Source organism: Paramicrobacterium fandaimingii, from assembly GCF_011751745.2.
Taxonomy (GTDB): Bacteria; Actinomycetota; Actinomycetes; order Actinomycetales; family Microbacteriaceae; genus Paramicrobacterium; species Paramicrobacterium fandaimingii.
This window is the reverse complement of sequence record NZ_CP061170.1, coordinates 57,672-110,804: the sequence shown is the minus strand read 5'-3', so window position 1 is coordinate 110,804 and position 53,133 is coordinate 57,672. Positions and strand designations below refer to the sequence as shown.

Annotated in this window: 61 protein-coding genes, 1 tRNA gene and 2 pseudogenes (2 of these 64 running past the window's edge); 34 read left to right on the top strand and 30 right to left on the bottom strand. The window is 63.7% G+C overall.

Translation table 11 applies throughout. From position 1 onward, the window contains the following. From HCR84_RS00555 to HCR84_RS00545, 3 genes are all read right to left on the bottom strand, one after another. Positions 1-246 carry the 5' end (the start) of an LOG family protein gene (locus HCR84_RS00555; RefSeq protein ID WP_166983011.1) on the bottom strand. 324 nt of this gene lie to the left of the window's left edge, so 246 of the gene's 570 nt are visible here — the first part of the coding sequence; its start codon is at positions 244-246; its stop codon lies beyond the left edge, outside the window. A 47-nt stretch (positions 247-293) separates the two neighbouring features. Continuing rightward, positions 294-1,001: an MgtC/SapB family protein gene (locus HCR84_RS00550; protein WP_166983012.1), complete on the bottom strand. Its 708-nt coding sequence runs from the start codon at positions 999-1,001 to the stop codon at positions 294-296. A gap of 102 nt (positions 1,002-1,103) precedes the next feature. Beyond that, positions 1,104-2,309: a glycosyltransferase gene (locus tag HCR84_RS00545; protein WP_166983013.1), complete on the bottom strand. Its 1,206-nt coding sequence runs from the start codon at positions 2,307-2,309 to the stop codon at positions 1,104-1,106. Positions 2,310-2,498: 189 nt separating this feature from the next. On the opposite strand from HCR84_RS00545, the gene HCR84_RS00540 reads away from it, so the two are divergent. The 7 genes from HCR84_RS00540 (at position 2,499) to HCR84_RS00510 (ending at position 8,059) form a co-directional block, all read left to right on the top strand. Next, entirely contained in the window at positions 2,499-3,095 is a 597-nt protein-coding gene (locus HCR84_RS00540) for an MBL fold metallo-hydrolase (protein WP_166983274.1), read from the top strand. Positions 3,096-3,316: 221 nt separating this feature from the next. Next, the gene (gene phnD, locus HCR84_RS00535) at positions 3,317-4,213 is read left to right on the top strand and encodes a phosphate/phosphite/phosphonate ABC transporter substrate-binding protein (RefSeq protein WP_166983014.1); all 897 of its coding nucleotides are present in this window, start codon (positions 3,317-3,319) and stop codon (positions 4,211-4,213) included. Continuing rightward, complete coding sequence (locus HCR84_RS00530; protein ID WP_218043599.1) at positions 4,210-5,037, top strand: phosphonate ABC transporter ATP-binding protein; 828 nt, start codon at positions 4,210-4,212, stop codon at positions 5,035-5,037. The genes phnD and HCR84_RS00530 overlap by 4 nt, the downstream gene beginning before the upstream one ends. Next, positions 5,015-5,860, top strand: a complete 846-nt coding sequence (gene phnE, locus HCR84_RS00525) for a phosphonate ABC transporter, permease protein PhnE (RefSeq protein ID WP_244972535.1) — start codon at positions 5,015-5,017, stop codon at positions 5,858-5,860. The genes HCR84_RS00530 and phnE overlap by 23 nt, the downstream gene beginning before the upstream one ends. Continuing rightward, positions 5,857-6,615: a tyrosine-protein phosphatase gene (locus tag HCR84_RS00520; RefSeq protein ID WP_166983015.1), complete on the top strand. Its 759-nt coding sequence runs from the start codon at positions 5,857-5,859 to the stop codon at positions 6,613-6,615. Before phnE ends, HCR84_RS00520 begins: the two co-directional genes overlap by 4 nt. Further along, the gene (locus HCR84_RS00515) at positions 6,612-7,238 is read left to right on the top strand and encodes a TetR/AcrR family transcriptional regulator (RefSeq protein WP_244972534.1); all 627 of its coding nucleotides are present in this window, start codon (positions 6,612-6,614) and stop codon (positions 7,236-7,238) included. The genes HCR84_RS00520 and HCR84_RS00515 overlap by 4 nt, the downstream gene beginning before the upstream one ends. 44 nt (positions 7,239-7,282) lie before the next feature. Continuing rightward, on the top strand, positions 7,283-8,059 hold the full coding sequence (locus tag HCR84_RS00510; RefSeq protein WP_166983016.1) for an amidohydrolase family protein: 777 nt from the start codon (positions 7,283-7,285) through the stop codon (positions 8,057-8,059). Positions 8,060-8,104: 45 nt separating this feature from the next. On the opposite strand, the gene HCR84_RS00505 is transcribed toward HCR84_RS00510, so the two are convergent. From HCR84_RS00505 to HCR84_RS00495, 3 genes are all read right to left on the bottom strand, one after another. Then, positions 8,105-8,848, bottom strand: a complete 744-nt coding sequence (locus HCR84_RS00505; RefSeq protein WP_166983017.1) for a Fic/DOC family protein — start codon at positions 8,846-8,848, stop codon at positions 8,105-8,107. A gap of 18 nt (positions 8,849-8,866) precedes the next feature. Further along, entirely contained in the window at positions 8,867-9,073 is a 207-nt protein-coding gene (locus HCR84_RS00500) for a hypothetical protein (protein WP_166983018.1), read from the bottom strand. A 127-nt stretch (positions 9,074-9,200) separates the two neighbouring features. Further along, a complete protein-coding gene (locus HCR84_RS00495; protein WP_166983019.1) occupies positions 9,201-10,346 on the bottom strand; it encodes an NAD(P)-binding domain-containing protein in 1,146 nt (381 codons plus the stop codon). 245 nt (positions 10,347-10,591) lie between these two features. On the opposite strand from HCR84_RS00495, the gene msrA reads away from it, so the two are divergent. Beyond that, positions 10,592-11,146, top strand: a complete 555-nt coding sequence (gene msrA / locus HCR84_RS00490) for a peptide-methionine (S)-S-oxide reductase MsrA (protein WP_166983020.1) — start codon at positions 10,592-10,594, stop codon at positions 11,144-11,146. 44 nt (positions 11,147-11,190) lie between these two features. Here msrA and HCR84_RS00485 read toward each other — a convergent pair whose 3' ends face one another. Next, the gene (locus HCR84_RS00485; protein ID WP_166983021.1) at positions 11,191-12,510 is read right to left on the bottom strand and encodes an FAD-binding oxidoreductase; all 1,320 of its coding nucleotides are present in this window, start codon (positions 12,508-12,510) and stop codon (positions 11,191-11,193) included. 111 nt (positions 12,511-12,621) lie between these two features. Between HCR84_RS00485 and HCR84_RS00480 the strand changes: the two genes are divergently transcribed. Continuing rightward, on the top strand, positions 12,622-13,527 hold the full coding sequence (locus HCR84_RS00480; protein WP_166983022.1) for a sigma-70 family RNA polymerase sigma factor: 906 nt from the start codon (positions 12,622-12,624) through the stop codon (positions 13,525-13,527). A gap of 41 nt (positions 13,528-13,568) precedes the next feature. Here the strand turns inward: HCR84_RS00480 and HCR84_RS00475 are convergent, their stop codons facing one another. Together HCR84_RS00475 and HCR84_RS00470 are read right to left on the bottom strand one after the other, a co-directional pair. After that, on the bottom strand, positions 13,569-14,114 hold the full coding sequence (locus HCR84_RS00475) for a pyridoxamine 5'-phosphate oxidase family protein (protein WP_166983023.1): 546 nt from the start codon (positions 14,112-14,114) through the stop codon (positions 13,569-13,571). 184 nt (positions 14,115-14,298) lie between these two features. Continuing rightward, positions 14,299-14,382, bottom strand: a tRNA-Leu gene (locus tag HCR84_RS00470). 175 nt (positions 14,383-14,557) lie between these two features. Here HCR84_RS00470 and HCR84_RS00465 point away from each other — a divergent pair. The 7 genes from HCR84_RS00465 to pknB all read left to right on the top strand — a co-directional run bounded on the left by HCR84_RS00465 (position 14,558) and on the right by pknB (position 23,769). Then, positions 14,558-15,295 (top strand): FHA domain-containing protein, encoded by a 738-nt coding sequence (locus HCR84_RS00465; RefSeq protein WP_166983024.1) that lies wholly within the window; start codon positions 14,558-14,560, stop codon positions 15,293-15,295. After that, complete coding sequence (locus HCR84_RS00460) at positions 15,292-15,813, top strand: FHA domain-containing protein FhaB/FipA (protein WP_166983025.1); 522 nt, start codon at positions 15,292-15,294, stop codon at positions 15,811-15,813. Before HCR84_RS00465 ends, HCR84_RS00460 begins: the two co-directional genes overlap by 4 nt. Before the next feature lie 2 nt (positions 15,814-15,815). Further along, a complete protein-coding gene (locus HCR84_RS00455) occupies positions 15,816-17,129 on the top strand; it encodes a Stp1/IreP family PP2C-type Ser/Thr phosphatase (protein WP_166983026.1) in 1,314 nt (437 codons plus the stop codon). Further along, positions 17,126-18,541 (top strand): FtsW/RodA/SpoVE family cell cycle protein, encoded by a 1,416-nt coding sequence (locus HCR84_RS00450; protein WP_166983027.1) that lies wholly within the window; start codon positions 17,126-17,128, stop codon positions 18,539-18,541. The genes HCR84_RS00455 and HCR84_RS00450 overlap by 4 nt, the downstream gene beginning before the upstream one ends. Beyond that, positions 18,538-19,998, top strand: coding sequence for a peptidoglycan D,D-transpeptidase FtsI family protein (locus tag HCR84_RS00445; protein ID WP_166983028.1), 1,461 nt, complete (start codon positions 18,538-18,540; stop codon positions 19,996-19,998). The genes HCR84_RS00450 and HCR84_RS00445 overlap by 4 nt, the downstream gene beginning before the upstream one ends. Next, entirely contained in the window at positions 19,995-21,815 is a 1,821-nt protein-coding gene (locus HCR84_RS00440; RefSeq protein ID WP_166983029.1) for a serine/threonine-protein kinase, read from the top strand. Before HCR84_RS00445 ends, HCR84_RS00440 begins: the two co-directional genes overlap by 4 nt. A 121-nt stretch (positions 21,816-21,936) precedes the next feature. Further along, positions 21,937-23,769, top strand: a complete 1,833-nt coding sequence (pknB, locus tag HCR84_RS00435; RefSeq protein ID WP_166983030.1) for a Stk1 family PASTA domain-containing Ser/Thr kinase — start codon at positions 21,937-21,939, stop codon at positions 23,767-23,769. Positions 23,770-23,864: 95 nt separating this feature from the next. Here pknB and HCR84_RS00430 read toward each other — a convergent pair whose 3' ends face one another. Genes HCR84_RS00430 through HCR84_RS00420 form a run of 3 tightly spaced genes read right to left on the bottom strand, consistent with a single transcriptional unit; the run spans position 23,865 to position 25,516 of the window. Next, a complete protein-coding gene (locus HCR84_RS00430; RefSeq protein ID WP_166983031.1) occupies positions 23,865-24,539 on the bottom strand; it encodes an anthranilate synthase component II in 675 nt (224 codons plus the stop codon). Between the two features lie 9 nt (positions 24,540-24,548). Further along, entirely contained in the window at positions 24,549-24,707 is a 159-nt protein-coding gene (locus HCR84_RS00425) for a hypothetical protein (RefSeq protein WP_166983032.1), read from the bottom strand. Positions 24,708-24,709: 2 nt separating this feature from the next. Further along, on the bottom strand, positions 24,710-25,516 hold the full coding sequence (locus tag HCR84_RS00420; protein WP_166983033.1) for a class E sortase: 807 nt from the start codon (positions 25,514-25,516) through the stop codon (positions 24,710-24,712). A gap of 45 nt (positions 25,517-25,561) precedes the next feature. Between HCR84_RS00420 and HCR84_RS00415 the strand changes: the two genes are divergently transcribed. Beyond that, the gene (locus HCR84_RS00415; protein ID WP_166983034.1) at positions 25,562-25,816 is read left to right on the top strand and encodes a cell division protein CrgA; all 255 of its coding nucleotides are present in this window, start codon (positions 25,562-25,564) and stop codon (positions 25,814-25,816) included. Between the two features lie 49 nt (positions 25,817-25,865). Here HCR84_RS00415 and HCR84_RS00410 read toward each other — a convergent pair whose 3' ends face one another. The 5 genes from HCR84_RS00410 to HCR84_RS00390 all read right to left on the bottom strand — a co-directional run bounded on the left by HCR84_RS00410 (position 25,866) and on the right by HCR84_RS00390 (position 29,650). After that, entirely contained in the window at positions 25,866-26,396 is a 531-nt protein-coding gene (locus HCR84_RS00410; protein WP_166983035.1) for a flavin reductase family protein, read from the bottom strand. Further along, a complete protein-coding gene (locus HCR84_RS00405; protein ID WP_166983036.1) occupies positions 26,396-27,223 on the bottom strand; it encodes a siderophore-interacting protein in 828 nt (275 codons plus the stop codon). Before HCR84_RS00405 ends, HCR84_RS00410 begins: the two co-directional genes overlap by 1 nt. 316 nt (positions 27,224-27,539) lie before the next feature. Next, positions 27,540-28,172: a TMEM175 family protein gene (locus HCR84_RS00400; protein ID WP_166983037.1), complete on the bottom strand. Its 633-nt coding sequence runs from the start codon at positions 28,170-28,172 to the stop codon at positions 27,540-27,542. Positions 28,173-28,232: 60 nt separating this feature from the next. Further along, positions 28,233-28,952 carry a rhomboid family intramembrane serine protease gene (locus HCR84_RS00395; RefSeq protein ID WP_244972533.1) on the bottom strand — a complete coding sequence of 240 codons (720 nt, stop codon included), beginning with the start codon at positions 28,950-28,952 and terminating at the stop codon, positions 28,233-28,235. A gap of 155 nt (positions 28,953-29,107) precedes the next feature. Further along, positions 29,108-29,650: a peptidylprolyl isomerase gene (locus tag HCR84_RS00390; protein ID WP_166983039.1), complete on the bottom strand. Its 543-nt coding sequence runs from the start codon at positions 29,648-29,650 to the stop codon at positions 29,108-29,110. A gap of 104 nt (positions 29,651-29,754) precedes the next feature. Between HCR84_RS00390 and HCR84_RS00385 the strand changes: the two genes are divergently transcribed. Continuing rightward, positions 29,755-30,273, top strand: a complete 519-nt coding sequence (locus HCR84_RS00385) for a DNA helicase (protein ID WP_166983040.1) — start codon at positions 29,755-29,757, stop codon at positions 30,271-30,273. A gap of 87 nt (positions 30,274-30,360) precedes the next feature. Here HCR84_RS00385 and HCR84_RS00380 read toward each other — a convergent pair whose 3' ends face one another. The 3 genes from HCR84_RS00380 to HCR84_RS00370 form a co-directional block, all read right to left on the bottom strand. Beyond that, positions 30,361-30,777 carry an NUDIX hydrolase gene (locus HCR84_RS00380; protein WP_166983278.1) on the bottom strand — a complete coding sequence of 139 codons (417 nt, stop codon included), beginning with the start codon at positions 30,775-30,777 and terminating at the stop codon, positions 30,361-30,363. 96 nt (positions 30,778-30,873) lie between these two features. Then, entirely contained in the window at positions 30,874-31,179 is a 306-nt protein-coding gene (locus HCR84_RS00375; RefSeq protein WP_166983041.1) for a hypothetical protein, read from the bottom strand. Positions 31,180-31,282: 103 nt separating this feature from the next. After that, complete coding sequence (locus HCR84_RS00370; RefSeq protein ID WP_166983042.1) at positions 31,283-31,975, bottom strand: TetR/AcrR family transcriptional regulator; 693 nt, start codon at positions 31,973-31,975, stop codon at positions 31,283-31,285. A gap of 95 nt (positions 31,976-32,070) precedes the next feature. On the opposite strand from HCR84_RS00370, the gene HCR84_RS00365 reads away from it, so the two are divergent. Continuing rightward, the gene (locus HCR84_RS00365; RefSeq protein WP_218043598.1) at positions 32,071-33,042 is read left to right on the top strand and encodes an NAD(P)-dependent alcohol dehydrogenase; all 972 of its coding nucleotides are present in this window, start codon (positions 32,071-32,073) and stop codon (positions 33,040-33,042) included. An 80-nt stretch (positions 33,043-33,122) separates the two neighbouring features. On the opposite strand, the gene HCR84_RS00360 is transcribed toward HCR84_RS00365, so the two are convergent. Beyond that, positions 33,123-33,965 carry an alpha/beta fold hydrolase gene (locus HCR84_RS00360; RefSeq protein WP_166983043.1) on the bottom strand — a complete coding sequence of 281 codons (843 nt, stop codon included), beginning with the start codon at positions 33,963-33,965 and terminating at the stop codon, positions 33,123-33,125. A gap of 96 nt (positions 33,966-34,061) precedes the next feature. Here HCR84_RS00360 and HCR84_RS00355 point away from each other — a divergent pair, with 96 nt between their 5' ends. The 4 genes and pseudogenes from HCR84_RS00355 (at position 34,062) to HCR84_RS17560 (ending at position 35,572) form a co-directional block, all read left to right on the top strand. Then, positions 34,062-34,622 carry a TetR/AcrR family transcriptional regulator gene (locus HCR84_RS00355; protein ID WP_166983044.1) on the top strand — a complete coding sequence of 187 codons (561 nt, stop codon included), beginning with the start codon at positions 34,062-34,064 and terminating at the stop codon, positions 34,620-34,622. Positions 34,623-34,748: 126 nt separating this feature from the next. Beyond that, a pseudogene (locus tag HCR84_RS17710) lies at positions 34,749-34,976 on the top strand (ATP-binding cassette domain-containing protein); the annotation flags it as partial. Between the two features lie 152 nt (positions 34,977-35,128). After that, a pseudogene (locus tag HCR84_RS17705) lies at positions 35,129-35,203 on the top strand (hypothetical protein); the annotation flags it as partial. Between the two features lie 15 nt (positions 35,204-35,218). Then, positions 35,219-35,572, top strand: a complete 354-nt coding sequence (locus HCR84_RS17560) for an ATP-binding cassette domain-containing protein (RefSeq protein ID WP_244972633.1) — start codon at positions 35,219-35,221, stop codon at positions 35,570-35,572. 16 nt (positions 35,573-35,588) lie between these two features. On the opposite strand, the gene HCR84_RS00345 is transcribed toward HCR84_RS17560, so the two are convergent. Then, positions 35,589-35,843 carry a hypothetical protein gene (locus tag HCR84_RS00345; protein ID WP_166983045.1) on the bottom strand — a complete coding sequence of 85 codons (255 nt, stop codon included), beginning with the start codon at positions 35,841-35,843 and terminating at the stop codon, positions 35,589-35,591. 106 nt (positions 35,844-35,949) lie between these two features. Between HCR84_RS00345 and HCR84_RS00340 the strand changes: the two genes are divergently transcribed. Further along, on the top strand, positions 35,950-36,570 hold the full coding sequence (locus tag HCR84_RS00340) for an ArsR/SmtB family transcription factor (RefSeq protein WP_166983046.1): 621 nt from the start codon (positions 35,950-35,952) through the stop codon (positions 36,568-36,570). A gap of 21 nt (positions 36,571-36,591) precedes the next feature. Here HCR84_RS00340 and HCR84_RS00335 read toward each other — a convergent pair whose 3' ends face one another. Then, complete coding sequence (locus HCR84_RS00335) at positions 36,592-37,845, bottom strand: helix-turn-helix transcriptional regulator (protein WP_166983047.1); 1,254 nt, start codon at positions 37,843-37,845, stop codon at positions 36,592-36,594. A gap of 139 nt (positions 37,846-37,984) precedes the next feature. Here HCR84_RS00335 and fdhA point away from each other — a divergent pair, with 139 nt between their 5' ends. Both fdhA and HCR84_RS00325 read left to right on the top strand, forming a co-directional pair. Then, positions 37,985-39,205, top strand: coding sequence for a formaldehyde dehydrogenase, glutathione-independent (gene fdhA / locus HCR84_RS00330; protein WP_166983048.1), 1,221 nt, complete (start codon positions 37,985-37,987; stop codon positions 39,203-39,205). Positions 39,206-39,240: 35 nt separating this feature from the next. After that, positions 39,241-39,639, top strand: a complete 399-nt coding sequence (locus tag HCR84_RS00325; RefSeq protein WP_166983049.1) for a GlcG/HbpS family heme-binding protein — start codon at positions 39,241-39,243, stop codon at positions 39,637-39,639. Between the two features lie 28 nt (positions 39,640-39,667). Here HCR84_RS00325 and HCR84_RS00320 read toward each other — a convergent pair whose 3' ends face one another. Then, on the bottom strand, positions 39,668-40,285 hold the full coding sequence (locus HCR84_RS00320) for a hypothetical protein (RefSeq protein WP_166983050.1): 618 nt from the start codon (positions 40,283-40,285) through the stop codon (positions 39,668-39,670). Positions 40,286-40,370: 85 nt separating this feature from the next. Here HCR84_RS00320 and HCR84_RS00315 point away from each other — a divergent pair, with 85 nt between their 5' ends. Continuing rightward, entirely contained in the window at positions 40,371-41,009 is a 639-nt protein-coding gene (locus HCR84_RS00315) for a TetR/AcrR family transcriptional regulator (protein WP_166983051.1), read from the top strand. Between the two features lie 69 nt (positions 41,010-41,078). Here HCR84_RS00315 and HCR84_RS00310 read toward each other — a convergent pair whose 3' ends face one another. From HCR84_RS00310 to HCR84_RS00295, 4 genes are all read right to left on the bottom strand, one after another. Then, positions 41,079-42,578, bottom strand: a complete 1,500-nt coding sequence (locus tag HCR84_RS00310) for an SPFH domain-containing protein (protein ID WP_195706670.1) — start codon at positions 42,576-42,578, stop codon at positions 41,079-41,081. Between the two features lie 131 nt (positions 42,579-42,709). Beyond that, positions 42,710-44,263, bottom strand: coding sequence for an HD domain-containing phosphohydrolase (locus HCR84_RS00305; protein WP_166983052.1), 1,554 nt, complete (start codon positions 44,261-44,263; stop codon positions 42,710-42,712). Then, positions 44,260-45,105 carry a methanethiol S-methyltransferase gene (gene mddA / locus HCR84_RS00300; RefSeq protein ID WP_166983053.1) on the bottom strand — a complete coding sequence of 282 codons (846 nt, stop codon included), beginning with the start codon at positions 45,103-45,105 and terminating at the stop codon, positions 44,260-44,262. Before mddA ends, HCR84_RS00305 begins: the two co-directional genes overlap by 4 nt. Beyond that, positions 45,102-45,839 (bottom strand): hypothetical protein, encoded by a 738-nt coding sequence (locus HCR84_RS00295; RefSeq protein WP_166983054.1) that lies wholly within the window; start codon positions 45,837-45,839, stop codon positions 45,102-45,104. The genes mddA and HCR84_RS00295 overlap by 4 nt, the downstream gene beginning before the upstream one ends. A gap of 125 nt (positions 45,840-45,964) precedes the next feature. Here HCR84_RS00295 and HCR84_RS00290 point away from each other — a divergent pair, with 125 nt between their 5' ends. Together HCR84_RS00290 and HCR84_RS00285 are read left to right on the top strand one after the other, a co-directional pair. After that, the gene (locus tag HCR84_RS00290) at positions 45,965-47,242 is read left to right on the top strand and encodes an MFS transporter (RefSeq protein ID WP_166983055.1); all 1,278 of its coding nucleotides are present in this window, start codon (positions 45,965-45,967) and stop codon (positions 47,240-47,242) included. Between the two features lie 50 nt (positions 47,243-47,292). Beyond that, a complete protein-coding gene (locus HCR84_RS00285) occupies positions 47,293-47,583 on the top strand; it encodes a DUF4287 domain-containing protein (RefSeq protein WP_166983056.1) in 291 nt (96 codons plus the stop codon). 121 nt (positions 47,584-47,704) lie between these two features. On the opposite strand, the gene HCR84_RS00280 is transcribed toward HCR84_RS00285, so the two are convergent. Continuing rightward, complete coding sequence (locus tag HCR84_RS00280) at positions 47,705-48,316, bottom strand: TetR/AcrR family transcriptional regulator (protein ID WP_166983057.1); 612 nt, start codon at positions 48,314-48,316, stop codon at positions 47,705-47,707. Positions 48,317-48,439: 123 nt separating this feature from the next. Here HCR84_RS00280 and HCR84_RS00275 point away from each other — a divergent pair, with 123 nt between their 5' ends. From HCR84_RS00275 to HCR84_RS00255, 5 genes are all read left to right on the top strand, one after another. Continuing rightward, positions 48,440-49,180, top strand: coding sequence for an SDR family NAD(P)-dependent oxidoreductase (locus tag HCR84_RS00275; protein WP_166983058.1), 741 nt, complete (start codon positions 48,440-48,442; stop codon positions 49,178-49,180). A 34-nt stretch (positions 49,181-49,214) separates the two neighbouring features. After that, positions 49,215-50,399, top strand: a complete 1,185-nt coding sequence (locus HCR84_RS00270) for a Gfo/Idh/MocA family protein (protein ID WP_166983059.1) — start codon at positions 49,215-49,217, stop codon at positions 50,397-50,399. After that, a complete protein-coding gene (locus HCR84_RS00265; RefSeq protein WP_166983060.1) occupies positions 50,396-51,580 on the top strand; it encodes an MFS transporter in 1,185 nt (394 codons plus the stop codon). The genes HCR84_RS00270 and HCR84_RS00265 overlap by 4 nt, the downstream gene beginning before the upstream one ends. A 263-nt stretch (positions 51,581-51,843) precedes the next feature. Then, positions 51,844-52,443 (top strand): dihydrofolate reductase family protein, encoded by a 600-nt coding sequence (locus tag HCR84_RS00260; protein ID WP_166983061.1) that lies wholly within the window; start codon positions 51,844-51,846, stop codon positions 52,441-52,443. A 33-nt stretch (positions 52,444-52,476) separates the two neighbouring features. Beyond that, on the top strand, positions 52,477-53,046 hold the full coding sequence (locus HCR84_RS00255) for a dihydrofolate reductase family protein (protein ID WP_166983062.1): 570 nt from the start codon (positions 52,477-52,479) through the stop codon (positions 53,044-53,046). A gap of 52 nt (positions 53,047-53,098) precedes the next feature. Here the strand turns inward: HCR84_RS00255 and HCR84_RS00250 are convergent, their stop codons facing one another. Then, positions 53,099-53,133, bottom strand: the final stretch of a protein-coding gene (locus HCR84_RS00250) for a winged helix-turn-helix transcriptional regulator (RefSeq protein WP_166983063.1). 457 nt of this gene lie beyond the right edge of the window; the window shows 35 of its 492 coding nt (coding positions 458-492); the start codon falls outside the window, past its right edge — the gene reads right to left on this strand; it ends in the stop codon at positions 53,099-53,101.

The following is a 53,133-nucleotide window of genomic DNA, read 5'->3' as shown; positions in this document are numbered from 1 at the left end:
AAGGTGTGTGAGCCTCGTGTGCGCAATCTCACGATCGACGAGCGCCTGCGGCATAACGCCGCGCACCTCGCCGCCACGCTCCACGAGCGCGTCGGCGAAAGCACCCATCAGCCCCACGTGTCCGCCACCGTACACGGCACCGATCCCCGCATCGGCGAGGGCGTGTGCGAACTCCGTCACCGCTGTCGCGTACAGAGGGTCATGTCCGGCGGCAGACCCGGTGAAGACGGTGACTCGATTCAGCATCGCGACCTCCGCTCTCGATCATCGGTCACAGAAGTTCCTCGCTCGCTTCAGTCATCATTGTCTGGCGGTGAGACGGACAGCACGTCCTCAACTTCGGACAGCGCCTCGACTAGGTCGTCAGTCGGTCCGGCCTTAGGCCGCGTGAAGCGCATGCTCACCTCGATCATGTCGGTATCAGTCTCTTCGACCTTCCGAGTGCTGGTGAGAGCGGTCTGGTACCCGAGTTCCGTCGCACACGCGAGAATTCGCCGCAGCGCACCCTTGTGATTGCGATAGGTCACAGAAAACCTCACGCTGCGATCCGCAGACGGGATGCGCAGTGAGATGGCGCTCAGCGCCATGACCGCGATCAGGTACAGCACCGTTGTCGCTGCGGCAACGACGGGCATCCCGGCACCGCAGGCCATGCCGATGGCGGCGGTCACCCAGATGGACGCGGCAGTGGTGAGCCCGTTGACGATGTTCTGACGCACGAAGATGACACCGGCACCGAGAAAGCCGATCCCCGAGACGATCTGCGCTGCGATGCGCGACGGGTCGAGCACGATATCGGCCCCGAGCACGTTCTGGAAGCCATACGCCGAGACCAGCGTGAAAAGCGCAGCACCGAGCCCAACGACGGCATGCGTGCGCATGCCGGCCGATTTCAGCTGACGCTGGCGTTCGAACCCGACAATCGCCGAAAGCGCGAACGCGATGCACAGCAGGATCAGCTCGGTGAGAAGCGTGTCGGGCAGCCAGGTGATTTCGATCATCACTGCTCCTCCCGCTCGCCACGACCATTCTTTCACTGCGAGCGCCAACGCGACACTGTGACGTCACGGCAGCATGGCATCTCACGCGCCCCAACGGTGAGGCTAGGCGGCGACCAGAGTCTCGATTCGACACACTGCCTTCGTCACACCGTCATCGCTTGCCCGGATGCTGTCGGCGAGCGCCCGCGCTCGAGGCGCACATGATTGCGCCGCGACGATCGCCTCCGCAAGCGCCTCCGCCGTGAGCTGCCGCAGCCTGACGCCCGCGCCAATCTCGGACACGCGCCTCGCCCAGAACCGCTGGTCGCCGAGGAACGGGCGGATCACCTGCGGAACACCGGCCGACAATGCCGCGCCGACCGTCCCCACGCCGCCATGGTGCACAGCGACGGCCGTGCGGGGCAGCAGCCAGTCATGTGAAACGTGGTCGAGAACGAGGATGCTGTCGTCGCCTTCGAGCTCCACTGCCCCAGCCCCGGTCACGACGATCCCTCGGCGTCCGACGCGGCGCAACGCATCGCGAACGGCCTCACCCACAGCATCCGGATGCTTCGAGACCATGCTGCCGAAACCGACATACACGGGCGGCTCGCCGTCATTGAGAAACTCGACGAGCTCCGGCGAGGGCTCTTCCGAAACGGCGGGTAGCCGCCAGAACCCGAGCGGCTCGGCGATCGTGGGCCAGTCGTCGGGAGCCGGCAGCAGGTGCGGACTCCAGGGATTGAGGGCACCTTCGGCCGCGATGCGGTCGGCAATGCCGATGAGCGGCGTCGACAGTCGCAGTCGATCTCGGTGCAGCGAGCGGAGCATGCCGCGCCACGGTGCCTCGATTGCTGAACTCAGACGCCAGCTCGTGCGGTTCAACGCCCGCGGAACGGGGATGCCCAGCAGCGGCGAGGGGAACGCCGACGTGGGCTGGTAGAGCGGGATCAGCTGCGCCGCGATCGACGGAACGCCAAGGCGCTCCGCGACAAGAGGAGCGGCAAGCGTCTTCGGGTGGTAGACGACGACGTCTGTAGAAATTTCGGCGAGATCGGCGACGTCGTTCAGAAAGAGCGTCAACGCCGATTTCGCCCGCGCGGCCCCCGTCACGGCCGCGAATGTGCCCTTGTGCGCCAGTGCGTCTTGCAGCTCGAACAGGCTGTCGTCCAGCGCGATGAACGCGATGCCATGCGCCTCGGTGAGCGCACGGAACCGTGCGGGAGCGGCGAGCGTTGGGCGGTGCCCAGCGTCTGCAAGCCCGCGCGCCAGCGCCACGAACGGCTCGACGTCGCCGCGACTGCCCGTCGTCACGAGGAGCGCCTTCATCGCATCATTGTACGTTCGCCCGCACGAGAACTACGTGGCTACGCATTACTGATAGTCATCCATGGCTCCTCGTGGCACCGTCTCGTGGCAGAGTGGAGTGACCAGCCTCGCTCGAATGGAGTTGCCGTGGTCTCCGAGATCGTCGTCGATCGGCCAGAATTCACCGTGCGCCGCACCTTCGTCTCGTCGATGAACAACGCCGTCTATCTCGTCACGGCCCGGAAGTCAGGTGAACAGGTGCTCATCGATGCGGCGGCTGATACAGCATCCATTTCTACCCTGTTCCACGATGGCGAGCAGGATGCCGAAGGCGCGACGCGCCTGGTCACCATCGTGACGACGCACGCCCACTGGGATCACACACGTGCCACGGCAGAGATCGCGAATCAGACGGGCGCGCGCGTGGCGATCGGGCGAGCGGATGCTGCGCAGCTCACCGCCGAGCGCGGCGTCGAAGCCGACGTGCTGCTCGACCATGGCGACCGTGTGAGCATCGATGGCATCACGCTCGAGGTCATCGCGCTTCGGGGCCACACGCCGGGCTCGGTCGCACTCGCAGTGTCTGGGAAGCCGACACTGCTGTTCACTGGGGACAGTCTCTTTCCCGGTGGCGTCGGAAACACGGGCGACGATCCCGTGCGGTTCGATCAGCTCTTCACCGATGTCTCGTCACGTCTCTTCGAGCGGTTCCCCGACAGCACGCGGGTGTTCCCGGGCCATGGCGACCCGACGACGCTTGGTGCCGAACGCCCTTCGCTCCCCGACTGGCGCGCCCGCGGCTGGTAAGCGCCCGCATTCTTCAACTGCTCTCGCTCGTCGACGTACTGACGGTAGCTCGCCTTTTCACCCCTCGCATCCGGTCGGCAGAGCGCCAGGTCCTCACTCGAATGTTCATCTGGTGTTCCATTCGATGTACACCGGTCTCGTAATTCCTGGCAACCTTCGGGAGTTCGAATACTGGTGGTCTCGCAATTCCTCGCGAGTGCCTCCCACCTCGAAAGGGCACAATGCGCCGCTATACCCTCCCCGCACTGGGCGTGCTCAGCATCTCCGCTCTCGCTCTCGCCGGCTGTTCAGCGTCTGAAGCTGGAGCCGCCAGCTCCGATGCACCCATCACCATCGCCACCCTCCCCATCTCCGACGACCCCACGCAAGAAAACCCGGTCGACGCTCTCGTCGAGCTGCTTGAAGAAGATACCGGGCGAGAGGTCGAAGTTACCGATGTGCCCGACTATCTCAGTGTGGTCGAGGCGATACGCGCCGACCACGTCGATATCGGCATTATGAGCGGCTTCCCGTCTGCCTTGGCCGTGAACACAGGCGAGGTCGACGCGCTCCTTGCGTGGGAGGGCAACGACGAAGCCGTCTCGACCTGCGTCGTGCTCGACGGCTCACCCATTCAGAAGCTCGAAGACCTCAAAGGCAAGACCGTCGCCTTCGCCGACCCGGCATCCAGTTCTGGGTACTTCATGCCGGTGTACATGCTCCACCAGGCTGGGCTCGAGCAGGGCACAGATTACGAAGCGATCTTTGCCGGTGGCCATGAGGGCAGCTTTGCGGCTCTCGAACAAGGTCAGGTGGATGCCGCGTGCACGGCGATCATGCTCACTGAGTTGGGCGCCCCCATGTTTCCCTTCGCCGACGGCGAGTGGCGCGGTGTGGGCGAAAGCCCGTCGATGGATGTCATGGGCACGGTGCTCGCACGTCAGTCCCTCGACGATGAAACGCGCACACTGCTCGAGGAGGCGCTGCCGAAGGTCTTCTCCGAAAAGAACAAGGAAACCCTCGGTGCCTACAGCTCGTTCGTCGGCCTGGATGTCATCATCGCCCCCGAGCCGAGCCTCTTCGACGCGTTCACCGAAATTGCCGCGGTAGCCGGCGTGAAGCTCGAGGATCTCAAATGAGAGTTCCCACATCGACCGAGGCGTCCTCTGACACCATGACGGCCGAGCTGCGCAGGATCCTCCCGCTCGTGACGGTGCGCGATCTGCGCGTTGCCTACGACGAGCAGACCGTTCTCAGCGGAGTCGATCTTGATCTGCTCCCCGGCGAGATAGTCGCGCTCCTCGGGGCATCCGGTTCGGGCAAATCCACGCTCATGAAGAGCCTCACCGGGTTCGCTCCGATCGCGTCAGGCTCAGTGCGCGTCGCCGGGCATGGTGTCACAAACCTTCGTCGGGGCGAGCTGCGCGCTCTGCGGTCAGAGGTGGGGCAGGTATTTCAGCAGTTCAACCTGATTCCGCGGCTCAGCGTGCTGACGAACGTGCTGACCGGCGCCCTGCACAACGCTCGCTCGCTCAACCTGGTCGGGGCCTTCTCGAGCGCCGATCGTCAGCGTGCGATGCACCTCCTCGACCGTGTCGGCATCTCTCACAAAGCGAAGGATGCCGCACGCACGCTGTCGGGCGGGCAACAGCAGCGCGTAGCCATTGCGCGTGCGCTCATGCAGCGCCCACGCGTGATTCTCGCCGACGAACCCGTCGCCTCGCTCGACCCGAAACTCGCGCACTCGGTGCTCGAGTTGCTGCGAGAGATCGCCGCCGACGACGGCATCCCGGTTCTCGTGAGCCTGCACGTGCTGCCGCTCGCCCTTGCCCACAGCGACCGCGTCGTCGGGCTGAGCCACGGTCACACTCTCATCTCGGGTCGCACGGCCGACCTCGACGCCGAGCAACTCTCGGTGCTGTATGAGGAGGACGGAGCGGATGATGACAACCACAACGCGTGAGTCGCGTTCCCGCGGCACCGCAAGTGGGCTTACGGATGGCGACCGCACGCGGCTCGAGCGGGCGTTCTCGATTCCCCGTGCTCGCTTCCTCGTCGGCATCCCGATTGCACTGCTTGTACTTGTGTGGTCATTCGATGGGGCCGAGTTCAACTTCGCAAAGCTCGGCGAGGGCACCGTGAACATGGGCGAGTTCCTCTCTCGGCTGTTTCCACCGGACTTCTCAAAGTTCGGCATCATCGTGGAGCTGCTCATCGAGACGTTTCAGATGGCAATTGTCGGAACAGTTCTCGGAGTTGTTCTGTCGCTGCTCATGGCCTTCGCCGCGGCATCAACCATTGCTCCTCGCTGGCTCTACTATCCCTCGCGCTGGGTGATGAACGTCATTCGTTCGGTTCCCGACCTAGTGTTTGCTCTCATGTTCGTCTCCGCTGTGGGGCTCGGGCCATTCGCCGGCATCCTCGCTATGACGCTTGGCTCCATCGGCTCGATCGGAAAAATCTTCGCCGAGGCCATGGAATCGGTCGACGTCGGACCAACCACCGCGATGCAGGCGGTTGGCGCGTCAAAACGACAGGTCATCGTCTATGGGGTGCTTCCGCAGGCTGCCCCGCTTCTCGTCTCGTACACGCTGCTGCTCTTCGAGGGCAACGTACGTGGCGCCACGATCCTCGGGCTGGTGGGAGCCGGGGGCATCGGGCTCGAACTCACCACGGCGATGCGCATGTACGACTATGGGCATCTCAGCGCCATCATCATCTGCATCATCGTGCTTGTCACGGCAATCGATCAGGGCAGCGCCCTCATCAGAAAGAGACTCACATGACACTCATCGACATTGAACTCAGTGCACCGGTCAATCTGCGCGATCTCGGGGGCATCCCCATCGAGGGCGGAACGCTCCGGCAAGGGCTGGCCATTCGCACCGATGACCTCGCATACGTCACCGAGGAGGTCGCCGACAAGCTCGTCGCCGACGGCTTGACCGCACTTATCGACCTTCGATCTCCCCTCGAGGTTGCCACCACAGGGCGCGGACCTCTCGCCTCGCGCCCCGTGACGTATCATCACCTTCCGCTCATCGCCGACGTGTCCGAAACGATGTCTGAGGGCGCACCGTCGTTCACGCACGAGTCCATGGGTGCGATGTACGTGTCCATGGTGGAAAGCGCGGCACCTCAGCTCGTGACCGCGCTCAACGTCATCGCCCACACGCGAGGCGCGACGGCGTTCCATTGCGCCGCGGGTCGAGACCGCACGGGCGTGCTTGCTGCGATGCTTCTGCTCACGCTCGGCGCCGACGACGACGAGATCGTCGCAGACTACGCGCGCACAGGTGAAAATATGGAGGCGATCTTCACCCGAAGCCGCCCTGTCATGGGGGCGATGTGGGAGGCGCTCGGCAGCGAGCGCAGTCTCGACGATACGCGTGCCTTGCTCGACGGGCAGATGCACGTCTCTGCGCGCATCCTTCTGGCCCAGCTTCGTGAGCGCCACGGCGACGCACTCGCGCCGCTTCGGACTGCGGGTTTGAGCGATGACACAATCGCGCGGCTGCGAGAGCGGGCGCGAGTCGCGTGACCGCAATACTGAGACCGGATGCCGGGGCCGCGGTGCGCCGCGGCCCCGGCCGTCCGCGCGACGACGGCCTTGATGACCAGATCATCAGCGCAACGCTCGACATCATCGACGCCGAAGAGGAGGTGACCGTGTCGCGCGTCGTCTCTCGCAGCGGCGTCAGTCGCGCCGCGCTCTATCGCCGGTGGCCGTCGCTGACCACGCTCATCACTGACGCGCTCGATGTCGGTCGCACCGTGCCGTCGCCGATTTCTTCGAACGGCGATCTGCGCCAGGCGATTCTGGGCATGCTCCTCGGCGACTCGTCGTCTGTCACCGAGTTTGGCTATTCTGAGGAACGGTTCCGCCAACGGATCCGGCTCGTCATGGCGGACCGCGAGCTCCAGAAGGCGTACTGGCACTCGCACGTCGCTCGCCGTCGCGTTCCGATGGAGCAGGCTCTTCACGCGGGAATTGACAGCGGCATCCTTCGCAGAGACCTCAACGTTGAGGCCTGCTTTGACGCGATTGCTGGCACCGTGTACTACCAACTTGTCGTTCGTGGCGATCGCATGACCGACGACGCATCGCGCACGCGAATCGCAGCGGCGTTCGATCTGATCTGGCGTGGAATGCTCGCCGTGTAACGTGTGCGCCTTCACATCGGTGCATCTGTACGTAAAGTTCCAATATGCGATTACCTGACGACGCCGCAGTCTTCGACGCACACTTCCACATCGTCGACCCCGCGTTTCCGCTCATTCCCAACAACGGGTACCTGCCCGACGCCTTCACGGCAGACGACTACCTGCAGCGAACCCGTCGCCTCCGCATCACGGGTGGCACTGTCGTGAGTGGTTCGTTCCAGGGCACCGACCAGAGTTACCTCACGGCCGCACTTGAGCGCCTTGGCGCCGGCTTCGTCGGCGTCACGCAGCTGACCACCGACGTCACTGACGACGAGATCACCAGACTGGATGCCGCTGGCGTCCGCGCCGTGCGCTTCAACCTCTACCGTGGCGCGACGATCGACCTGTCAGACATGGAGCAGTTCGCACGCCGAGTGCACGATGTGGCCGGGTGGCACAGCGAACTCTACGTGGATGCCGCCGATCTTCCCGAGCTTGAAAGCACGCTCCGCCGGCTCCCGCAGGCGTCCGTCGACCACCTTGGCATGAGCGACGACACGACGGGCACGCTGCTCTCGCTGGTCGAAGCCGGTCTTGTCGTGAAGGCGACGGGATTCGGCCGCATGTCGGTGAGCGATCCGGATGCCCTCATGGCGACGATCGACAGGGCGAACCCGCATGCGCTCATCTTCGGCAGCGATCTGCCATCAACCCGCGCGAGGGTGCCTTTCGCGGATTCCGATCTCGACCGCGTGCGCGCGGCGGTGGGTGATGACCGCGCCCGCGCAGTGCTTACCGAGAACGCACGCCGCCTTTATCGCGTAACCGACGCGTCATAGACCGAAACTCCGCCACCGATCCGCGCGATCACCATCCGCGATCCATCACGTGGGCGATGATTCTCCGGGACGCAAGCCGTTGCGCCGTTCGCGCACCGCATCAAGCTCGCGATCAAGGGCCTCGGGGTCCCGCCGAGTCATGCGCGCTAACGCTCGGCCTGCGTGCGTCCCCGCGGACACAGCAACGCTGTCTCGATGCTGCGCCTCGGCCACCGTCAGAAGGTTCGGGCGAATGAGCGCGTCGATGCCCGTGTGGTCCTCGATGATCGCGAGAGTTCGCGCATGGGCCATCAGCTCGCCAGGAATCTGCGCCCAGTCGATCACCCAGCCGGCCTCACGCGCGAGCTGGTTGAAGAACACGTGCTGGCTGCGAGTATTGATGTCTCGAAACGGATGAATCGAGGTCACTTCGCCCCACACCCACGCCAAACGGTCAGAAAACGTATCGGCATCGAGCCCACGCAGGTACTCCTCGTCGGCCAGGGTTCCGAAGACCCGCTCTGCTTCAGCAACGATGAACGGCGGCCGACAGTGCGCAATGCCTGTGCCACCGGGGTGCGTATCCGTATCCCGAATCTCGCCGCCCCACGTGTAAAGGTCTTGTGCCAAGTGTGCGTGAATCGATTTCAGGTGCTCCAAGTCAAAGACGCCCTGGATCGGGTTCTCATGCAATTCGTGCAGTCGAAGTCCGATGAAGTCGCTTTCGGCTTCTTTCCAATCGTCGTGGTTGGCGATCCCATACTTGTTGACCAGGACATCGCTGTCAGGGTACGTGTAGCGATCAGCCATCGAAGCGCCCGTTGGCAATTACGCCTTGCGCTGTTCGAGGCGAGTACGTGTACGCGCCTCGATTACCTCAATAGCTTCGTCCACCGTGATCTCGCCCAATAGCTGTCGTCGAGCGAGTTCACGGCCTTCCGGCGTCATCTCTTCACCGGCAGTGCGCTGCCCAGCCTCGACCTCGGCGAGCACGCGCTGCACGTAGCCTTCAGAAACGGGAGTCTTGGTTGCCATCACGCACCTCCATGGAGTCGGCCGTTGGTGTGCAGTCTACGCCGGGCCGCCCACTACGACGGGGCATAACCCGCGCATGTGGATAACCGCTCGCCAGCGTGGGCCTGTGGACGACAATTGCCGCGGCTCAGGCAACAGCTCCGGATGCTGCGCCATCACGCGCGCGTGCCGGGCGGCCGTCGCGCCCCAGCATCCGATCGATCTCTGTCGCCGCGTGCCTGCCGTCGCGGTTGGCCCCGAGTGTCGACTGTGATGGGCCGAAGCCGACGAGATGCACACGTGGTTCGTCCACGACCCGCGTGTTGCGCGTCACGATGCCGCCGAGTGCGTGCCGAAGCCGCAGCGGGTCCAGATGCGCGAGGGATGCCGCGAATCCCGTCGCCCAGAGAATGGTGTCGACCGTCGTGAGGGAGCCGTCCGCCTCGCGAACGCCGTGCGGTTCAAGTGCGGTGAACATCGGTCGGCGATCGAGCGCTCCGCGCGCCTTCGCGTCGAGCGCGTACGACGTCCAGGGCAGTCCCGTGTACGACACGATGCTGCCCGACGGGCGGCCAGCCTCGACGTCGGCTTTCACCGCAGAAATCGTCGCACGCCCCTCGGTCTCCGGTCTGAATGACCCGTCGAGCCAGACCGGTTCGCGTCGGGTGTACCAGAGGGTCGTTGCGACGCGCGAGATCTCTTCGATGTGCTGAATCGCCGAGATTCCTCCGCCGACGACCGCCACGCGCTGGTCCGCGAACTCATTGAGCGAGACGTAGTCACGCGTGTGCAGCTGGCGGCCCTGAAACGTCTCGGCTCCCGGGAAAGCGGGACGGCGCGGGTTATCCCACGTGCCGGTGGCATTGATGATCGCCCGTGTGCGCCACGGGCCGTCGCTCGTCTCGACGACGAGATCGCCGTCGGGCGAAGCATCCGCCCGTTCAACAGACATCACGCGCACGGGTCTCATGATCGGCAGGTCGAACGTGCTCTCGTAGTCGGCGAAATAGTGCGGCACGGCCATCCTGCTCGGTTCGGAGTCGTCGATGGGTGGCTTCTCCATGCCCGGCAGGTCGAAGATGCCGTTCACGGTGTTCATCGTGAGAGATTCCCAACGATGCTGCCATGCCCCGCCCGGCGCCGGGTTAGCGTCGAGCACGACGAACGTTGGGTCTTCGGCATCGTCGTCGAGGGCGCTGTCATACCCGAGACGCTGCAGGTGAAAGGCGGCCGAGAGTCCCGCCTGCCCGGCACCGATCACGACGACAGTCGCGGTGCGCAAAGTGGTGGCCATGCTTGGTGCAACGCCCTGGTGCGGCGCGATCTTCCCTCCCCACCCACGCCTTGCAAGCCGAGGGTCGATCCAGGATGCTGTCGCGGGCGCGCGTGGCTGGAATCAAAACGGTGTGCTCCGGTGTTGAACCCTGTAGAGCCCGGCGGCGAGACCGTTATCCAGCCCGCTCCTGTGGGTCATGGGGTTACGGTAAAGACGAGACGTGGTCGGGTTGCCCGATGCCATCAAGAGAAGGAGCACGCATCATGACGAGCGGAAAGCAGGATTCCGGGGAGATCACCCGCCGCGACGGCGCCGAGACGGCCATTCTGGCGGGCGGATGCTTCTGGGGAATGGAAGACCTTGTCCGCCGTCAGCCGGGAGTGCTCGGTACACGCGTCGGGTACACGGGTGGCGAGAACGACCACGCGACATATCGCAGCCACCCCGGCCACGCTGAGGCTCTGGAGATCGTCTTCGACCCGGCACAGACGACGTATCGCGACATTCTCGCGTTCTTCTTCCAGATCCACGACCCGTCGACGCTCAACCAACAGGGAAACGACCGGGGAACGAGCTATCGATCGGCGATCTTCCCCGTCACGCCCAAACAAGAGTCAGTCGCTCGCGAAACGATCGCGGATGTCGACGCCTCCGGTCTCTGGCCAGGAAAGGCCGTGACGACGATCGAGCCTCTCGGAGCGTTCTGGGAGGCCGAGCCTGAGCACCAGGACTACCTCGAGAAGTACCCCAACGGCTACACCTGCCACTTCCCACGCGAAGGCTGGGTGCTTCCGCGCCGCGAGCCCGCCGCACGCTAGTCGGCGCTCGGTCATGAACGGGAGGTGCCACCTTCGCCCCTCGTTCAGCCGTGTAAGGGAAAGTTGCCCTGAATGACCCCGTGTGGGTCGCGGGTTGCCTTGAGTTCGCGAAGACGCTCCAGAGACTCGGAGGGCAGTGCATCAGAGAGCCGTTCTGCTGGGTTGAGGAACGTGATCGGCTTGCGGCCGCTTGTGGGAAGTGCGGCAGCGAGCTCACGCTGCTTGTTACTGATGGCTTCTGAACCCGCGGTGGAGTTCGGAACCCCGAACATGTAGAGAGCGTACGGCTCGCTGAGGGCTCCGTGCGGACTCTCACTCGGCTGTGCGAGCGCGCCTCCGAGATGGCGAACCTGGGCCGTCATGAGCGGCGCGATCGGCTGGAGGAGCGCATCGAGAGCGGCGTCGTCAAGATGGGTGAGGAGCTCGCCGCGGGACTGCCCCGGGCCAGGCTCCGCGGGTTCCGCGGTGATCTGCCCGAGGTCTGCCACGCTCATCACTGCGCGCGTGTCCGTGAGCGGTGCGTGCAGATTTTTGGTCTCGTGCATGAGGTCGCGGGCGGCTCCTTCGGTGCCGAGGAAGGTGGAATCAATCGCGATCATCGGGTCGGCACCGGGAAAGTGGAGCAGTTCGAGCCACAGCGTCAGCTCTCGCGGAGCGGTCTCGGTCATTGACCGATAGGCTTCCGCGACCGAGCGTGCGTGGGCCGCTGACCACAGCTGACGCCCTCCGAACACCGAGGGGGCGGGACGCAGCCGCAGCTCGAGGGCCGTGACGATGGCGAGTTCTCCGCCCCCGCCCCTCAGCGCCCACAGGAGTTCCGTGTCCGCGTCGGTCACCGTGACGTGCCGCTGTGTTCCATCGGCCAGCACGATGTCGGCGGCATGGATGCTGTCGGCAATCCATCCGAATGCGCGACTGAACCAGCTCAACCCGCCCCCGAGTGCCGCGCCTGTCACCGAGACGACGGGGGAACTCCCCGGCAGCGCGGTCAGACCGCGTGCCGCTGTCGCTCGCTGCAGATCGCCTGAGCGAACCCCGGCACCGATGCGGGCAGTCATCGAGGCCAGGTCAACATCGATGGAGTCGAGGCGCGCCGTCCGCAGCAGAATGGCTCCGTCCGCTCGCCCCGTCGCACCGTGACCGCTGGGCTGCGTCGCGACGGAGATCCCGTTGGCGGAGGCGAAGCGCAGAAGCTGCGCGATGTCGTTAGCGTCTGCTGCGTCCACAACGGCACAGGGCATCTGCTCTACCGCGAGGTTCCACGGTCGACGCGCCGTGTCGAAACCGGCATCGTCGGGAAGCCAGACGTGTCCACGCATTGCGACGCGAAGCTGGCTGAGGATCGTTTGAGAGACAATGGTCATGAGGAATCCTTACGTTTTCGATACCGGATAAAAGGCGAACGAGAACTGTCGCCTTTACATATGAGTCGGGCGAGAAGGGCAAAACGTGACGAGCTGGCGCAAAGGAGAGAGATGGCACCCGGATCCCCTGCGCAGACGCGTAACGACGTGGTCAGCCAATTCACGACCTTCAGACCCAAGCTCTTTGCGATCGCGCACCGCACGTTGGGCTCCGCGTGGAGCGCTGACGACGCTGTGCAGGAGGTGTGGATTCGTCTGCAGCGCACCGACATCGCGGCGATCGACAATCTCGAAGCCTGGCTCACCGCCGTCATCTCTCGAGTCTGCATCGACATGATCCGCCACCAAGTCAGCAGGCGCGAAGAGCTGGGTCGCGACGCGAGCACGGAGCCCGCCGTTGCAGACAAAGACGATGATCCGTCAGAGATCGCGATGCTCTCCGACGACCTGGCGCTGGCGCTGCAAGTTGTGCTCGACGGGCTCGGCCCCTTGGAGCGACTCGCTCTCGTGCTCCACGACGTCTTTGCACTCTCGTTCGACGACATTGCGCCGATTGTCGAGCGCACGCCAGCTGCCGCCCGAAAACTTGCCTCCCGCGCCAGATCCCGTCTTCGCACGGTTGACGTCGGGGCGGTCCGCGAGCGTCACGAAGCCGCGATTGTCGCGTTTCTCGACGCGGCACGCAATGGAGACTTCGGAAAGCTTCTGCAACTGCTCGACCCCGAGATTGAGTTGCGCAGCGACACCGCCGCGGTTCACCTTGCCGCCGAAGGAGCCGACCACGGGGCACCACTGCTCGCCAGCGGCATCCGCGGCGCCGACGCGGTCGCGCGGGTCTTCGCCGGCCGCGCCGAATTGACGCGTCTGGTGCTCTGCAACGGAGTGCCCGCAGCCGCCTACGTCTCAGGTGGCGCAGCGCACGCCGTCTACCTGGTTACGTTCGAGTCCGACCGCATCGCGCAACTCGATGTTTTCGCAGACACCGCGCAGCTGGCCGTGCTCGACACTGTGCTCTAGAAGAGCGACTTTCCCGGTGACGCTGCGATGACGGCCAGGGTTCAGGCAGGGAATCCGGGAAGCCCGTCGACGCTCAGCGAGTTCTTCTCGACACGATATGCCGCCATGCCGTCGGCTCCCTTCTTCTCTGCGTGAAGCCGCAGCAGATCCCGCTCCCCCGTCATCTCCATGACAGGCACACCCCAGCCGCACGAGTCACTGACCCGCGTGACGTCAACGGTGATGACCGCCCGGGTGCTCGGGTGCTCTGGGTGAAGGGCGACAACCTCATCGAATTCCGCGTCACCGGGCAACGCGACAGTTCCGCGGCCATGCAGGCGCACGATTCTCGGCCGACGTTCGAACGAGGCGAACATCAAGCAGACCCGCCCGTTCTCACGCAGGTGGGCGATAGTCTCAACGCCGCTGCCCGTGAAATCGACCCATGCGACACGATGCTCGTTGAGCACAGAGAGCGAATCGTGTCCGCGCGGCGACACATTGACGTGACCTTCCGTGCTGAGCGGCGCCGTCGCGACGAACCACAACGGCTGAGTCTCAATCCAAGCCTTCATGGTGTCATCGATCGAATCGAAGATTTTGCCCATGCTGCAAGAGTAGTGGAGCAGTGGGTGACCACCGCAGCTGCGTGCAGTGCCGAGTGCATCGCGGCGTTCACCACTGAACAGCCAATAAGGCGGTTCCATCCCACTGTGGGGTATTGATAAACCCGCCCCTCCCTGCGCCCGCTTGAGGAGCCGGATGCAACGACTTAGCGAAATCGTCCTACTGTGCGCGAGGGGGGACTTGAACCCCCACGTTCTTGCGAACACTGGCACCTGAAGCCAGCGCGTCTACCAATTCCGCCACTCGCGCGAGTGCTGACAACACTGTGTCAACTCAGCGAGATTAGCATGAAAAGACGCATGCTTCCTATTCCGGGAAGCTTCCGGGAGACGGCATCGCATTGCCTTAGAGACCACCTCACAGGATGCCTCTCCCAGCGCTTCCTACTAGCATGTGCGTAGCCACTGAACGAAACGGGAGAGCTGTGGGGATTCTCGATAACTTTGAGAAGGGACTGGAGCGTGCCGTCAACGGCGCGTTCGCCAAGACCTTCCGCGCGGGCGTGCAGCCCGTAGAGATCTCCAGTGCGCTCAAACGCGAACTCGACACAACGGCAGCCGTCGTCACACGCGACCGCATTCTCGTTCCCAACCGATTTTCCGTATCTCTGTCTGTCGACGATCATGAGCGCATGGACCGCATCGGGCCCACCCTCATCGACGAGCTCACGAGCGTCGTGCAAAAGCACGCAAAGCAGCAGGGCTACCAGTTCGCCGGAGGAATCGACATCGCTCTCACCGCCGACCCCAATCTCAGCGATGGGATGCTCCAGGTGGACTCCGAGAACGTGAAGGGCGATGTCACCTGGCAGCCCGTCGTCGACATCGACGGCAAACGCCACCCCCTCAGGCAGTCCCGCACCGTCATCGGCCGCGGCAGCGACGCAGACATCACGGTGAACGACACGGGGACCAGCCGCAAACACGTGGAGATTCTCTGGGACGGCGAGCGCGCACAGGTGCGCGACCTCGGCTCGACAAACGGGTCGACGCTCAACGGCGCCAAGATCTCCCAGGCAGCACTGGCGCCCGACTCAGTGATTCAAATCGGTCGCACCCGCATCACCTTCCGCGTGCTCGCGCAATCGCGCCAGCCCGCATCGGGGGCGGATGTCGCCACGCGACGCACCGACATGGGCGGATTCTGGGGGCCTAACTCGTGAGTGAGCTCACCCTTCTCGTCTTGCGCTTCGGCTTCCTCATTCTCCTCTGGTTCTTCGTGCTCGGGGTGGTCTATGCCCTGCGCTCAGACCTGTTCGGGCAGGGCCGCAAGGTCGACGCAGCCAAGCAGCCGGCTGCCAAAGGGGCATCCGCTCCCCCACAGGCGAAACCGATGTCGACCCCGGCAGCCGCGCCCAGCTCGGCACGCAGCGGCACAGCGACTGTGCACAATGCAACGCGCATCGTGATCACCTCGGGAACCAAGCAGGGCAGCGAGATTCCCCTGGGCAAAGGCCCCATCACCATCGGTCGCGCTGCCGACTCCACCCTTGTGCTGCGCGACGACTACACCTCGACACACCACGCCCGACTGCTGCTGTGGAACGACGATTGGATGCTGCAAGACCTCGACTCGACGAACGGAACCTACCTCGCAGGCAAGCGCGTTGGCGCGCCGACCCAGATCAAGCTCGGCGCCCCCATCAAGGTCGGCCAGACGACGTTTGAGCTGCGAGGCTGACCATGCCCCTTTCGGCAAACGCGGCGGCGGCGACCGACGTCGGCAAGATCCGCTCGAACAACCAGGACTCCGGGTACGCCGGCGAGTACCTGTTTATGATCGCCGATGGCATGGGCGGCCACGCGGGCGGTGACGTCGCATCGGCAATCGCCGCCAACCGCATCATTGAGGCGGATGCCCCGTATGCCACGGTCGAAGACGCGCAGTTCGCGATGCAAGACGCCATCATGGCGGCGAACGACCAGCTCAGTGAGACGGTGTTCGAGCACCCGGAGCTCACCGGAATGGGCACAACAGTCGACGCCCTCATGGTTGTGGGCGACGAGGTGGCGATCGCGCACATCGGTGACTCCCGCATCTACTTGTACCGCGACGGCGAGCTGACGCAGATCACCACAGACCACACGTTCGTGCAGAAGCTCGTGGACTCCGGGCGCATCACCCAGGCAGAGGCGCGTGTTCATCCGCGGCGCTCCGTGCTCATGCGCGTTCTCGGCGACGTCGACACGTCGCCCGAGGTCGACACGCTGTCGATGACGGTGCACGACGGCGACCGCTGGATCATCTGCTCAGACGGATTGAGCGACTACGTTGACGACCGGGACACCCTGCGCATCGCCGCTGCGGGGCAAAACGCGCAGAAGACTGCCGACCGACTCGTCAAGAAGACACTCGACAACGGCGCACCAGACAACGTCACCGTCGTCGTGCTCGACGTTGGGGCGAAGAGCACCACAGACGGGCCCGTCGTCGTCGGCTCGGCATCCCGCCCCCTTGCCTTCGAGGTGAGGCCATCGCGGCGCACGGGCCTCATTCCCGCACTCCGGCTGCACACCGGCCGCGTTGCGCCCCTCGACCCCTCGCACTTTGAACCGGCGTCAGACGACTACCTTGAAGAGCTGATCGAAGAGGATGCCCGGCGCGTGCGCCGCAGGCGCCTCACCTGGACCCTCGGCATCTTCGTGCTGGTTCTGGCTCTCGCGCTGAGCCTTCTCGCCGCGTATTCGTGGACGCAGACGCGCTACTACGTCGGCGCAGACGGCGACAGCGTCGTGATCTTCCAGGGCATCCAGCAGAATGTCGGCCCGCTTTCGCTGTCGCACGAGTACAACGACACCGGAATTCTGCTCGACGGGCTGTCGTTCTACGACCGGCAAGAGGTCGAGCGCACGATCAGCGCGGCGAGCCTCGAGGATGCCCGAGATATCGTGTCGCGCCTTCGGGTCAATCACGAAGACGAGCAGGATGCCGACACGGGCACGCCGAGCGAGACGCCGACGCCCACCCCCACCGCGACGGCGGAGGGGGACGGATGACCGACGTGAAGAGCGCAGGCGCCGTCGGCGGTGCCACCACCGACACCGCGGTGATCCGCATCATGCGCAAACTCCATGTGCCGCAGAAGCTGCGCAACCGCGAATTGATGCTTCTTGTGTTCGCCTGCCTTGTGAACACCAGCGCCATCATGCTCGTGCAGTTGGGTGCGCTCGGCGAACTCGACTACTCGCTGATCTACTTCGGCGCAGCGCTCTCTGTGCTCGTGTTCGGGCTGCACATCTGCCTGCGCTACGTCGCCGCGCAATCCGACCCGCTTCTGCTTCCCATCGCCACGGTGCTCAACGGGCTCGGAATCGCCGAGATCTACCGCATCGACATCGCCGAGGGCAACGTCGGCTGGGCCGCGGCATCCACTCGTCAGATTGCGTGGAGCGCGATCGCGATCATCGCCGCAATCGCCGTGATCCTCATACTCAAGAACCACCGAGTGCTGTTCCGCTACACCTACATCTTCGGACTCGGCGCGTTCGTGCTGCTGCTTCTGCCGCTCGTACCTGGGCTCGGCCGCAGCGTCGGCGGTGCGAAGGTGTGGATCGGCATCGGCGACCTGCTGTCGTTCCAACCGGGCGAGATTGCCAAGATCGCCCTCGCCATCTTCTTCGCCGGGTACCTCGTGCGCACACGAGACAGCCTGTCGATGGTGGGCAAGAAGGTGCTCGGTGTGCGGTTCCCCCGCCTGCGCGACCTCGCCCCCATTCTCGTGGTGTGGGTGTTCGCGATGCTCATCATCATCTTCGAGCGCGACCTCGGAACGGCGCTGCTCTACTTCGGCATGTTCACGGTGATGCTCTACGTCGCCACGGCCCGCCTCAGCTGGGTGCTCATCGGAGGAGCACTGTTCGGAGCGGGCGCGTTTGTCGCAAGCCAGTCGCTCACCTATGTGCAGAACCGCTTCAACAACTGGATCAACGCGTTCAGCGACAGCGTGTACAACGGTGGCGACGGCGGCAACAGCTATCAGCTTGTGCAGGGCATCTTCGGGCTTGCGCACGGCGGCCTCATCGGAACGGGACTCGGCCAGGGCCGCCCGCATCTCACGCCCCTCGCTGAAAGCGACTACATCATCGCGAGCCTCGGCGAAGAGCTCGGTCTCGCCGGCATGTTCGCCATTCTGGTGCTCTACCTCGTGCTCGTCTCGCGAGGCTTTCGCATCGGTTTCGTCGGCCAAGACGACTTCAGCAAGCTGCTGGCGCTCGGCCTCTCGTTCACCATTGCCCTGCAGGTGTTCATCATGGTCGGCGGCGTCACACGCGTTATTCCCCTCACCGGTCTGACCGCGCCGTTCCTCGCCGCAGGTGGCTCGTCGCTCGTCGCCAACTGGATGATCGTCGCGATTCTGCTTCGCGTCAGCGACAGCGTCAGGCGCAAACCCGCGGAGGTGAGCTCGTGAACAGAGAGTTCAGGCGCGTCAGCATCGTGATGGTGGCGATGTTTCTCACCCTCTTCGTCTCGACGACGATCATTCAAGGCATCCAGGCAGACTCTCTGGCCGCCGATTCGCGCAATACGCGCACGCTGTACGACAGTTATCAGACAGAGCGCGGCGCGATTCTCGCCGGAGACACGGTTCTCGCCTCGTCGAAGCCGACGGGCGACCAGTTCGTGTACCAGCGCGAGTACCCGCAGGGCGAGATGTATGCCGCGGTCACGGGCTACTTCAACCCGACGCAAGGGTCTTCCGGCCTTGAGCATTCAATGAATCAGTACCTCTCGGGCACCTCGAACTCGCAGTTCCTCGACACCCTCAATCAGATCATCGCCGGCCAAGACCCCAAGGGCGCAGCGGTTGAAGTGACGATCAACCCTGCGGTGCAGGAGGCCGCGTGGAACGCCATGAAGGGCTACACGGGCGGGCTCGTCGCCATGGAGCCGAAGACCGGGCGCATTCTCGCCATGGTCACGACCCCGACGTACGACCCGAATGCGCTCGCCGAACACAACAGCGCGACGGTGCTCGAGCGCTACAACAGTCTGCTCGACGAGCCGAGCAAGCCGCTGTACAACCGTGCGATCAGCGGCGACCAGAACCCACCTGGGTCAACGTTCAAGGTCGTCGTCGCCGCAGCGGCATTTGCGTCAGGCGATTACACACCCGATTCAAAGCTTCCGAATCCCGCGTCGTACACGCCGCCCGGAACGTCGTCGAAAATCTACAACGCCACCCGCGGTACCTGCGGGCCAGGGGATGAGGTGACGATCGCCGACGCGATTCGCCTCAGCTGCAACATTCCCATGGCCGAGCTCGGCGTGAAACTGGGTGATGAGGCAATTCTCGATACGGCCGAAGCCTTTGGGTTCAATGATGAGAACATCACGATTCCATTGCAGTGTGGCACCAGCAACTACCCCCAGGTGGGCCTCGACGACGCACAGACGGCGCTGAGCGCGTTCGGTCAGGGTGACGTGAGGTCGACGCCATTGCAGATGGCGATGGTCTCGTCTGGCATAGCAAACGAGGGAACCGTCATGCAGCCAACACTCGTTGACCGTGTGACGGGGCGCAATCTCGAAGTGCTGCAGAGCTTCACCCCGTCGGTGTACAACGAAGCGACGACACCGGATGTGGCGGCGGACGTGTCTGGCGCCATGCAGCTCAGCGTCCGAAGCGGGGCCGCGAGTAATGCCACAATAGACGGAGTCAGTGTGGCGGGAAAGACGGGCACGGCCGAAAACGGGCCCGACGAGCCATACTCCCTGTGGTTCACCGGCTTCGCCCCCGCGGACAACCCCCAGGTTGCAGTAGCAGTCGTAATTGAAGATGGTGGCGGAAAAGGCCAGTCCGGCAGCGGTAATCAGATTGCCGCGCCGGTCGCCAAAAAGGTTATTGAGGCGGTGCTGAACGAATGAGACCCATGGCAGGGGTGACCTTCGGCGGGCGATACGAGTTGGAGTCTCGCATCGCCATCGGAGGTATGGGCGAAGTCTGGAAAGCGACAGACAACGTCATCGGACGCACGGTCGCCATCAAGATTCTCAAAGACGAGTACATGGGCGACCCCGGCTTCCTCGAGCGGTTCCGCGCCGAGGCCAGGCACGCTGCCCTCGTCAACCACGAAGGTATCGCCAATGTCTTCGACTACGGCGAAGAAAACGGTTCGGCGTTCCTCGTCATGGAACTCGTGCCAGGCGAGGCCCTTTCGTCAACGCTCGAACGCGAGCATGTGCTGTCGACAGATGCGACGCTCGACATCGTCGCCCAGACGGCCGCCGCCCTGCAGGCAGCCCACACGGCGGGGCTCGTTCACCGCGACATCAAGCCGGGAAACCTGTTGATCACGCCCGACCGCCGCGTGAAGATCACCGACTTCGGCATTGCCCGAATCGCCGACCAGGTGCCGCTCACAGCGACCGGCCAGGTGATGGGCACCGTGCAGTACCTCTCGCCCGAGCAGGCGTCTGGGCACCCGGCATCCCCCTCAACCGACATCTACTCGCTCGGCATCGTCGCCTACGAGGCTCTCGCGGGCAAGCGCCCGTTCACCGGCGAATCGCAGGTGGCGATCGCGATGGCGCAGATCAACGAGGCGCCGCCAGAGCTGCCCGCCACGGTGGCAGAGCCCGTGCGCAACCTCGTGTTCTCGATGATCGCGAAGAACCCAGACGACCGACCGGCGACGACGGCCCACGTCGTGCGTGCCGCGAACGCGCTGCGTCGCGGCGATGTCGCCGCCGCAACCGCCGCCGTACCCGCCGTCGGCGAGGGAACCGGTGGAACGAGCATCATCGCCGGGTCTGACGCTGACTCCACTCAGCTGATCAGCGAACACGAAGACACGGGAACAGCATCGCTGCCCGTCGCCGGTGAGGGCGAAGAGGGCGAGAAGAAGAAACGCAGCCCCTGGACGTGGCCGCTCATCGTTCTGATCGCCGTGCTTGTGCTCGTGCTGGCCGGCACGATCTTTGCGCTCGTCAACATGAACAGCGACACGGATGCCGACGCGACCACCGCGCCTCCGACGACGACGTCGTCGACACCGACAGAGGAAACAAGCGAGCCGACGCCAGAGAACACCCGGGTCACGATCGACAAGAGCGACTACGTCGGCCTGACCTACCAGGCAGCTGCAGACAAGCTCAGTGCGCTCGGCCTCAACCCAGAGAAGCAGACCGGCGACGCGGCGACCTCGAGCGACCAGGTCGACAAGGTGACCGACGTCAACCCATACGGCAAGGTCAACCCGGGCGACACCATCACGCTCACGGTGTACGGCGGGCTTGCCTCCCCGGATGCTCCGACAGAAGCACCGTCCGTCAACAACTGCACGGGCTCCGGCTGCGAGTTCATGGCCAGCGCCGAGAACAACACAGTGACCGCAACATGGAACACATACACGAGCTGCCCGGCCGGAACGAGCGTCACCGGCTACCGCATTCAGGTAAGCGGCGGAACGGTGCAGAGCAGCGACATCAAGCCAGGCGGAAACCAGGCAGTAACCGTCACCATCGACGAGAACGCAAGCCAGCTGACGGTGTCGTGGAGCGTGCTGTGCGGCGAGGCCGAATCGCAGCCGTCACCGAACACGGTGACCTCGATCACCTGGGAAGACCAGGGCGGCGGCGACACCGGCGGTGGCAATTCCGGCGAGGGAACCGAGGGCTCGGCTGGCGACGAACCCGGTGCCTCGTCGGTGCCTGCACGCGAAGAAGTAGGTGCTCGCGGCTAGCGGCTCGGCGCAATGCACGGCAATGAGTCGCAATTCCGGCGACTGTCCAGCATCCGCCCGATAGGCTATACGCGTTAAAGGCCCCGACCGGGGCGATGTCCGACGATTCGGAGTTCATGGGGTGGTTGACGAAGAGCGGATCCTCGCTGGGCGGTACCGCATCGGTTCCGTCATCGGACGAGGAGGCATGGCTGTCGTCTATAAAGGGCGCGACACCAAGCTGGGCCGCAACGTCGCCGTCAAGATTCTCAAGTCTGAGCTCGCCCGCGACCCCGCATTCCGCACCCGCTTTCGCCAAGAAGCACAATCTGCATCGCGCATGTCTCACTCGGGCATCGTTCGCGTCTTCGACGCAGGCGAAGAGTCGGTGCGGCGCGACAACGGCGAGGTGGAGCGAGAGCCCTTCATCGTCATGGAATACGTGCAGGGGCACCAGCTCAAAGACCTGATTGCGCGGGGTCCACTCGACGTGGACGAGGCACTGAGCATTACACAAGACATTCTCACCGCAATCGAGTACTCGCACCGTGCCGGCGTCGTGCACCGCGACATCAAGCCGGGCAACATCATGATCACCCCCGAAGGCACCGTCAAGGTGATGGACTTCGGTATCGCTCGCGCGGTCAGCGACACGTCGTCGACCGTTGCGCAGACGACGCAGATTCTCGGCACCGCCTCATACTTCTCGCCTGAGCAGGCGAAGGGCGAGACCGTCGACGCTCGCACCGACATCTACTCAGCATCCGTCGTGCTCTTTGAGATGCTCACGGGGCGAGCCCCCTTCGTCGGTGACACTGCCGTTTCTGTCGCCTACCAGCACGTGAGCGAAACCCCGGTCAAGCCGTCGACGCTGAACAGCGCAGTGACTCCCGCCATCGACAAGGTGGTGCTCACCGGGCTCGCCAAAGACCGCTACCAGCGGTACCAGACGGCGAACGACTTCAGCGAAGCACTCAGCATGGCGGCCGACGGACACCTTCCGCTCGACACCGTGGCGATGGGGCACGTTGACGACGTGGCGACCGAGCTCTTCGGCGCCGCACCTCCGCCGGTGAACGACACAGAGCAGGCGCTTCGGCAGCTCACGAACGACGATACAGTGACGCGCACGCAGCGTCGCCCACCTGTCGTCTGGATCTGGGCTGGCGTGACCGTTGTCGCCGTGATCATGCTTGCCGTGCTCTGGTGGGTGATGACGCTGCCTCAGGCCGCGCAGGTGCCCTCGGCATCGCGCACGATTCCCAGCCTTGCCGGAACAACGTGGGACAGCGCGGAGAAGACGCTCACCGATCTCGACCTGCTTCCGACCAAGTACGAGGAAGCCAGCACCGATGTTCCCGCGGGGGAGGTGATCTCTCTCGACCCCGAGGCCGGCACTCGAGTGGCCCCCAACACGCAGGTGAAGGTGTACATTTCCACCGGAGCCGATCTCAACGCGATCCCCGACGTCGCGAACATGCCGCTCGACGAAGCTGAAGCCGCGATCGAGGATGCCGGGCTTGAGGTGGGCTCGATCAGCTCTGAGAACTCGCCGTCTGTCCCGGCAGACACCGTCTTGTCGACGTCGCCTGGCGTCGGCGAAGAAGTCGCAGAGGGCAGCACGATCGACATCGTGATCTCAGACGGCATGGTGACGGTTCCTGATATGACAGGGAAGGCTCTCGAAACCGCACGGCAGGAGCTTGAGGGTGAGAAATACGCACTCACTGTGATTGAGGTTGGCGATGACTCCTGCGTGGCCGCGGGCGGCAGCCCCGTCACCTCCCAATCGATTGGCCCCGGCGAGGTTCCGCAGCACTCGACGATCGAGCTGACCTACTGCACGGGCGCGGCTGACGACGGCGGCGGCGATGGCGGCGGTGGCGACAACGGCAACAACGGCAAGGGCAAGGGCAACGAAGGCGGCCAGAGCGCACCGAACACGCAGGGCGTCGCCATTCGCGAGGACGGCTGACGCCGCGGAACGTGCATCGTTGCGGACATAGTGCCTGAGCACACCGCTGCACCATGTCCGCAGCTATGCACGTCGTTCGCCGAGGCGAGGGTGCGTCAGGCTGACGGCGTCGGCTGAGCCACCGCAGGCGCAGCATCCGTCGCCATCAGCGGATGAAGCTCCGACGCAATATGAGCGGCATTCTGAAGCCCCGCCGTCTCGAGCCAGTTTCCGAGCATACGATAGCCGCCCTCCGTCAGGACGCTTTCCGGGTGGAACTGCACTCCGAAGACAGGCCGACGGCGGTGATGCAGACCCATGATGACGCCGCCGTCCGTGCGACTGTTGACAACGAGATCGTCGGGCACCGTGCCGTCGACAACGGCCAGCGAGTGGTAGCGCGTCGCCGTGAACGGCTGCGGAACCCCCGCATAGAACGGGCTCTCATCATGCGTCACCTGCGACGTCTTTCCGTGCATCAGCTCCACAGCGTTCGTCACGACGCCTCCGAACGCCTCGGCGATCGCCTGATGGCCAAGGCAGACCCCCAGCAGCGGCTGCCCCGAGGCAATGGCCGCATGCACGAGAGAGATCGAGACTCCAGCATCCGCCGGCTTTCCCGGGCCAGGCGACAGCAGCACGGCATCGAACGTCGAGGCGTACGCCGCGGCATCCGCCTCGCCGAAAGCATCATTGCGCACGACCTCGGTCTCCGCACCGATCTGCTGCAGGTAGCCGTCGAGGGTATAGACGAAGCTGTCGTAATTGTCGACGACGAGAACACGAGTCATGCGGCAATTCTATTCGTTGAGCGTGGCGTCGGGCACGGGAATGAGCGTCTGCACCCACGGAAAGACGAAGGCGAAGAGCAGGTAGAGCACAGCCGCGATGAGCGCAAGCAGAATGATGAGCTTGACGACAACAGGGCCAGGCAGAGCACGCCACAGTGCTGCATACACGGTCAGTCCTCCAGACTTTCGGTGAGGGATGCCGGCGGGCCGACCGCCGCTGGAGTGAACGACTCGAACGTGCCATACGCGATGATGCGCTCAGCGGCCGAATACATCGGGCTGCACGCCGTGAGCGTGATGAAGCTGTCTGTCACCTCAGCCTCGTCACGCTGCGGAATGGGATTGAGCACGTCAACCGACTGCGGCGTCACGTACTCGAGAGTGCGAAACCGATACGTGTACCAGCCGTCTTTGGTCTGCAGCACGATCGCGTCGCCGACCCGCAGCTCAGCGATCTGGTTGAGGGGCTTGCCATACGTTGTGCGGTGCCCCGCAACAGCGAAGTTGCCCGGCTCCCCCGGTGACTGCGTATTCAGGTAATGGCCGAGCCCGATCGGGTCAAGCGTTCCCGACCGCGTGACGCCTCCCGCCACATCGGCGGCATAGTCGGCTCCGAAGCGCGGAATAGACATCACTGCGAAGATCTCTGTGTCGGCAGCCGGCTCGGGAATGATCGGCTCATACACCTCGGTGCCGTCGTCGGTCACGATCGGGGCGGGAGCCTCTGGTGCATCGGAGAGCCAGCTCTGTGCTCGATCGTGCGCAACATCGTCTTGCTCAGCCCGGACAATGATGTCGTTGAGCCACAGCTGCCAGAAGAGAAACAGCAGAATGAGCACGCCAGCGGTGATGAGCAGCTCGCCCAGCACCCCGATCACCGTCACACGGGGGCGCGACCCCGCGGAGCGCTGCCTGGCAGAACGACGTCTGCTCGCTCGGCCTTCGCCGACCGCATTCGCCGGGTCACCATGTACCATGGGGCTGATTCTACTGATCGATCATGTATAGATAGAATGGCTGGCATGGCACGCACGAAGAACAAGGCTACAGCGGCTCGCGCACAGCAGCAGCAGGCTCAGCGCAGCGGTGACGACGCACCGAACCCGGTGTGGTTCAAGCCGGTGATGTTCGGGTTCATGCTGATCGGGCTCGCCTGGATCATTGTGTTCTACCTCTCGCAGGGTCTCCTGCCCGTTGCCGCTCTCGGCTCGTGGAACATTTTGGTCGGCTTCGGCATCGCCTTCATCGGCTTTCTCATGACCACACGCTGGAGATAGCGACGCACAGACTTCTCGCACAGGGCCTCCGTTTCGACGGGGGCCCTTGCTATGTTGTCGTGCCGAATTCGGAACGGTAGTAGACGAGCGGTTGTGCACCGTGGTCGTCACTGCGCCCCATTGCCACCACTTCTCCGACGACAAGCTGGTGCGTCGCCGCCGTGTGCACGGCCGTCGTGCGGCACTCGAACCAGGCAACGCTGCCCTCGATGATGGCGGGCGCTCCTGGCTCACGTCGCCAATGCGGCGTTCGCGCAAGCAAGCCCCGCAGCGGCGCTCCGAGTTCGCCGAGCTCCTGGGCGATCGTGCGCTGATCGCTCGCGAGCAGACTCAGAGCCCACCGGCCAGACTCCTCGACAGCCTCGACCGTGCGCGACAGCCCATAGAGGCTCACGAGCATCGTCGGCGGGTCGTATGACACCGACAGGTAGTCGGTGACCGTCGTTGCGTGGTCGTATCGCGCGGCGACGGCCGTCACGACGGCGACACCCTTCGCGGCACGGCCCGAGAGCATCCGGTATCGCTCTCGCACCGTGCGACCCGGCGCAGATGCGTCGACGTCGACGATCTCGTGGCCCATCAATCAGGGTCGCTTGGGTCGAGTGGGGCGTGGTGATCGAGGTTGACGATTCCGCGCTTCCAGTAGCCCTCGACCTCCACTTGCTCGGCAGGAAGGCCGAGGTCACGGCGAAGGTGACGGCGCACCTCGACGAGCTCGTTTGCCTCGCCCGCAGCCCACACGTACGTGTCATCACCGATGGAGCCGAGCGAACGCACGGCCTCGATCAGCTGCCCCGGGCCATCTTCGCGATACAGCAGCTCAATGTTCGACCTGTCGCGATGCTGCTGTGTGAGGTACTGATCTGCCTCTTCGGTGTTCACCTGAACGATGGAGGTGACCGTGACGTCAGGCGGCAGCATCCGGAGCCAGCGGGTGAATGCGGGCAGCGCCGTCTCGTCAGCGATCAGCACCGCTCGACGGATGCCGACGGGGACGAGTTTTGATCCGCGTGGCCCCGCGATGCCCACCGGCTGGCCGGGGTGGGCATGCGCGGCAAACGCTGTTGCGGGAGCGTCGTCGCCGTGAACGACGATGTCGATGTCGAGCTCGGGTACGCCGGCCGAGTTGTTCTCGCGGAACACAAGAGGGGTGAGATCCCGCGAGAGGATCAGACCATCTGTCGGGCGCTTGAGGCCGTCAGCCGTCATCTGCGGCGTCGTGAGCTTCTCGGTGGCGGGGTCAGGAAAGAAGACCTTCACGTGATCGTTTGGTCCCGGAGCCTTGAAGCCCCTCAGATTCTCGCCCGTGACGGTAATGCGGACCATCGTTTCGTGCAGCCAATCGACGCGCTCAACCGTCGTGCGCCGAACCTCGGGTTCATGCCGTATGCGCTCACGTGTCACCATTCAAGCATCCTCTCTTCGACCTCCCTCCAGCCTACGCGCGACGGAACCGGTGATCGCCACGAGCGAGGCGACCAGCCGACGGCGAATTACACCCGTGTAGTTCTCCCCAGCTGTTGATAACTCCTGTGAGTAACTTTCCCGACCGGTGTCGAGTTACACGTCTGTAATTCTCCACACTGTGGACAAGGCTGTGGATAACTCTGGGGACGGCTTGTGGGCGACGTGTGAGAAATGCCCGTTAACGTGTGGAGAACGTGTGGACGGACGCCGTGAAATGACTCACGCTGGGTGCCTCGCTTATGCGAACGCAGCCGCGTCACGCCCTGATTCGCAAAAGATAGAAGAGGCCCAAAGCCACGCAGATGCCCAGGGTGGCGTACGGGGTCACAAGGCCAGCCAGCGCGGCAACGAGGTAGACGGGGGCAGAGAGAGCGCCGCGACGCAGAAGCGCACGCTGCTGCACTGGCGTGATCGGCTCGCGCAGCAGGTGCGGTCGGCGCACAACGATGAGGTACTGCAGAGAAACGAACATCAGCGCTGTGACAAGGAACGAGCACGCATAGATGACAGCGGCAACATGCGCCCCTTCGCTCGCGTTCAGATAGGTCGCAAAGAGAGATGTGCTGAACGGCAACGCCACGATGCACAGCAACAGCAGCAGATTTATGACGAGCACCACGTGATCTGCAGCCCTCAACCGGCGCAGCGTGGCGTGGTGGCTGATCCACATGATGCCGATGGCCAAAAACGAGATGACATAGGCCAGGTAATTGGGCCACATGTCGCCAAGCTGATCAGCCAGGCTCACGCCAGCTTTCGGCTCGGGAACACGCAGATCGAGCACAAGGAGCGTGATGGCAACCGCGATGACGCCGTCAGACAATGCCTCAACCCTGCCGACCCCGTACTCCTCCGCCGTGACGTGGGCTCCGGAATCGGCACTGAGCATATCTCATTAATGCACAGCCAGGCTCATCACACCAGACTGCGCGCGGAATCGAGCCGCCGCTTACACACGGACCACGGCGCCAACGACTGTCAGCACGAGCAGCAGCACCGCGACCCCCGCGACCCCGAGCTTCTGCAGCGTCTGTTGCCGGCGCTTACGTGTGCTCACAAACACAAGGCCAAGGAGCGCGCCCGTGATGAGGCCGCCCAAGTGTGCCTGCCATGCAATGTTCGTGCCCGGAATGAAGCCGATGACGAGGTTGATGCCGACGAGCACCAGAAGGCCCGTCATGTTTCCGCCCAGCTTGTGCACGATCACGAGAGTCGCCCCCATCAGGCCGAAGATCGCGCCCGATGCGCCGACCACCGGCTGCAGTGGGTTGTCGAGCAGCAGAACGCCCACGGACGAGCCGAAGGCGGTGATGACGTAGAGCGTCGCGAATCGCCAGCGCCCGATCATCGGCTCGAGCATTCTGCCGAAGATCCACAGCGTGTACATATTGAGAGCGACGTGCAGAATGAACGATTTCGAGTGCACGAGTGCGACGGTCAGCATCCGCCACGGTTCGAAAGAGCCGAACTCGGGGATGCTGTACGCACCGGCGTACAGCAAGGCGTCGGTGACTCCCAGCGGAAGCAGCTGCAGCACGAAGACGAAAAGCGTCAGCGCGATGATCACGTAGGTGACGGCGGGGTGACCCGAGCCCCGGCGCATGACGCTCGAAAAGCGGGTGGCCGCAGCCGATTTGACCTTGGGTGCCGAGGCACGCTGCTCACGCATGCACTCGGGGCACACCACCCCGACGGGCGCCTGCGTTTGGCATTCAGCGCAAATAGTGCGACCGCATCGCTGGCAGAGCACAAAGCTCTGACGATCAGGATGCCGGTAGCAGAAGTTCTCGCGTCCCGTCGGGAAGGTGCTCACTGAGCCTCAGGCTAGACGTTCTCGACATCGACGCTCTCGATGACCACGTCGTCGAGAGGGCGGTCGCGTGCGTCGGTCGGCACGGTGGCGAGCTTGTCAACGATCTTGCGACCTGCGTCGTCGGCAACCTCACCGAAAATGGTGTGCTTTCCCTGCAGCCACGGTGTCGCACCGACAGTGATGAAGAACTGCGAGCCGTTCGTTCCCTCACCTGCGATCGTGCCGGCGTTGGCCATGGCAAACATGTATGGCTGCGCGAAGCCCAGTTCCGGGTGGATCTCGTCGTTGAACTTGTAGCCGGGGCCACCCGTTCCGTTTCCGAGCGGGTCGCCGCCCTGAATCATGAATCCGGGAATGATGCGGTGGAAGACAACGCCGTTATAGAGCGGAGTGTTCGTCTTGGTCTCGCCCGTGGTTTCGTCGGTCCAGTCCTTCGAACCGGTAGCGAGCCCAACAAAGTTCTCGACGGTCTTGGGGGCATGATCGCCGAAGAGATTTACCTTGATGTCGCCGTAGTTTGTGTGGATCGTGGCGACAGCGGTGTGAATAGACATATGTCAATTCTTGCATAATGAATGCCCTGCCTCTTGTGACGCTCCCAGCCTCTCGTGACAAGATAGGGTGAATCGTTTGTCACGAGATCAATGGAGGTCCCCCAGTGAGCATGACACGCAAGCGCAAGAAGCAGCTGAAACGCCTCAAGGGTGACGCAAACGCCCTATGGGCCGCGCAGCAAGAATTGCTGGATCAGGCGAACTCCGTCGCTCGTGATGCGAGCCGCCAGCTGTCTGCGTACAGCCGCGACGAGATCGCCCCGCGCCTCGCACGTGCGTATGAAGACAGGCTGCAGCCGGTCGTTCACCGCGTGGATGCCGCGACGTACGACGCTCGCCAGGTCGCCAAGCACAACTTCGACAAGAAGGTGCTGCCCGCGATGGGCGGCGCCCTCGGCACCGTCATGGCGCTCGGAGACGCTGCCCGCGACGGCCGCGTCAAGGCGGCGTTCGGCAAGGTCGCCGCACCGGAGCCCAAGAAGAAGTCCGGGGCAGGGCGTGCGATCGCGCTGACCGCAGGCTTCGTTGCCGCTGCGGGCGTTGCGTATGCCGTGTGGCAGACGTTCCGCGCCGATGACGAGCTGTGGGTCGCCGACGACGACGATTCGCTGCCGAGCAACTGAGCTGACCTAGCTCTGAGATTCATGTGGCAAAGATTGCTCCCTACGTGTCCGTGGGGAGCAATTTTTGACATGTGAACGCAGTCCGCGTCAGCGCAGCATCCTCAGTGCGACATTCACCAAGTCGACCCGGTGCAGCGACTCCACGTCGTCGAGATTGTGCCACTCGGCGTAGTCCGTTGAGCCGTCGACCTCGTACTCCAGCGTCCCGCCGGTGATGTGGGCGCGGTACACGATGCGCAGCGCCTGCAGCGGTCGGCGCGAGCCTGATGCGAAGCGCGCAACCGTCGGAATCACAATCGAGTCAACTCCGAGAGTCTCGTCGAGTTCAGCGTCGTAACCGGTCTCCTCACGAATCTCGCGCACCGCGGCCTCCGCGGGATCTTCGCCTGGCTCCAACCCACCCCCGGGCAGCGTCCACGCCTGGCGGCCGCCCTCGTTCCAGTGCGACAGCAGCATCCGCCCGTCATCGATGATGACTCCGTACGCGGCGACGCGCATGTCCATGCCCATGTCGAAACCCTAACAAGCTGGATGCTGCCCAGCAGCGGCCCGGTGTCGGCGAAGGTTCCACGCTGAGGAGGGGTTTTCGGGCAGCGCTACTCAGGCGGGCGTCACCGCACGAAGCCTGCCCGGCAGAAACGGCAGCACCGGAGCGCTGTACTCCACAGCATCCACGTGCGCGTCAGCGTTGAGCTCGAGCGCGGCCTCTCCGTATCGCCACAGCCGGTTGTACAGAAAGACGCTGATCGTCGCATCGCCGTCAGGCAGCTGCCATGTGCCGGTGCCCCACTGCGCCGGCTGGCCGCGCCCGGCGAAGACGACAGTGGGTCGTGGGTGCCATCCCGGCCAGGGGCGGCGGAGGGTGAGTGTGATGCGCCGCGGCGCGGAAGCCCGCTCAGAGGTCATGGGCACAGCCTATGCGCCTCGGCTGGTGTCGCCCGACCGATGCTGCCTGGCTGATACCCGTGCGCAGGATGCGGCAGAAAAGCGCCCCGGGAGTGCAACCACCTCATCCGAGTCGTTCACGAAGGAGTTCATCAAGACCTGTCTCCCCGACAGCATGGGGCAGGGCGACGTCAGCGGCCCCGATCGCCGTCAGAAGGTGGGCAACGAGACGACGGGATGCGGCGAGCGAGCGACGCGGATCTCGGCTCACAACACCGCTGTTTGCCAACACGATGAGCAGAATGTCGGTGCCCGTGATGCCGGGGCGCAGCTGCCTCTCCGCGTGCGCGGCCTTGACAAGCCGATCGAGGGACTCCAGGGCGAAGAGGTAGTCGCTCTGCTCGTCGTCGGTGAGGCCGGGCAAGTGCGACGCAAGAACACGGTTGAACCCCTGATCCACCGCCTGCATGCTGCACACCGTTGAGACAAGAACGCAGATGCCATGCCACGGATCGGAATCATCGAGGCTCCGCTGCACGACGTCGACACACCGTTTGCTTTCCTCAACGAACGCCGCAGAGATCAGGTCGTTTCGCGTCGGAAAGCGGCGGTACAGAGTGGCGACGCCCACGCCCGCCTGCTGGGCGATCGAAGCGAGAGGAACGTCGATGCCGTCGCGCGCGAACAGCTCGCGAGCTGCGGCGAGAATGCGTACTTTATTGCGCTCGGCGTCGGCGCGCAGCATCCGGTTATCCGCCTGGTCCGCGCCGTCGTCGAGGCGACCGGATGCTGTGTTGTGAGAGCGGGATGCCGACATGGCTCTCACTTTACGCCAAAGCGGAATCGCTCCTCCGTTTCGCCGGTTGTGCTCGACAGCGGCGAAACACGTCGCACTGACGATCGGAGTATGACATGCCTACAGGGACGATGCGCGCCGCTGTGCTGACCGCTTTCGGCTCACCCGAGATGCTGAAGGTCATCGACGTTCCCCACCCCACGGTGTCCGACGGCGAGGTTCTCGTACGGGTCGCCGCGACAACGGTCAACGGCGGCGAACTGTTCACACGCGAAGGCCGAACGTCCCTCATCACAGGCAAGAAGTTTCCTCAGCGCATGGGCATCGACTTCACGGGGGAAGTCGCCCAGGTCGGAACGGGCGTCGACACGTACGCGGTCGGCGACCGTGTCTGGGGAGTGCTCCCCGACGACACCCTCGGAGCGGCCGCCGAATACGTCGCCGCCCCCGCACGTGCGATCGCGCACGCCCCTGAATCGGTGTCGTCAACGGAGGCGGTAAGCATGCTGACCGGTGGCCTTACCGCACTCATCGCGCTCCGCGAGAAAGCCGAGCTGGCCACGGGTGAGAGCCTGCTCGTGCGTGGAGCGAACGGTGGCGTGGGGAGTGTAGCCGTGCAGATCGGACGACATCTGGGTGCCCAGGTGACCGGCGTCACGGGCCCACGCACTCGTGAGTTCGTCGCAGAACTCGGTGCGGAGCACGTGCACGACTATTCTCGCGACGGTTCGCTGCCCGACGGGCGCTTCGACGTCATCGTCGATACGGTCGGAAGGGATCTGCACCGCTCACGTCGGCTGCTTGCTCGTCGCGGCCGCATGATCGCCGTGGCACTCGACTTCACCCACCTGTTCCGGAGCATCGGATACGTTGCGCTGTCGACGGTGCACGGTCCTCGACGCATCCGCTTCTTCCGGGGAAAGCCGAGCGCCGCGAACCTTCGCCTCCTCGCAGAGCTTGTCGATGCAGGGGCGGTGCGTCCCGTTGTCGATACGGTGCGTTCGCTCGAGGACATTGCAGATGCGCACCGCGCACTCGCGGCAGGCGGCGTCCGCGGCAAGCAGGTGCTCGCTGTTTCCGCGCGATAGGTACGCCGCACGAACAGCGCCCCGGCGACATCAGTCTCCGGGGCGCTGCATGATGTGTGGCGCTGCGTGACAGCATCCGCTCACTTGCCGACAAAAGCCAGAAGCGATGCGTTGACCTCGTCTGCGTGGGTCCAGAGCAGCCCGTGCGGGGCGCCCTCGATCTCCACGTAGTCGGCGTCAGGCAGCGCGTTCCGGAATCGACGTGCAGTGGCGTCAATCGGAAGGATGTTGTCGGCGGTGCCGTGCAGGATGAGCGCCGGCTTTCCGCTCGCTTTCACCGCCTCGATGTCTGCGCGGAAGTCCTCGATCCACGCGGGAACCACGGCGTAAGCGGCGACAGGAGCACTGGCAACGGCTGTGTTCCAGCTTCCCGTCACCGCTTCCTGGCTGATGCGCGAGCCGAGGTTCTCGTCGAGGTTGTAGAAGTCGGAGAAGAACGCTGTGTACCAGGCGTACCTGTCGCCCTTGGCCTGCGCGGCGATGCCGTTGAACACGTCCTGAGGGACGCCGTCCGGGTTGTCGTCACGGGCGACGAGGAACGGCTCGAGTGACGCGAGGAACGCGAGCTTCGCCACCCGCTCGTGGCCGTAGCGTGAGACATAGCGGGCAAGCTCGCCGGTGCCCATGGAGAATCCGACGAGGATCGCGTCGCGCAGGTCGAGAGCCTCGAGAACCGTCTTGAGGTCGGCGGCGAACGTGTCGTAGTCGTAACCGGTACCGACCTTGCTCGACTGCCCGAAACCGCGACGGTCATAGGTGATCACGCGGTAGCCGGCAGAAAGGAGCTCGCGCGTCTGACGCTCCCAGCTGTGTCCGTTGAGCGGGTAGCCATGGATCAGAACGACCGGCTGACCGGTTCCCTGGTCTTCGTAGTACAGGTCGATCGGTGTGCTATTTTCGTCGCCGACGGTGATGTAACCCATGATTCTCTTCCTTTCGATGCGTGTGAGAACGATCGTTCTCGCTGTGTGCTCACCACAGTAGAGAACGATCGTTCTCATGTCAAGTACACTGTCAGTATGAACGTAGAAGAGGCACGTGAACGCATACTTGCTGCAGCGGAAGAGTTGTATTACCAGAAGGGGTACTCGGCCGTGGGCATGGACGAGCTCCGGGCGTACGCCGGCGTCTCGCTGCGCCGCCTCTACGCGCTCTTTCCGTCCAAGAACGACATCATCACCGCGGTTCTCGCTCGCAAGCGAGACGAGTGGGAGTCGGGGCTGACCGGATGGGTGGCGACGGCACCAGAGGATGCTCGAGGCAGGCTGCTCGCGATCTATACGTACCTCGAAGACTGGTTCTCGACAGACAGCTTTCGCGGGTGTGCCTTCATCAATGCATTCGGGGAGCTCGGAGGGACGAACCCCGAGGTGGCGACGCTCGTGCGCGAGCAGAAGGCCTCGTTTCAGCGCTACGTGTCGACGCTCACACGCGACGCCGGCGCGACCGACAATCTCGCGGCACAACTGTCGATCCTCGCCGAAGGAGCCCAGAGCACGGCGGCGATCTCTGCAGATCCCTCCGCCGCGCGGCAGGCGCGCCAAGCGGCAGAAACGCTCATCGACGCGGCACTGGCGTGAGCGCTGCAGCGTACGTTCTCGCGCAGAGAGCGACAGCGCTATGGTGGAGGCTATCGCCACCCGCGACGGCAACGGTGCTGCCCGCCTCACGCGAACCCATCAGCCCGTCATGAAGGAGCGTTTCGAATGACCAGCGCCGTCATCGACCTGAGCAACGTCTCGTTCTCACGCAATGGCAATCGTATTCTCTCCGATATTTCGTTTACCGTGCAAGCAGGCGAGCACTGGGCGCTGCTCGGACCCAATGGAGCGGGCAAGTCGACGATGCTCGGGTTCTGCGGCGCTCGAACGCACCCCACCGCCGGTGTCGTCGAGATTCTTGGCGAACGTCTGGGCCGGGTCGACATGCAGGAGCTGCGACGTGGCATCGGGCACGTCGACCCGCGGCATCCGGTTCGCTCTCCGCTCTCTGTCGTTGACGTCGTGCTCACCGGCCTCACCGGTACCATCGAGCTGCCGATGCGTGGGAGCCCACCGCGGATGAGACAGCACGTGCTCGGGCACTCATCGACCAGGTCGGCCTCTCGTCACGCTCCGACGCACTGTGGCCAACGCTCTCTCAGGGGGAACGTGGCCGCGCGCTCATTGCTCGCGCCTTGGTCGCACAGCCGAAGCTGCTTCTTCTCGACGAGCCGACAACAGGACTCGACGTGGCTGCGCGCGAGCAGCTTCTCGAGACCATCGACGATTTCGCTGTCTCTGCCCCAAACGTCGCGACGGTTCTCGTCACCCACCACCTCGAGGAGCTTCCCGTATCGACGACACATGCTCTCGTCATTGCCGAGGGAGCCAGTGTCGCGTCGGGGCTCGCCGACGACGTCATCACATCAGAGACGATCTCGCACGCATTCGCGCACCCGATCCGCGTGGGCAAGAATGACGGGCGGTGGAGCGCCCGAGCCGTGCGCCGCACGTTCGATCCGGATGCTGCAGCAGCACTGAGCGCATAAACACAGCGCTCTCAGGTCAACTACCCGCAACGGCGGGAGCCGTGCACGAATGCGCCTCGATCCGCTCGTTCACCGAGGCGAGCCGACGCTGCAGCCGACGCCGTCTGCGCTCAAGGCGCCGGGCCGTTGAGTGCTCACGTGCGACGCGCAGCATCCGGTCTACTCGTGCCCATTCCTCATAGCGACGCGTTCCGGGCATGCTGTGTTCGGTGAAACCCGGGAGTGCCGATGCCCCGTGACGCTCGATGGCGTAAAGGCTGAACTGATCCATGAATCCCACCTGCTCGATTGTGAAAGGGTTGCTTCAGATATCTGAAGCATACGCTTCACAATTGAGATGTCAAGGGATATTTTCATATCTCGCGTAGACTCTGCCTATGACCCGGAACGACATCGAAGCCGAGCTCGCCGCCGAGACCGGCGTCCCGAGTGTCCCGATCCACCTGCGCGACGCCGAAGCGATTCGCGCGTTGGCCCACCCGGCACGCCAACGCGTCGTTAATCTGCTCTTCGCCGATCAGCAGACGCACACCTCAACGGAGCTCTCCGAGCTGACCGGGCTCACACCCAGTGCGATGAGCTACCACCTGCGGGCCCTGCAGAAGGCAGGGCTGGTGCAGCGCGCCGAGCCGACCGAGGGCGACTCGCGGACCCGACCGTGGCGCGCGTCGGGCACGACGATCTTCATTCACGGCAGCGAGGCCGAAGGCGTGTGGGAGGCACAGGATGCTCTCACGAGCATTGCCGTCTCAGAGCTGCGCGCACGCCTCCAGGCGATCCGTTCGAAAGAAGTCGCGGACACCACGAGCTACGTGGGCATCAGCGAGGCGACGCTCTGGCTCACCGACGACGAAGCGGCGGTCTATGCGCGAGCACTGCAGCGCGCAGAGCTTGAACTTCTCAGAACGGGGTGGCGCAACGAGGCCGGGCCCGAACGGCGGTTGAGCCGCGCCTTCTTCTCGCTCTTGCCCGAGACTGAGGCACCGGCGCCCGAATGATCGCCACCGCAGAGCACACGATCACCCTCGGTGATCGGCGTAAAGGATTGAGATCGCCTCAGAACGCGATGCCGCTCCCAGCTTGCGAAGAATTCGCGAGACGTGAAATTTCACCGTGTTCTCACTGATGCCCAGTCGCTCCGCGATCAGGCGATTGCGGTAACCGGAAGCAAGCAGCTCAATCACCTGAATCTCTCGCGGACTCAGATTCGCCATTGCAGAAGTGACGATGACCGAACTCGGAGGGTCGAGCGGAATGACGATGGCCATCTCGGTTCCCCACCCCGGCGTCGCGTCAACGGCGATGTGTCCATCGAGAGCGCGCACGCGTTCACGCACGAAGCGCAGCAAGACGCTCGACTCAGAGTGATCGCCTTTCCCGTCGTCGCGCACGTTCATGAGGAGGTTCGCGCCATCGCAATCCCACTGCACGCGCACCTTTGAGACGTCAGGAAGATCGGTCAGCGCAAGGATCGTGCCGCGCACGACGGCGCGCGCACCATGAGCGACCTCTCCGGGCAAAGGTCGCCCGTCGACCGGCGGCTCGATGAACTGCACGTCGGTGTCGCGGTAGCGCGTAATCGGCCTCAGGTCGTCTTGCAAACGAGCAAACGCCGTCGTGACGGGCTCTTCGGTGAACGTGCGAGCCCTGTCTGTCGCCGTTCGAAGGTGCACAAGCCCTCCCGACGCGAGGGTGATTGCCCGCGTGCGAGCAGTCGTGTCGTCAAGACGGGAGGAGCGCAGCGTCGCCAACACCGACTCCAGCGTCGTCGAGTATTCGTCAGCGAGTTCCGTGAGCGCATCCATCCTCATGCCCGCCGCCGCGCGGGCGTGCTGCAGGTATCGCGGTGACCCTTCGTCTGCACGCTTCTGCAGGTAGAGCGCAACAATGTTCCACGTCGACAGCACAAGGTCATCGACGTCTTGGGGGCCCGGATCGGCGAGCAGAAGAAGAGCACCATTGCGGGCGTGCGCGTGAAGGGTGGGCCTCAGGCCGTCGCCGATGTGCAATGCCGTCCTCTGAACGGCCTCCACTTTTGGGGCGTCGCGACGAATCTGGTCGAGGTCAAGAGCGGTGACCCCCTCGACGAAAGCCGCATCGCCGACCTCCTGCCGCTGACCGCCTGCCGCGTCTGCCGTCAGTATGATCAGCGCCGAATGCGCGAGATGTGGTGCCAGCAGCGTTGACAGCTCGCGCGGAATGTCGCGCGCGGGAACACTCATCAGACCAACCAGTCCCCGAAGGAACGAGCCGTTCGGCTGCACCATTGCCATAGTGCCGAGCGTAGCAAGCGCTACTCGAACAGGTAGGTCGTCTCGCCCGATGGGGTCATTGACCTATACGAAAGCGCGGGAGATGCTCAAGTAAGTGGCAATCGCCACCTCGATCCAGTGCAATGCCAAGGAGTCAATGATGACTGAAAATCGCGCGGTAGCGTACAAAGGAAAGGGAACCGTCGAGGTCGTCGACACTCCCTACCCCACGTTCGAGCTGAAGGACGGCCCGGGCGTCAATCCCGCGAATGTGGGACGCAAGGTTCCCCACGGTGCCATTCTTCGCACGGTGGCCACAAATATCTGCGGGTCTGACCAGCACATGGTCCGAGGGCGCACAACAGCGCCCGAAGGGCTCATTCTCGGGCACGAGATCACCGGAGAGGTGGTTGAAGTCGGCCCGGGCGTCGAGTTCATCAAGGTCGGTGACATCGTGTCTGTCCCCTTCAACATCGCGTGCGGACGGTGCCGCAACTGCAAGGAGGGCAAGACCGGAATCTGCCTCAACGTCAATCCCGACCGGCCTGGTAGCGCGTACGGCTACGTCGATATGGGCGGATGGGTCGGTGGGCAAGCCGAATTCGTGCTCGTGCCCTACGCCGATTGGAACCTGCTGAAGTTTCCCGACCGCGACCAGGCTCTCGAGAAGATTCTCGACCTGACGATGCTGTCTGACATCTTTCCAACGGGATTCCACGGTGCCTACACGGCCGGGGTTGGGCCGGGGTCGACTGTGTACATCGCCGGTGCGGGACCCGTGGGACTTGCGGCCGCCGTCGGCGCCCAGCTTCTCGGTGCCGCAGCCGTGATTGTCGGAGATCTCAATGCCGACAGGCTTGCGCAGGCGCGGTCGTTCGGATGCGAGACCGTTGACATTTCGAAGGGTGACCCGAAAGACCAGATCGAGCAGATTCTCGGGTTCCCCGAGGTGGATGCCGCCGTCGACGCCGTGGGCTTTGAAGCACGCGGGCATGGTGCCGATTCGGAGCATGAAGCTCCGGCGACGGTGCTCAACTCGCTGTTCGACGTGACGGCGGCCGGTGGTGCCCTCGGCATCCCAGGGCTCTATGTCACGGGCGACCCGGGCGGCGTTGACGAGGCAGCTCAGCAGGGCTCGCTGTCGTTGCGGCTCGGCCTCGGTTGGGCGAAGTCGCTGTCGTTCACAACGGGTCAGTGCCCGGTGATGAAATACAACAGGCAGCTGATGATGGCGATCCTTCACGACAAGGTGCAGATCGCCAAGGCAGTGAAGGCAACCCCGATCTCGCTCGAAGACGCACCTCGCGGCTACGCCGAGTTCGACCAGGGGGCAGCACAGAAGTACGTGCTCAACCCCAACGGGTACATCAAGACATCCTGACCCGTCTTCAACCAACAACAGAACGGAGAATGCCCATGACAGTCACTCTCGAAGATGCTCGTCGTGTCATCGCCGCCGCCGAGCGGAGCGCAGACGAAATCGGCCAGCCGATGAACATCGCGGTCGTCGATGCCGGGGGAAACCTCGTCGCCCACGTGCGCCAAGACGGAGCGTGGATCGGCAGCGTCGATATCTCGATCAGCAAGGCCTGGACGTCGAGAGCGTTTGACATCGCCACGAAAGATCTCGGCGAGAACTCCCAGCCAACGCAGCAGTTCTTCGGCATCCATGCAACGAACAACGGAAAGGTGGCGATCTTCGCCGGTGGCATTCCGCTGACGCGCGATGGTGCCGTTGTCGGTGCCGTGGGCGTCAGTGGCGGCTCTGGAGATCAAGACCAGACGGTTGCCGAGGCCGGCGTCGCCGGGTTCTGAAGCCGCGTCGAATCGCAGCCTTCTGCCGTCAGGCGGAAGGCTGCGTTCGCTTTGGCGCGTACGCCCACAATCCGAAGGCAAGCAGAGCGAATCCGGATGCTACGCCGCTGACGATCGCGATGGCACCGAGAGCATCAGCGAGCCAGAGAGCAAAGCCGGCCAGCCCGAGCACGGTAACGATCGCACCTAAAAGGTGAAAACGCGCGAGTCGAAAGATATGCGCGAGGGCGAAGAAGTGCGTGCCTACAACGAACGCGACCCAGGCGACGCCGAGCTCCGAATGCCCCCACACTCTCGTGATGAGTCGGCCGCCGCCGAAAAGTGCGATCATCTCGATGAACACGATGATCCAATACGCGCGGGTGAATGGGCCGGCCTGCCTTTCGCCCTTGCTCCGTGCGCCAGCCCCCGCTTCGGCCGCGGGGGAAGCGTCCAGGCGCTGAGCCCTGTAGCTGCGAAGGCTCAGCACAAGGATCACAACGAAAGCAGCACACGCGGCAAGCACACATGCTATGCGCACAGCGGTCGGCAAACCTCCCGAGTTCACCCACACGAACACGGTTCCGAACACACCGCTGATCTGCGACCCGATGTCGCGTCCCTGCACCGGAGCGGCCTGCGTCGTCGATTCTGCCGAGCTCGTCATTGTGGACCCCCTGTCGCCTGTGACCAATTCGCTATAGTCTGCTATATCGAATATGTTTAGCGCAAGCGCAGAGGGAGAATCCGCCATGAAGAAGCAGGGAGTCGCCACCCGGCGGTATCGTTCAGGCGTGCGTGAGTCCCGTGCCGCGCACACACGCAGAGCGATTCTGGATGCCGCGAGCGAACTGTTCGAATCGGGCGGGTTCTCGGCGACCACCATCGCGTCGATCGCCGCACGTGCCGATGTCTCGGCACCGACCATCTACGCAACGTTCGGCTCGAAGGCGAACGTGGCTCGCGCCATCGTCGAGCAGATGGAAGAGTCATCCGCCGCCTCCATCTGGCGTGAGCGCATTGCTTCAGAGCGGCGCCCGACCGCAATACTTGGTGCCTTCGCCGAATGGACGGCCGCCTTCTTCAGCGCAAGCATGCCGACACTGTCGCTCGCCAGTGAGCTCACTGGCGAAGCCTCCGACATGGCTGCCGAGGGAAATGCCCGGCGCCGCGCAGCGCTCTCCTCGCTCGTCGACCGGCTCGCGGAGCACGGCGCACTCAGGCACGACCTGGCGCGGGCCGAGGCGGTAGACAGGGCATGGATGCTGACGGGCATCGAAATGTACCTGAATGCTGTGCAGGAATGCGGATGGAGCACGGCGACGTACGTGTCATGGCTCTCCGAAACGCTCGAGCAGCAGATTCTCCAGACGCCGACCAGAAAGCCATGACAGAGCACCATGGGGGCAGAGCACTGTGGGCGAGCGCGTTGCGCTCGCCCACAGTGCTCTGCCGCGAAATCAGCTGTCGGTAACCGACGTGTCGTCGCCGGAGCCCGGTTGGCTGTCCGTTGCCGCATCGGCGGCGTCGGCAGCATCCGGTGTTGCATCGGTCGACGGCGCGTGGCGCGGACGTTCTGACTCGGGTGACGGCGGTGACGGCTCACGCATTCCTTCGCCGATGGCGCTGCCCGTCACGCGACCCTGAATGACGCTGGCAAGATCGACTCCTGTTGCTTCTTTGACGGATTCGAAGACCCCGCGCATTGCCGACGCGGATTCACCAGAGAACTGGCTTCCCGCTGGAGACGAGTCAGAACCGGAACCGGAACCGGAACCGATGACGCTGATCGTTCCGATTCGCGAGTAACCCTGAGCGAAGCGCTCCATGAGATCAGGCAGAATTTCGATGGCGCGCTGGGCGATGATTCCTTCGAGGTTCTCCTGCAGCGCTTCTGCCTCAGCTCGAATTGCCGCGCCTTTCGCCTCACCCGCGAGCTGCACGGATTCAGCATCGGCTTTGGCGCGCTCTCTGATCGCTTCAGCCTCGCTCTCGGCGATCTTCACTTCGGCTTCTGCGGCCTTGACCTGCGTGTACGCCTTCGCGTCGGCTTCCCGCTCCTTCTCGTACTGAGCTGCATCGGCGACACGCTTGACGTCGGCGTCGAGCTGCGCCTGCTTGTTCTCGGCCTCCTGTTGCAGAACGTCCTGGCGGGCCTCCACACGGGCAAGCGCCTCGGCCTGCTCGGCGCGTGCGTTCGCCTGCCCAACCTCGGCCTTCGAGTCCGCCTCGTTCGTGTCATACGCCGTCTGCTCGACGAGGTTCGCCTCGTCGTTGGTGATCTGCTGCTTACGAATCGCGCGCTCGGCGTTCGTCGCGGCGATCTCCGCCGCCTGACGCTTGGACTGCACTTCCGGTGCACCAAGCGAGGCGATGTAACCGAGATCGTCGGTGATGCCCTTGATCTGGAACGAATCGAGAATCAGACCCTGATCCGCGAGCTCGCCCGAGACATCCGCAGCGATCTGGTCTGAGAATTTCTTTCTGTCGCGCATGAGGCTGACGACGGCGAGAGTCGCGACGATGCCGCGCAGGGCGCCTTCCAGCTGCTCGGTCGTGAACTGCTCGATCGCCTTGTCCTGCGACGCGAAGCGCTCGGCTGCTCGCTGCACGAGTTGCTTGGTCGAGCCGATCTTCACCATGGCGACAGCCTCGACCTCGAGGGTGACGCCGTCGTACGACTGTGCTTCCGCCTGCATTGACACCTGACGCGATCGCAGGGAGATGATCTCGTGACGCTGTGTCAGCGGGTTGACGAGAGCCTTGCCATTGACGATGACGGCGAGTGACGACTCATCTTTGCTCTTCTTCGACTTGCCCGAGACGACGAGCGCCTCATCTGATCGTGCAACCTTGATCCACATCTTCGCGATAATCAGGGCGATGATCAGAACGACAACGACAATCGCCGCGATGATCCCGACCAGCACGAGTGCGCCGCCCGCTATGGCGTATTCCATGAAGCCTCCCAGCTGTTGATGCAGTACCTCCAATCATGTCTGAACTGATCCGCGATGCATAGCCGAACATCAGATCTGTGGAACAGCTCCAAGTCAATCCGGCGATCGAAACGCATCCCGATGCCGGGTCATCATGACCGGTACCCGGGAGACACGAGCCCGTGTTGCAGCGCGTATAGGCTCGCACCGACGCGATTCGTCGCACCGATCTTCATGTACGTGCGCTCAACGTGATTGCGAACCGTCTTCTCGCTGATCACCAGCCGTGTTGCGATCTCGCGATTCGACAAGCCTCGCGCCACGAGCCCAAGAATCTCGGTCTCCCTGCGCGTCAATGCATCATCATGTCTCACCGTTCCACCGTGCCCCGCTGCGGCGAGAACGGCGGTGACGCATTCATCGTCGAGGGCTCCCGCTCGAACACGGGTCAGCAGGCGTTCGGCACCCGCGTGTGGAGCCAGCGCCGCACGGTACGGGCGCGGCTCACGGGACGATTGATAGGCATCGGCCGCGGCGAGGAGTCGCTCGGCACGCCCAAGGGCGGCCCCCGCGAGGCCGAGCGAATAGCCGCTGCCGTCCACGTGCTCGTGATGGCACCGCGCAATCACTGCCACGCGACCAAACCCCGGGATTCGCGACAGCACGCGGTCAGTGAGGTAAGGGTACATTCTGACGCGCTCCCACTCCGCCTTTGTCAGGTCACCGGACTTCGACCAGATCTGGTTGCTCACGCCGAGCCTGCCTGCGTCATGCACGTACGCAGCACGCCGGATCGTTGTGATGTCAGAGTCATCGAGTCCGAGTATCGCGGCTGCGTGGGCTGCGAGCTCGGCAACAGCGCGCGAGTGCCCCAACGCGAACGGGCACTTCAGGTCGGCGAAGTCACCGATCGCCCGCAGCATGGTGTCGAGTTCTGAATCGTCGAGAGGTCGATCGGCGTCTGGTGCCAACGCGAGCGCTGAACTCCACGAGTCTTCGCCAGGAGCGGGGAAGAGCCCGTCAGGGTCGCTGTCGAAGGCGTCGACAATCGCCGGATCAAAATGGCCCCCACGGCGCCCATTCACCATGGCGACGGCACCGGCGACACCGTACATTCGATGATGCACCTCTGCGTTGTCTGCCACCTGGGCAACGCGCATCTCGACGGGAATCTCATCACCAGCGACGGCCGCGGGCAGTCCGGTGCCGTCGAACCGTTCAAACGTGTACTCCAGCGCACTCGCGACGTCGTCACTGGTTCCGATGTGCCGAGCGAGCGCACTGGCGGAGCTGCAGTGGGAGTGAATGAGCGCAGAGAGTTGCCCACGAGCATCCCGAATGAGGGTTGCCATGACGTGGACCCGGCGCTGCATCGATTCTCCTCGAGCGACGTTGCCCATGAGAAATCGAAGATAGGGAAGCCCCGACCAATCGACAAGGTACGAATCGCGGCGAACCGCAATGTCGTCGCCGAACCAGCGAGCGTACTCCGAGGAATCAGCGTGGCAGCCGATCCACATCAACAGCGACACATAGTAGGTTGTCGCTCGTTCACGTCGCCCGAGGCCGAGCCGGTCGGCAAGACGACACGCGATGATTGCAGAACGCAGCATGTGCTCGGCGGGCTGGCCGAGGCCGAGATCGATCGCTACCGACAGCCCGGCAAGGACATCGGCCCTTCGCGCCTCGATCGAGGACCCGTTCATCTTTTGATTGTGCCACCGCGTAGCTCCGCCGTGTTGGTTCTGTCGCCCCTGCGACGCCGACGTCCCGGTATCAGCATCGGCACACGGTTGCGATACGACACATAGTCGTCGCCGAAGGCAGCCACCAAGTCGCGCTCCTCCAGCTGGATTCCGATCACGATGTATACAGTGCTTGCGCCTGCGAACAGCAGGTGCCCCGTCGTCATCACTGGCGCTGCCCAGAAGGCGATCAGGAAGCCAACGTAGATCGGGTGACGCACGAGGCGGTACCAAAACGGAATGACAAACTGCGGGGACGTCTGAGATTGTCTCCGCGCATTCGCAACAACCTGTCTCAGACCGAAGAGGTCGAAATGGTCAATGAGAAAGGTGCTCAAGAGCACAATCAACCATCCGCACAGAGACACAAGGATGAGCACGGAGTGTGCAATATCATTGTTGACGTCCCACACGACGACGCGGATCGGGTGCCACCACCACATCAGTGCCGCCAGGCAGGCGGTGGCAAGAAGAACGTACGTGCTGCGTTCGAGGGGTGCAGGCACGAATCTCGTCCACCAGACTTTGAACGTCGAGCGCGCCATAACCGAGTGCTGGATGGCAAAGAGCGAAAGTAAAAGCGCGTCGATCACGACAGACAGGACACCTGGTGTCATGGGCCCGCCGTCATCGACGGTACGCGGGACGACCTGGATGCCTGCTACCTCAATCGAGGCATTCTCGATGAATGCAATGCTGTAGGCGAAGACAGCGATGAATGCCGTATAGACGACTATTCCGTATACGAGGCCCAGCACCCGACCCGTCGTGTCGAATCGTAATCGCCGTGTCGGAGCTCTCATGATGCGATCCGCGATTCGTGACTGCTCGTTGTTGTCGTGTGGGCCGCGCTGAATCGAGCGTCACCGATGAAGAAGAGCCCGCGCTGAGGGAGCCAGAAATCAGCAAGTCGAGTCTGATTACTCAACGGCGCATGCGCCCCCAGTTCGAGCCCCCGCCACATCGCGCGCGTACCCACGACGCGCCAGATCTGAAGCGGGGCGGCCTTGAACCGCGGGCCATTCGGTGTGACTCCATAGAGGCGAACACGTCCCGACCGGAGCACGGCGCGCGCCATGGGTCCCATCGACCGGAGCACCGAAGGGCTCGTCCATGCTGCGGTGGGCATTGTGCTCCCCATTGCCGTCATCGCGCGGGTCGCAGGCGTCGCTGCGAGAGCGATCTGCCAGGAGAGCTCGTCGCCGAGGTTCACCTGAAAATCATGATCCGTGACCCAGCTCACGTCGATTGCCGGCACCCGTTCCACGCGGGCCGCCGAGCCGAAGTAGCGCGGGCATGAGACCTCGGGTGCCTGGGATGTGCTGATCGTCCAGCTGCCGTTTGGATCCCGGTGCCAGATTGCCCGATACGGTGGCCCAACCGAGCTCGTCACCATGTCTCGATAGGTGAGGTAGTGCCCAGATGCGAACGGCATTCCCATAATGCCGTAGCCGGTGAATCGCTCATCGTCGCCATCGAGCACGCGGCGATTCGCCTGTAGCTTCTCTACCGATTCTCTCGGCGTTTGTGCGTTCATACCCCCATGCTGAGCGCGGTGAGCAGCTCACGCATGAGGCATCGGCCTCACTTCGATGGATGACTCACGCGAGGTGGCTCGCCCACCTGCACCACAAAACCCGTCCTCGACTAAAGTTCTTTTCCATGGGAGTGCGAAAGGGCAACGGTTCGGAATCGTTCGTGACCCTTGCGTCGGAACGCGGCCGCGTTCACAAGCGCACACTCACTGTCGTGATCGTGAGCCAAATTCTCGGCGGCACTGGTCTGGCAGCGGGGGTCTCTGTCGGAGCACTGCTCGCCGAAGACATGTTGGGGTCTGAAGGTCTCGCTGGGCTTCCAACCGGTCTCTTCACCCTGGGCTCAGCACTCGCCGCGTACCTCATCGGCCGTTCGACGCAGCGCTTCGGCCGCCGCGTCGGGCTTGCCTTCGGGTTCATCGCCGGTGGCCTTGGCGCGCTCGGTGTCGTTGTCGCGGCGGTCATCGACAGCATCCCTCTGCTCTTTCTCTCTTTGCTGATCTATGGAGCGGGCACGGCAACGAACCTGCAGGCACGATACGCGGGCAGCGACCTCGCGCTTCCGCACAGACGCGGCTTCGGAACGAGCATGGCGATGGTCGCCACCACCCTGGGCGCCGTCGTCGGACCGAACCTCATCGAACCGCTCGGCGAGTTGGCCGCCGCCGTCGGAGTTCCGGTGCTTGCAGGGCCCTTCATGCTCGCCGCCGTCGCCTACGGTGCAGCCGGGATCGTGCTGTTCATCTTTCTTCGCCCCGACCCGTATCTGCTTGCGAAGCGGCTTGCCGCGGCCTCCGCTGACAATGACCCGTCAACCGCGCACACGTCCCGTTTGACGATCCCGCGCGTCGGGATCTCTGCCTACGTCGGTGCGACGGTAATGGTGCTGACACAGATCGTGATGGTCGCGATCATGACGATGACGCCGATTCATATGCGCGCTCACCACCACGGCATTGCAGCTGTCGGGCTGGTGATCGGCTTTCATATCGGCGCTATGTGGCTGCCCTCGTTGATCACAGGGGTGCTCGTCGACAAGCTTGGGCGCACGCCCCTCGTCGTGGCGTCTGGAGTGACGCTCCTGACGGCCGGCGTCGTCGCGGCGACCGCACCCGGAGATTCGCTCGGGATGCTGATTCTCGCCCTCGTGCTGCTCGGAATTGGCTGGAACTTCGGACTGATCTCAGGAACGGCTCTCGTCGTCGACGCGACGGTTCCCGCGAATCGAGCTCGAACGCAAGGCACGATAGACGTGCTCATCGCGCTGTCGGGTGCCGGCGGCGGAGCGATGTCTGGCGTTGTGATGGCCGGGGCAAGCTACCAGGTGCTCGCGCTCGGCGGCGGCATCCTGTCTCTCGTTCTGATTCCCGTGCTGCTCTGGGCTCGTCGCCGCTCGACGCCGTAGGATCATGCTCATTGAGGGCATCGACGCGATTCAGCTCAGAGGAGAACCGCATGTCATTCCAGAAGTACCTCGACAACATCGAAGCGAAAACGGGGCTCACCCCGCGTCAGCTCATCGATCGCGCCGCCGAGCGCAGCTTCGGCCCAGGAACGAAAGCGGGCCCCATTCTCGAATGGCTGAGAGATGACTACGACCTCGGGCGCGGGCACGGAATGGCGCTCGTGCACGTCATCACCAAGGGGCCGCAGATAAGCAGCAAACACGTCGGGACATCCGGCTCGCACACCGATGCCAGCGACACCCTCTGGCTCGACGGCGCGGCGACGAATCCGAACGGCTGACTAACAAGGAACTAGGCGTTTTCCGTCACCGCCGCATTCCGTGTACGCGATCTCGGCGAGCGATACGGCAGAGCGCCCGGTTCGCCTCCGGCATTTCCGGGCCATGATGATTGCCGGCAAGTCACCTCGTGCTCCCTGGCCACGACTGCAGCGCAAGATCCGCGACGTACTCAAGAGTCTCGCGCTCTACGCCGCTCGCTGCCTGAACCGCAATGCCGTTCCCCACCGTCACGAGATAGCGACCCAGGAGACCGGGATCGGCCCCGTGCGGGAGATCGCCCTCGTTCAGTGCGCGGCGAAATCGTTCTGCGAGAAGCGCAGCCGCGTCGTTTCGCCAAGCCGCGAGCCTCTCCTGGGTTCGTCGAGATGCCGGTCCCACCGCCAGACCGGCCTGCACGCCGAGGCAGCCTGACGGGTCTCCGGGATGCGTTGTCGCCTCGACCGCCCCGGCGAGGAATGCTGCAGCGACTTCGCGCGCAGTCAGTTCGTTGAGCGCTCGGACGGCGTACGACGCGGGCCCATCGGTGTAGCGCTGAAGGGCCTTGAGGAAAAGCTCCTCCTTGTTGCCGAACGCCGCGTACATGCTCGTTCGAGTGATACCCATCGCCGCCGTGAGATCACTGAGACTCGCTCCTTCATACCCCTGCTCCCAGAAGACGCGCATCGCACGTTCGAGCACTGCCTCCGCGTCAAATCCGCGAGGTCGGCCTGGTTGCGCCTTTACCTGAGTCATGACCCCATCGTATCAATTTCGTACCATTCGATACAGAACATGATAATGTCCTATTCTGTATCGATCAGTACTTAAATAATTTGTGGTTGCAGATCACATCCTCAAGAACGGGAGTAGAACACGATGGGTCAGTTGGACGGTAAGACGGCAGTAGTGACCGGCGGCAATGCGGGAATTGGCCTGGCAACGGCAAAGCGACTTGCTACTGAAGGCGCACACGTGTTCATCACGGGCAGACGCGAGACCGAGCTGAACAAGGCTGTCGCCGAAATCGGCAACGCAACTGCGGTGCCCGGAGACGTCAGCATTGCGAGTGATGTGGATCGTCTCTACGAGCGGGTGCAGGAGCGAGGGCGGGGCCTCGACGTACTGTTCGCCAACGCTGGCATCAACGCGATCGTGGGCTTGGAGGAAACGACCGAAGAAGTCCACGATTCCATCTTCGATATCAACGTCAAGGGCACATTCTTCACGGTCCAGAAGGCTCTGCCTCTACTCACGGACGGTGCATCGGTGATTCTCACAGGTTCAACAGCCGGCGACGGCGGGGCCGCAGGCATGAGCGCCTACGGTGCGTCGAAGGCGGCGGTGCGTGCCTACGCACGGGCGTGGACCAGCGAACTCGGCCACCGTGGAATCAGAGTGAACGTCGTCTCCCCCGGACCCGTGGATACTCCGTTCTGGGAAGCGGCCTTCGGCGAGCGCTCCGACGAAATGATCACGGGAGTCGCGGCCGGCATTCCCGCGCGACGCGCCGGGGACCCGGACGAAGTAGCGGCCGCCGTCATGTTCCTCGCCTCCTCCCAGAGCAGCTTCGTCTACGGCACCAATCTTTACGTCGACGGCGGATTGGGACAGATTTAGCGATGGGTATCGACCAGAGCAATCAGGCAGCGGCATGAGCGATCCTATCGGCGTCGGAATCGTCGGACTGAGTGCACGTGGTGGTTGGGGAGCCAGTGCCCATCTCCCCGCGATGGGCGCGGTTGGCGGATTCGAGCTCCGTGGACTCGTGGCAAGTTCAGTCGACGCTGGCCGAGCGGCGAGCGAACGGTACGGCGCCCGGTCGTACAGTTCGGTCACGCAATTAGCGGATGCCGAGGATATCGACCTTGTTGTGGTCACCGTGAAGACGCCTCGCCACCGTGAGCTCGTCCTCGCCGCAACCGCTGCCGGTAAGTCGGTTTTCTGTGAATGGCCGTTCGCCGTCAGTCTCCGAGAAGCGGTTGAGATGGCGGACTCAGCAACAGGTCTTCCGAGCTTCGTAGGCCTGCAGGGCAGGTCATCACCTGCCTTCCGCTGGATCGCCGACCTGGTATCGGATGGTTACGTCGGTGAGGTGCTTTCTGCATCCGTGCTCTCAGCCGTCTCGGAATGGGGCTCTCCAATCCTCCCTGACGCCCAGTACACGCTCGACCGAGATCAGGGAGCGACAATGCTGGGCATCGGGTTTGGCCATGCCATCGACCCGGTGCTCATGGTCACCGGCGAACTGCGCGACGTCGTGGCCACCACCGCCCTCCGCCACCCCTACGTCTCCCTGGGACGCACGGGGCGGCTCGTGCCGATGACAGCGGACGACCAGATCGCGATTTCCGGCTCGCTTCCGAGCGGAGGTGTCCTCTCGGCTCATCAACGGGGTGGCACATCTTCTGGTCCCGGATTCTCGATGATCGTCGACGGCACCGCGGGCACGCTCGAAGCATCCGCTACCAATCACCCCCATATCGCGCCGGTGACCATCCGTGGTAAACGCGGCAACGAGCCGATGGCGACGCTGCAGCCGCCTGCAGCGTACGACGCGTACCCCAGCCTCGCAGGGACCGCGATCCACACGCTCGCGCACGCGTATGCAGGCATTCGCCACTCTTTGCGCGGCGGTGCCAGCACTGTGCCGGATTTCGCTCACGCCGTGAAACGCCACCGCCTCCTCGACGCGATATCAGAGTCTGCTGCCACGGGGCATCGGCTCCGGCTCTCAGCGAGCCTCAACGCGCTCGAGCCTCACAATGTCCCGGCACCAACCGAGACGACATACCCCTCCCCTTCGTCGTACACGAAACTCAACAAGGACACACCATGACCAACCATCTCGTGACGCAGCCCGTGACGTCCCGCCCGGGACCCGAGTCCTGGGCAGGGGTCGTCACCCTCGGCCTCGGCATCTTCACTTTGATCATGTCGGAGTTTCTCCCAGCAAGCTTGCTGCCGCGTATCGCTCACGGACTCGATGTATCGACCGGCGCAGCAGGTCAAGCGGTCAGCGTGACGGCATTCGCGGCAGCCGCGTCGGCGCTGCTTATTTCAGTCGTGCTGCCCCGTGCCGACCGCCGTCGCGTCTTGCTGGGCCTGATTGTGCTCTCGATCGCCTCAAATCTCATCGTCACGATCGCGCCGAACCTCGTAATCCTGCTTCTCGCTCGCGTACTGCTCGGTATTGCGCTTGGCGGATTTTGGGCGATGGCTACAGCCGTCGCCGCACACCTTGTGCGACCGGAACACCTCGGCCGCGCTCTGACCGTTATCAACTCGGGAGTGGCTCTCGCCACCGTCGGAGCTGTGCCGCTCGGCGCCGTGCTCGGAGATTTCTGGGGCTGGCGAACCGTTTTTCTCATTGCCGCCGGCGTCGGGGCACTTGCTCTGGCCGCCCAGGCATTGACGCTGCCTCGCGTCGCGCCAGCAAAGGCTGGTAGCTTGCGGGCACTCGGTGCGGTGCTGCGGTCGCCGTTCGTAATTGCTGGGCTGCTGGGGATCCTGCTCGTCTTCAGCGGACACTTCAGCGGCTTTACCTACATTCGGCCCGCTACCGAGGACTCGGCGGGCATGGACGCCAGCTCCTTTACCGCGCTGTTGCTCGTGTTCGGCGTTCTGAATTTCTTCGGCACCTTGTCGGCCGGACCATTGGCAGATCGATTCCCCCGCACTGGACTTTTCCTGTTTCCGGTCGTGCTCGGGACAGGAATGCTCGTCATGTTCGCAGGCGGAGCATCGATCGCGATGCTTTTCCTCGCCGCTGCGCTCTGGGGTTTCGGCTTCGGCGGTGTTCCCACAACGGTACTCAGCTGGGGCGCCAGGTCTGAGCCTATGCGGATCGAACAGGTCAGCGGGGCCATCGTCACGGTGTGCAACCTCGCAATCGCCGTCGGTGCTGTGGCAGGCGGAGTGCTCGTCGACGGGGTATACGTGACGGCATCACTCTTGGTGGGCGCGGTCGCGGCCATCGGAGGAGGGGTGATTCTCACTTCGCTCAAACGCGCCCGCTGAACCGCCCCTGAAAGGAATTGATCTGGGACAGTTCGCGACATTGCAATCTTGCCACGGTGCTCCCCGTGTTCCGGGGAGCACCGCGCCGATGCCGTTCAGTAGACCGGTGATGTGAGCGGCGACCAGCGACAACAGGCAGAACGCCTGCTCGACGTCACCCTGAACGGTCTGCGCGCTCGCCCTCAAGTGATTGCAAGTCGCAACTCGATGCTCTACTCTACTTCGTGAGACAGGTTGCAGATTGCAATCAGAAGGAGCTGATCATGGGAAGCCTGATTGTCTGGAACATCGCGTCAGTTGATGGCTACTTCGAGGGCATGCAACAGTGGGATCTTCGTCTCCACGAGCACATCTGGGGCGAAGATCTCAGGCGACTCAGCCTGAGCTTCGGTGAAGAACTCGGTCTACTGGTGTTCGGTCGCGTCACCTACGAGGGAATGGCCGCCCACTGGCCGGACGCCGATGACGAATCCGAGATCGCCGAGTACATGAATGCCGCGCCGAAGCTGGTCGCCTCACGAACACTCACCACGGCAACATGGCACAACACTGAAATCGCTGCTGATATCGTCGGCGAGCTCTCTCGACGCAAGCGGGTGGACGAACGGCCGATCTATGTCTTCGGCAGTGCTCTGCTCACCGACTCTCTCCTCCAAGCTGGCCTCGTCGACGAGCTTCTCATCGGTATTGCGCCCGTGATCCTCGGCGAGGGCACGCCGTTGTTCAAGCCGGCTTCCTCCCCACTCCCCCTCAAGCTCGTCGAGGCGCGTGCGATCGACACCGGAGGCGTGCTGCTCAGATACGCCGTACAACGCGCGGAACAAACGTCACGTATCGAACGGCACGCTGAGCGCGACTACTGACGCCACACACGAAGCCACACGGAAGGCATCACAATGAGACCACTTCGATACTCGATCAACGTCACCCTCGACGGCTGCTGCCATCACGAAGCAGGCGTCGCACCGGATGAGGAATTGATGCAGTACTGGACCGCACAGATGGAACGAGCCGATGCCCAGCTCTACGGCCGGGTGACCTATCTGATGATGGAGTCGGCGTGGCGAAAGCCGGCCACGGGCGCGTGGCCGGACTGGATGAGTGATTGGGAGATCCCCTTCGCCGAGGCCATCGACCGGGCGAAGAAGTACGTCGTATCCAGCACTTTGGACGAGACCGACTGGAACGCAGAGCTGCTGCGGGGCGATCTGCGGCAGGCGGTTCAGCAGCTCAAGCAGGAGCCAGGCGAGGGCCTGTCGGTCGGCGGCGTAACACTCCCACTTGCCCTGGCAGATCAGGGGCTGATCGACGAGTACGAGTTCGTTGTGCACCCGATTCTCGCCGGACACGGACCGACGCTGCTCGCGGGCATGCGTGAGCGGGTCCGACTTGAGCTTGTGAATCGCCGCGACTTCCGATCAGGAGTGGTTGCCATGCGCTATCGGCCCGCGCAGTCGACGGCATGACGAGACGCGCCCCTAAACGGCCAATTCACTTCGCACCTCTGAGCACCAGACGCTATTCGCTGACGGCTGCGGCGTACGCTGTCTGAA

Bases quoted from the DNA above. Each gene is read 5' to 3' on its own strand.
- HCR84_RS00550 (WP_166983012.1), bottom strand. From the start codon at position 1,001: ATGATCGAAATCACCTGGCTGCCCGACACGCTTCTCACCGAGCTGATC.
- HCR84_RS00545 (WP_166983013.1), bottom strand. From the start codon at position 2,309: ATGAAGGCGCTCCTCGTGACGACGGGCAGTCGCGGCGACGTCGAGCCG.
- HCR84_RS00540 (WP_166983274.1), top strand. From the start codon at position 2,499: ATGAACAACGCCGTCTATCTCGTCACGGCCCGGAAGTCAGGTGAACAG.
- phnD (WP_166983014.1), top strand. From the start codon at position 3,317: ATGCGCCGCTATACCCTCCCCGCACTGGGCGTGCTCAGCATCTCCGCT.
- HCR84_RS00530 (WP_218043599.1), top strand. From the start codon at position 4,210: ATGAGAGTTCCCACATCGACCGAGGCGTCCTCTGACACCATGACGGCC.
- phnE (WP_244972535.1), top strand. From the start codon at position 5,015: ATGATGACAACCACAACGCGTGAGTCGCGTTCCCGCGGCACCGCAAGT.
- HCR84_RS00520 (WP_166983015.1), top strand. From the start codon at position 5,857: ATGACACTCATCGACATTGAACTCAGTGCACCGGTCAATCTGCGCGAT.
- HCR84_RS00510 (WP_166983016.1), top strand. From the start codon at position 7,283: ATGCGATTACCTGACGACGCCGCAGTCTTCGACGCACACTTCCACATC.
- HCR84_RS00505 (WP_166983017.1), bottom strand. From the start codon at position 8,848: ATGGCTGATCGCTACACGTACCCTGACAGCGATGTCCTGGTCAACAAG.
- HCR84_RS00500 (WP_166983018.1), bottom strand. From the start codon at position 9,073: ATGGCAACCAAGACTCCCGTTTCTGAAGGCTACGTGCAGCGCGTGCTC.
- HCR84_RS00495 (WP_166983019.1), bottom strand. From the start codon at position 10,346: ATGGCCACCACTTTGCGCACCGCGACTGTCGTCGTGATCGGTGCCGGG.
- msrA (WP_166983020.1), top strand. From the start codon at position 10,592: ATGACGAGCGGAAAGCAGGATTCCGGGGAGATCACCCGCCGCGACGGC.
- HCR84_RS00485 (WP_166983021.1), bottom strand. From the start codon at position 12,510: ATGACCATTGTCTCTCAAACGATCCTCAGCCAGCTTCGCGTCGCAATG.
- HCR84_RS00480 (WP_166983022.1), top strand. From the start codon at position 12,622: ATGGCACCCGGATCCCCTGCGCAGACGCGTAACGACGTGGTCAGCCAA.
- HCR84_RS00475 (WP_166983023.1), bottom strand. From the start codon at position 14,114: ATGGGCAAAATCTTCGATTCGATCGATGACACCATGAAGGCTTGGATT.
- HCR84_RS00455 (WP_166983026.1), top strand. From the start codon at position 15,816: ATGCCCCTTTCGGCAAACGCGGCGGCGGCGACCGACGTCGGCAAGATC.
- HCR84_RS00450 (WP_166983027.1), top strand. From the start codon at position 17,126: ATGACCGACGTGAAGAGCGCAGGCGCCGTCGGCGGTGCCACCACCGAC.
- HCR84_RS00440 (WP_166983029.1), top strand. From the start codon at position 19,995: ATGAGACCCATGGCAGGGGTGACCTTCGGCGGGCGATACGAGTTGGAG.
- HCR84_RS00430 (WP_166983031.1), bottom strand. From the start codon at position 24,539: ATGACTCGTGTTCTCGTCGTCGACAATTACGACAGCTTCGTCTATACC.
- HCR84_RS00420 (WP_166983033.1), bottom strand. From the start codon at position 25,516: ATGGTACATGGTGACCCGGCGAATGCGGTCGGCGAAGGCCGAGCGAGC.
- HCR84_RS00415 (WP_166983034.1), top strand. From the start codon at position 25,562: ATGGCACGCACGAAGAACAAGGCTACAGCGGCTCGCGCACAGCAGCAG.
- HCR84_RS00410 (WP_166983035.1), bottom strand. From the start codon at position 26,396: ATGGGCCACGAGATCGTCGACGTCGACGCATCTGCGCCGGGTCGCACG.
- HCR84_RS00405 (WP_166983036.1), bottom strand. From the start codon at position 27,223: ATGGTGACACGTGAGCGCATACGGCATGAACCCGAGGTTCGGCGCACG.
- HCR84_RS00400 (WP_166983037.1), bottom strand. From the start codon at position 28,172: ATGCTCAGTGCCGATTCCGGAGCCCACGTCACGGCGGAGGAGTACGGG.
- HCR84_RS00395 (WP_244972533.1), bottom strand. From the start codon at position 28,952: ATGCGTGAGCAGCGTGCCTCGGCACCCAAGGTCAAATCGGCTGCGGCC.
- HCR84_RS00390 (WP_166983039.1), bottom strand. From the start codon at position 29,650: ATGTCTATTCACACCGCTGTCGCCACGATCCACACAAACTACGGCGAC.
- HCR84_RS00380 (WP_166983278.1), bottom strand. From the start codon at position 30,777: ATGGACATGCGCGTCGCCGCGTACGGAGTCATCATCGATGACGGGCGG.
- HCR84_RS00375 (WP_166983041.1), bottom strand. From the start codon at position 31,179: ATGACCTCTGAGCGGGCTTCCGCGCCGCGGCGCATCACACTCACCCTC.
- HCR84_RS00370 (WP_166983042.1), bottom strand. From the start codon at position 31,975: ATGTCGGCATCCCGCTCTCACAACACAGCATCCGGTCGCCTCGACGAC.
- HCR84_RS00365 (WP_218043598.1), top strand. From the start codon at position 32,071: ATGCCTACAGGGACGATGCGCGCCGCTGTGCTGACCGCTTTCGGCTCA.
- HCR84_RS00360 (WP_166983043.1), bottom strand. From the start codon at position 33,965: ATGGGTTACATCACCGTCGGCGACGAAAATAGCACACCGATCGACCTG.
- HCR84_RS00355 (WP_166983044.1), top strand. From the start codon at position 34,062: ATGAACGTAGAAGAGGCACGTGAACGCATACTTGCTGCAGCGGAAGAG.
- HCR84_RS00345 (WP_166983045.1), bottom strand. From the start codon at position 35,843: ATGGATCAGTTCAGCCTTTACGCCATCGAGCGTCACGGGGCATCGGCA.
- HCR84_RS00340 (WP_166983046.1), top strand. From the start codon at position 35,950: ATGACCCGGAACGACATCGAAGCCGAGCTCGCCGCCGAGACCGGCGTC.
- HCR84_RS00335 (WP_166983047.1), bottom strand. From the start codon at position 37,845: ATGGCAATGGTGCAGCCGAACGGCTCGTTCCTTCGGGGACTGGTTGGT.
- fdhA (WP_166983048.1), top strand. From the start codon at position 37,985: ATGACTGAAAATCGCGCGGTAGCGTACAAAGGAAAGGGAACCGTCGAG.
- HCR84_RS00325 (WP_166983049.1), top strand. From the start codon at position 39,241: ATGACAGTCACTCTCGAAGATGCTCGTCGTGTCATCGCCGCCGCCGAG.
- HCR84_RS00320 (WP_166983050.1), bottom strand. From the start codon at position 40,285: ATGACGAGCTCGGCAGAATCGACGACGCAGGCCGCTCCGGTGCAGGGA.
- HCR84_RS00315 (WP_166983051.1), top strand. From the start codon at position 40,371: ATGAAGAAGCAGGGAGTCGCCACCCGGCGGTATCGTTCAGGCGTGCGT.
- HCR84_RS00310 (WP_195706670.1), bottom strand. From the start codon at position 42,578: ATGGAATACGCCATAGCGGGCGGCGCACTCGTGCTGGTCGGGATCATC.
- HCR84_RS00305 (WP_166983052.1), bottom strand. From the start codon at position 44,263: ATGAACGGGTCCTCGATCGAGGCGCGAAGGGCCGATGTCCTTGCCGGG.
- mddA (WP_166983053.1), bottom strand. From the start codon at position 45,105: ATGAGAGCTCCGACACGGCGATTACGATTCGACACGACGGGTCGGGTG.
- HCR84_RS00295 (WP_166983054.1), bottom strand. From the start codon at position 45,839: ATGAACGCACAAACGCCGAGAGAATCGGTAGAGAAGCTACAGGCGAAT.
- HCR84_RS00290 (WP_166983055.1), top strand. From the start codon at position 45,965: ATGGGAGTGCGAAAGGGCAACGGTTCGGAATCGTTCGTGACCCTTGCG.
- HCR84_RS00285 (WP_166983056.1), top strand. From the start codon at position 47,293: ATGTCATTCCAGAAGTACCTCGACAACATCGAAGCGAAAACGGGGCTC.
- HCR84_RS00280 (WP_166983057.1), bottom strand. From the start codon at position 48,316: ATGACTCAGGTAAAGGCGCAACCAGGCCGACCTCGCGGATTTGACGCG.
- HCR84_RS00275 (WP_166983058.1), top strand. From the start codon at position 48,440: ATGGGTCAGTTGGACGGTAAGACGGCAGTAGTGACCGGCGGCAATGCG.
- HCR84_RS00270 (WP_166983059.1), top strand. From the start codon at position 49,215: ATGAGCGATCCTATCGGCGTCGGAATCGTCGGACTGAGTGCACGTGGT.
- HCR84_RS00265 (WP_166983060.1), top strand. From the start codon at position 50,396: ATGACCAACCATCTCGTGACGCAGCCCGTGACGTCCCGCCCGGGACCC.
- HCR84_RS00260 (WP_166983061.1), top strand. From the start codon at position 51,844: ATGGGAAGCCTGATTGTCTGGAACATCGCGTCAGTTGATGGCTACTTC.
- HCR84_RS00255 (WP_166983062.1), top strand. From the start codon at position 52,477: ATGAGACCACTTCGATACTCGATCAACGTCACCCTCGACGGCTGCTGC.